Source organism: Gordonia sp. J1A (assembly GCF_055393515.1).
Map to the genome: position 1 here is coordinate 3,936,561 of NZ_AP041607.1, position 56,427 is coordinate 3,992,987.

51 protein-coding genes, 4 tRNA genes and 1 riboswitch (2 of these 56 running past the window's edge) are annotated in these 56,427 nt (G+C 68.5%); of the genes, 31 read left to right on the plus strand and 24 right to left on the minus strand.

Features of this window, described 5'->3' with window-relative positions:
- Positions 1–102 carry the start of a CynX/NimT family MFS transporter gene (locus ACZ5QD_RS18400; RefSeq protein ID WP_039866605.1) on the minus strand. The gene continues 1,152 nt to the left of window position 1, outside the view, so the window shows 102 of its 1,254 coding nt (coding positions 1–102); it begins with the start codon at positions 100–102; its stop codon lies beyond the left edge, outside the window.
- 56 nt (positions 103–158) lie between these two features.
- Here ACZ5QD_RS18400 and ACZ5QD_RS18405 point away from each other — a divergent pair, with 56 nt between their 5' ends.
- From ACZ5QD_RS18405 to tuf, 5 genes are all read left to right on the plus strand, one after another.
- The gene (locus tag ACZ5QD_RS18405) at positions 159–836 is read left to right on the plus strand and encodes a FadR/GntR family transcriptional regulator (RefSeq protein WP_039866607.1); all 678 of its coding nucleotides are present in this window, start codon (positions 159–161) and stop codon (positions 834–836) included.
- Between the two features lie 354 nt (positions 837–1,190).
- Complete coding sequence (gene rpsL / locus ACZ5QD_RS18410) at positions 1,191–1,562, plus strand: 30S ribosomal protein S12 (protein ID WP_006894477.1); 372 nt, start codon at positions 1,191–1,193, stop codon at positions 1,560–1,562.
- Positions 1,563–1,567: 5 nt separating this feature from the next.
- The gene (gene rpsG, locus ACZ5QD_RS18415; protein WP_006894478.1) at positions 1,568–2,038 is read left to right on the plus strand and encodes a 30S ribosomal protein S7; all 471 of its coding nucleotides are present in this window, start codon (positions 1,568–1,570) and stop codon (positions 2,036–2,038) included.
- A 97-nt stretch (positions 2,039–2,135) separates the two neighbouring features.
- The gene (gene fusA, locus ACZ5QD_RS18420) at positions 2,136–4,241 is read left to right on the plus strand and encodes an elongation factor G (protein ID WP_006894479.1); all 2,106 of its coding nucleotides are present in this window, start codon (positions 2,136–2,138) and stop codon (positions 4,239–4,241) included.
- A gap of 201 nt (positions 4,242–4,442) precedes the next feature.
- Positions 4,443–5,633, plus strand: a complete 1,191-nt coding sequence (gene tuf / locus ACZ5QD_RS18425; protein ID WP_006894480.1) for an elongation factor Tu — start codon at positions 4,443–4,445, stop codon at positions 5,631–5,633.
- A gap of 118 nt (positions 5,634–5,751) precedes the next feature.
- Here the strand turns inward: tuf and ACZ5QD_RS18430 are convergent, their stop codons facing one another.
- Positions 5,752–6,222, minus strand: coding sequence for a heme-binding beta-barrel domain-containing protein (locus tag ACZ5QD_RS18430; protein ID WP_045537597.1), 471 nt, complete (start codon positions 6,220–6,222; stop codon positions 5,752–5,754).
- Between the two features lie 26 nt (positions 6,223–6,248).
- Entirely contained in the window at positions 6,249–8,270 is a 2,022-nt protein-coding gene (locus tag ACZ5QD_RS18435) for an NAD(+) synthase (RefSeq protein ID WP_464366998.1), read from the minus strand.
- Between the two features lie 100 nt (positions 8,271–8,370).
- On the opposite strand from ACZ5QD_RS18435, the gene ACZ5QD_RS18440 reads away from it, so the two are divergent.
- Positions 8,371–8,904 carry a copper resistance CopC family protein gene (locus tag ACZ5QD_RS18440; RefSeq protein ID WP_006894484.1) on the plus strand — a complete coding sequence of 178 codons (534 nt, stop codon included), beginning with the start codon at positions 8,371–8,373 and terminating at the stop codon, positions 8,902–8,904.
- Between the two features lie 5 nt (positions 8,905–8,909).
- Positions 8,910–9,818 carry a copper resistance D family protein gene (locus ACZ5QD_RS18445; RefSeq protein ID WP_464366999.1) on the plus strand — a complete coding sequence of 303 codons (909 nt, stop codon included), beginning with the start codon at positions 8,910–8,912 and terminating at the stop codon, positions 9,816–9,818.
- Here the strand turns inward: ACZ5QD_RS18445 and ACZ5QD_RS18450 are convergent.
- Positions 9,815–10,750, minus strand: coding sequence for an alpha/beta fold hydrolase (locus ACZ5QD_RS18450; RefSeq protein WP_045537590.1), 936 nt, complete (start codon positions 10,748–10,750; stop codon positions 9,815–9,817). The two genes, ACZ5QD_RS18445 and ACZ5QD_RS18450, sit on opposite strands and share 4 nt — an antisense overlap.
- A 110-nt stretch (positions 10,751–10,860) precedes the next feature.
- Here ACZ5QD_RS18450 and ACZ5QD_RS18455 point away from each other — a divergent pair, with 110 nt between their 5' ends.
- The 10 genes from ACZ5QD_RS18455 to ACZ5QD_RS18500 all read left to right on the plus strand — a co-directional run bounded on the left by ACZ5QD_RS18455 (position 10,861) and on the right by ACZ5QD_RS18500 (position 19,937).
- Entirely contained in the window at positions 10,861–11,751 is an 891-nt protein-coding gene (locus ACZ5QD_RS18455) for an alpha/beta fold hydrolase (RefSeq protein ID WP_045537588.1), read from the plus strand.
- Between the two features lie 70 nt (positions 11,752–11,821).
- Positions 11,822–11,894 (plus strand) — tRNA-Lys (locus ACZ5QD_RS18460).
- A 192-nt stretch (positions 11,895–12,086) separates the two neighbouring features.
- Positions 12,087–12,159 (plus strand) — tRNA-Glu (locus tag ACZ5QD_RS18465).
- A gap of 45 nt (positions 12,160–12,204) precedes the next feature.
- A tRNA-Asp gene (locus ACZ5QD_RS18470) sits at positions 12,205–12,278 on the plus strand.
- 33 nt (positions 12,279–12,311) lie between these two features.
- Positions 12,312–12,385 (plus strand) — tRNA-Phe (locus ACZ5QD_RS18475).
- Between the two features lie 224 nt (positions 12,386–12,609).
- Positions 12,610–15,300, plus strand: coding sequence for a hypothetical protein (locus ACZ5QD_RS18480; RefSeq protein WP_464367000.1), 2,691 nt, complete (start codon positions 12,610–12,612; stop codon positions 15,298–15,300).
- A 93-nt stretch (positions 15,301–15,393) separates the two neighbouring features.
- A complete protein-coding gene (locus tag ACZ5QD_RS18485) occupies positions 15,394–16,557 on the plus strand; it encodes a zinc-binding dehydrogenase (RefSeq protein ID WP_062367387.1) in 1,164 nt (387 codons plus the stop codon).
- A 151-nt stretch (positions 16,558–16,708) separates the two neighbouring features.
- Entirely contained in the window at positions 16,709–17,263 is a 555-nt protein-coding gene (locus tag ACZ5QD_RS18490) for a YceI family protein (protein WP_006894554.1), read from the plus strand.
- A 75-nt stretch (positions 17,264–17,338) separates the two neighbouring features.
- Positions 17,339–19,066, plus strand: coding sequence for an adenylate/guanylate cyclase domain-containing protein (locus ACZ5QD_RS18495; protein ID WP_464367001.1), 1,728 nt, complete (start codon positions 17,339–17,341; stop codon positions 19,064–19,066).
- A gap of 1 nt (position 19,067) precedes the next feature.
- Complete coding sequence (locus tag ACZ5QD_RS18500; protein ID WP_006894557.1) at positions 19,068–19,937, plus strand: oxidoreductase; 870 nt, start codon at positions 19,068–19,070, stop codon at positions 19,935–19,937.
- 11 nt (positions 19,938–19,948) lie between these two features.
- Here ACZ5QD_RS18500 and ACZ5QD_RS18505 read toward each other — a convergent pair whose 3' ends face one another.
- From ACZ5QD_RS18505 to ACZ5QD_RS18525, 5 genes are all read right to left on the minus strand, one after another.
- A complete protein-coding gene (locus ACZ5QD_RS18505; protein WP_006894559.1) occupies positions 19,949–20,578 on the minus strand; it encodes an alpha-ketoglutarate-dependent dioxygenase AlkB in 630 nt (209 codons plus the stop codon).
- A gap of 53 nt (positions 20,579–20,631) precedes the next feature.
- Positions 20,632–21,789, minus strand: a complete 1,158-nt coding sequence (locus ACZ5QD_RS18510; RefSeq protein WP_039866699.1) for a pyridoxal phosphate-dependent aminotransferase — start codon at positions 21,787–21,789, stop codon at positions 20,632–20,634.
- Positions 21,790–21,822: 33 nt separating this feature from the next.
- The gene (locus ACZ5QD_RS18515) at positions 21,823–22,275 is read right to left on the minus strand and encodes a hypothetical protein (protein ID WP_006894563.1); all 453 of its coding nucleotides are present in this window, start codon (positions 22,273–22,275) and stop codon (positions 21,823–21,825) included.
- Positions 22,276–22,359: 84 nt separating this feature from the next.
- Positions 22,360–24,012 carry a DNA repair helicase XPB gene (locus ACZ5QD_RS18520; RefSeq protein ID WP_006894564.1) on the minus strand — a complete coding sequence of 551 codons (1,653 nt, stop codon included), beginning with the start codon at positions 24,010–24,012 and terminating at the stop codon, positions 22,360–22,362.
- 49 nt (positions 24,013–24,061) lie between these two features.
- A complete protein-coding gene (locus ACZ5QD_RS18525) occupies positions 24,062–26,401 on the minus strand; it encodes a helicase-associated domain-containing protein (protein WP_464367002.1) in 2,340 nt (779 codons plus the stop codon).
- Positions 26,402–26,447: 46 nt separating this feature from the next.
- Between ACZ5QD_RS18525 and ACZ5QD_RS18530 the strand changes: the two genes are divergently transcribed.
- A complete protein-coding gene (locus ACZ5QD_RS18530; RefSeq protein ID WP_006894566.1) occupies positions 26,448–26,630 on the plus strand; it encodes a hypothetical protein in 183 nt (60 codons plus the stop codon).
- Between the two features lie 147 nt (positions 26,631–26,777).
- On the opposite strand, the gene ACZ5QD_RS18535 is transcribed toward ACZ5QD_RS18530, so the two are convergent.
- From ACZ5QD_RS18535 to ACZ5QD_RS18545, 3 genes are all read right to left on the minus strand, one after another.
- Positions 26,778–27,410, minus strand: a complete 633-nt coding sequence (locus ACZ5QD_RS18535) for a transglycosylase family protein (RefSeq protein ID WP_006894567.1) — start codon at positions 27,408–27,410, stop codon at positions 26,778–26,780.
- Between the two features lie 8 nt (positions 27,411–27,418).
- A riboswitch (cyclic di-AMP (ydaO/yuaA leader) is annotated at positions 27,419–27,611 on the minus strand.
- Positions 27,612–27,874: 263 nt separating this feature from the next.
- On the minus strand, positions 27,875–28,405 hold the full coding sequence (locus tag ACZ5QD_RS18540; RefSeq protein WP_346074704.1) for a flavin reductase family protein: 531 nt from the start codon (positions 28,403–28,405) through the stop codon (positions 27,875–27,877).
- Entirely contained in the window at positions 28,402–28,611 is a 210-nt protein-coding gene (locus ACZ5QD_RS18545; RefSeq protein ID WP_006894572.1) for a hypothetical protein, read from the minus strand. Before ACZ5QD_RS18545 ends, ACZ5QD_RS18540 begins: the two co-directional genes overlap by 4 nt.
- Positions 28,612–28,727: 116 nt before the next feature.
- On the opposite strand from ACZ5QD_RS18545, the gene ACZ5QD_RS18550 reads away from it, so the two are divergent.
- Positions 28,728–29,147 carry a cold-shock protein gene (locus ACZ5QD_RS18550; protein ID WP_006894574.1) on the plus strand — a complete coding sequence of 140 codons (420 nt, stop codon included), beginning with the start codon at positions 28,728–28,730 and terminating at the stop codon, positions 29,145–29,147.
- A gap of 22 nt (positions 29,148–29,169) precedes the next feature.
- Here ACZ5QD_RS18550 and ACZ5QD_RS18555 read toward each other — a convergent pair whose 3' ends face one another.
- Both ACZ5QD_RS18555 and ACZ5QD_RS18560 read right to left on the minus strand, forming a co-directional pair.
- Complete coding sequence (locus tag ACZ5QD_RS18555; protein WP_039866702.1) at positions 29,170–29,754, minus strand: DUF2771 family protein; 585 nt, start codon at positions 29,752–29,754, stop codon at positions 29,170–29,172.
- 78 nt (positions 29,755–29,832) lie between these two features.
- Entirely contained in the window at positions 29,833–31,629 is a 1,797-nt protein-coding gene (locus tag ACZ5QD_RS18560) for an MFS transporter (RefSeq protein WP_062367385.1), read from the minus strand.
- Positions 31,630–31,771: 142 nt separating this feature from the next.
- On the opposite strand from ACZ5QD_RS18560, the gene ACZ5QD_RS18565 reads away from it, so the two are divergent.
- Genes ACZ5QD_RS18565 through ACZ5QD_RS18575 form a run of 3 tightly spaced genes read left to right on the plus strand, consistent with a single transcriptional unit; the run spans position 31,772 to position 36,032 of the window.
- The gene (locus tag ACZ5QD_RS18565; protein WP_039866704.1) at positions 31,772–32,554 is read left to right on the plus strand and encodes a DUF3027 domain-containing protein; all 783 of its coding nucleotides are present in this window, start codon (positions 31,772–31,774) and stop codon (positions 32,552–32,554) included.
- Positions 32,535–35,327 carry a sacsin N-terminal ATP-binding-like domain-containing protein gene (locus tag ACZ5QD_RS18570; protein ID WP_464367003.1) on the plus strand — a complete coding sequence of 931 codons (2,793 nt, stop codon included), beginning with the start codon at positions 32,535–32,537 and terminating at the stop codon, positions 35,325–35,327. The genes ACZ5QD_RS18565 and ACZ5QD_RS18570 overlap by 20 nt, the downstream gene beginning before the upstream one ends.
- 51 nt (positions 35,328–35,378) lie before the next feature.
- A complete protein-coding gene (locus tag ACZ5QD_RS18575; protein ID WP_006894582.1) occupies positions 35,379–36,032 on the plus strand; it encodes a phosphatase PAP2 family protein in 654 nt (217 codons plus the stop codon).
- Here ACZ5QD_RS18575 and ACZ5QD_RS18580 read toward each other — a convergent pair.
- Positions 36,008–36,262: a DUF2530 domain-containing protein gene (locus ACZ5QD_RS18580; protein WP_006894584.1), complete on the minus strand. Its 255-nt coding sequence runs from the start codon at positions 36,260–36,262 to the stop codon at positions 36,008–36,010. The genes ACZ5QD_RS18575 and ACZ5QD_RS18580 overlap by 25 nt on opposite strands.
- A gap of 97 nt (positions 36,263–36,359) precedes the next feature.
- Here ACZ5QD_RS18580 and ACZ5QD_RS18585 point away from each other — a divergent pair, with 97 nt between their 5' ends.
- Positions 36,360–37,865: an NCS2 family permease gene (locus ACZ5QD_RS18585; RefSeq protein ID WP_006894586.1), complete on the plus strand. Its 1,506-nt coding sequence runs from the start codon at positions 36,360–36,362 to the stop codon at positions 37,863–37,865.
- A gap of 4 nt (positions 37,866–37,869) precedes the next feature.
- Here the strand turns inward: ACZ5QD_RS18585 and ACZ5QD_RS18590 are convergent, their stop codons facing one another.
- A complete protein-coding gene (locus tag ACZ5QD_RS18590; RefSeq protein ID WP_006894587.1) occupies positions 37,870–39,102 on the minus strand; it encodes a GNAT family N-acetyltransferase in 1,233 nt (410 codons plus the stop codon).
- 75 nt (positions 39,103–39,177) lie between these two features.
- Between ACZ5QD_RS18590 and ACZ5QD_RS18595 the strand changes: the two genes are divergently transcribed.
- Positions 39,178–40,041 carry a TrmH family RNA methyltransferase gene (locus tag ACZ5QD_RS18595; RefSeq protein ID WP_006894589.1) on the plus strand — a complete coding sequence of 288 codons (864 nt, stop codon included), beginning with the start codon at positions 39,178–39,180 and terminating at the stop codon, positions 40,039–40,041.
- Between the two features lie 281 nt (positions 40,042–40,322).
- Here ACZ5QD_RS18595 and ACZ5QD_RS18600 read toward each other — a convergent pair whose 3' ends face one another.
- The 3 genes from ACZ5QD_RS18600 to serC all read right to left on the minus strand — a co-directional run bounded on the left by ACZ5QD_RS18600 (position 40,323) and on the right by serC (position 43,416).
- On the minus strand, positions 40,323–41,195 hold the full coding sequence (locus ACZ5QD_RS18600) for a DUF6928 family protein (protein WP_231650283.1): 873 nt from the start codon (positions 41,193–41,195) through the stop codon (positions 40,323–40,325).
- A complete protein-coding gene (sepH, locus tag ACZ5QD_RS18605; protein WP_006894592.1) occupies positions 41,195–42,166 on the minus strand; it encodes a septation protein SepH in 972 nt (323 codons plus the stop codon). The genes ACZ5QD_RS18600 and sepH overlap by 1 nt, the downstream gene beginning before the upstream one ends.
- Positions 42,167–42,282: 116 nt before the next feature.
- Positions 42,283–43,416: a phosphoserine transaminase gene (gene serC, locus ACZ5QD_RS18610; protein ID WP_006894593.1), complete on the minus strand. Its 1,134-nt coding sequence runs from the start codon at positions 43,414–43,416 to the stop codon at positions 42,283–42,285.
- 106 nt (positions 43,417–43,522) lie between these two features.
- Between serC and ACZ5QD_RS18615 the strand changes: the two genes are divergently transcribed.
- On the plus strand, positions 43,523–44,458 hold the full coding sequence (locus ACZ5QD_RS18615; protein ID WP_039866706.1) for an ABC transporter ATP-binding protein: 936 nt from the start codon (positions 43,523–43,525) through the stop codon (positions 44,456–44,458).
- Between the two features lie 1,470 nt (positions 44,459–45,928).
- Here the strand turns inward: ACZ5QD_RS18615 and yczE are convergent.
- Complete coding sequence (gene yczE / locus ACZ5QD_RS18620) at positions 45,929–46,705, minus strand: membrane protein YczE (protein ID WP_231875717.1); 777 nt, start codon at positions 46,703–46,705, stop codon at positions 45,929–45,931.
- Between the two features lie 60 nt (positions 46,706–46,765).
- Here yczE and yczR point away from each other — a divergent pair, with 60 nt between their 5' ends.
- The 3 genes from yczR to ACZ5QD_RS18635 are packed head-to-tail and all read left to right on the plus strand — an operon-like array spanning position 46,766 to position 50,285.
- Positions 46,766–48,247: a MocR-like transcription factor YczR gene (gene yczR / locus ACZ5QD_RS18625; RefSeq protein WP_039866708.1), complete on the plus strand. Its 1,482-nt coding sequence runs from the start codon at positions 46,766–46,768 to the stop codon at positions 48,245–48,247.
- Positions 48,248–48,258: 11 nt separating this feature from the next.
- Positions 48,259–48,981, plus strand: a complete 723-nt coding sequence (gene pdxH, locus ACZ5QD_RS18630; RefSeq protein ID WP_006894598.1) for a pyridoxamine 5'-phosphate oxidase — start codon at positions 48,259–48,261, stop codon at positions 48,979–48,981.
- Positions 48,981–50,285 carry an MFS transporter gene (locus tag ACZ5QD_RS18635; protein ID WP_062367381.1) on the plus strand — a complete coding sequence of 435 codons (1,305 nt, stop codon included), beginning with the start codon at positions 48,981–48,983 and terminating at the stop codon, positions 50,283–50,285. Before pdxH ends, ACZ5QD_RS18635 begins: the two co-directional genes overlap by 1 nt.
- 76 nt (positions 50,286–50,361) lie before the next feature.
- On the opposite strand, the gene ACZ5QD_RS18640 is transcribed toward ACZ5QD_RS18635, so the two are convergent.
- The 3 genes from ACZ5QD_RS18640 to ACZ5QD_RS18650 form a co-directional block, all read right to left on the minus strand.
- Entirely contained in the window at positions 50,362–51,405 is a 1,044-nt protein-coding gene (locus ACZ5QD_RS18640) for an oxygenase MpaB family protein (protein ID WP_045540144.1), read from the minus strand.
- Between the two features lie 102 nt (positions 51,406–51,507).
- On the minus strand, positions 51,508–52,410 hold the full coding sequence (locus ACZ5QD_RS18645) for a 5-oxoprolinase subunit C family protein (protein ID WP_045540145.1): 903 nt from the start codon (positions 52,408–52,410) through the stop codon (positions 51,508–51,510).
- Positions 52,407–53,093, minus strand: coding sequence for a 5-oxoprolinase subunit B family protein (locus tag ACZ5QD_RS18650; RefSeq protein ID WP_045540147.1), 687 nt, complete (start codon positions 53,091–53,093; stop codon positions 52,407–52,409). The genes ACZ5QD_RS18645 and ACZ5QD_RS18650 overlap by 4 nt, the downstream gene beginning before the upstream one ends.
- A gap of 142 nt (positions 53,094–53,235) precedes the next feature.
- Between ACZ5QD_RS18650 and ACZ5QD_RS18655 the strand changes: the two genes are divergently transcribed.
- The 3 genes from ACZ5QD_RS18655 to ACZ5QD_RS18665 all read left to right on the plus strand — a co-directional run bounded on the left by ACZ5QD_RS18655 (position 53,236) and on the right by ACZ5QD_RS18665 (position 56,175).
- Entirely contained in the window at positions 53,236–54,546 is a 1,311-nt protein-coding gene (locus ACZ5QD_RS18655) for a citrate synthase (protein WP_006894603.1), read from the plus strand.
- A 2-nt stretch (positions 54,547–54,548) separates the two neighbouring features.
- Positions 54,549–54,905: an FKBP-type peptidyl-prolyl cis-trans isomerase gene (locus tag ACZ5QD_RS18660; protein ID WP_006894604.1), complete on the plus strand. Its 357-nt coding sequence runs from the start codon at positions 54,549–54,551 to the stop codon at positions 54,903–54,905.
- A gap of 286 nt (positions 54,906–55,191) precedes the next feature.
- Positions 55,192–56,175, plus strand: coding sequence for an oxidoreductase (locus ACZ5QD_RS18665; RefSeq protein WP_045540150.1), 984 nt, complete (start codon positions 55,192–55,194; stop codon positions 56,173–56,175).
- An 8-nt stretch (positions 56,176–56,183) separates the two neighbouring features.
- On the opposite strand, the gene ACZ5QD_RS18670 is transcribed toward ACZ5QD_RS18665, so the two are convergent.
- On the minus strand, positions 56,184–56,427 hold the 3' portion of the coding sequence (locus tag ACZ5QD_RS18670; RefSeq protein WP_045540153.1) for a hypothetical protein. The gene runs 110 nt beyond the window's last position; the window shows 244 of its 354 coding nt (coding positions 111–354); its start codon lies off the right edge, out of view; it ends in the stop codon at positions 56,184–56,186.

Here is a 56,427-nt window from a genome sequence, read left to right on the forward strand (position 1 = left end):
GAGCGAGAAGAGCACGATCGCGACCAGGACCATGACGCGGCCGCGCCAGGCCCCAATCGGGGTTCGGAATGGTGCGGCGGTTGTCGCGGAATCGGTGACCATGGCCTAAATCGTAGGATGAATGGTTGTATTGAGGCAAAGTGATTTAGACTGCAGGAGTGCAGACAGTGAAGCGTCAGAGTCTCATCGCGCAGGTGACGCAGCAACTGAGAAACGAGATCGCCGCCGGCCGCTGGCAGGTGGGTGAGCGCATTCCCACCGAGCCCGCGCTGTGTGAGATGACCGGTACCGCGCGGAACACCGTGCGCGAAGCGGTGCAGGCGTTGGTGCACGCGGGGCTGCTGGAGCGCAGGCAGGGGTCGGGGACCTACGTCATCGCCACCGATGAGCAGGAGGTGGCGCTCGGTGACTTCTTCGCCGCGGCCCGGCGGCAAGACCTCTTGGAGCTGCGCGAGGCGCTGGAGGTGACCGCGGCAGGGCTGGCCGCCCGCCGTCGGGACGACGATGACATCGCCGCGCTGCGTCGACTGCTGGCGCAGCGCAACGGGTTCTGGGACGGCGCCGACGCTGCCGAGTCCGTACACTCGGCAGCGGTCGAGGCCGATGCGCACCTGCACCGCGCCATCGTCGCCGCCAGCCACAACGAGGTGTATCTCGAGTTCTACGACTCGTTGCTGCCGGCGCTGCGAGAGTCGATCGCCGAACACGGTGTCGGCGCGCACCGGTCGTACGAGGCGCTCCACGTCGAGGTCGTCGAGGCGGTGATCGGCGGGGATGTGGACGGCGCCCGGGCGGCCGCTCGGCAGTTGCTCACCCGCGTCGGCGAATCCGGATGATCGGCGCCGGTAGTGAACTGTTTCGGTGCGGTTCGCGCAGCGGTGTCAATCATTTTGACCGTGGTAAATCCGGGCGGTAAAGTATTTCGTCGGCGCCTTGCCAAGCTGGGTGCTGCTCACCTTCCGGCGTCCGAGCGGGCGCCGAGAGGGCGGAGTCGTGGATCGGCGTAGGGCGTGCGACACGCCCGACAACGGGTGCACGATTCGAACCTGACCTGCATAAACGTGCAGGTGGGGCGAGTTGCGGAAGTATCTGTCCACGCGTGAGCGTGGCGGACCGCTTGCCCGGAGCACCAACCGCAACGAATACGAACAAGGCCCGGCGGGAGCCGGTCCTCAAGGAGAAAGAACTCAGTGCCAACCATTAACCAGCTGGTCCGCAAGGGCCGCAAGGACAAGACGTCCGCCAAGAAGACGGCTGCTCTGAAGGGCAGCCCGCAGCGCCGGGGCGTTTGCACCCGCGTGTACACCACCACCCCGAAGAAGCCGAACTCCGCTCTGCGAAAGGTCGCCCGTGTGCGCCTGACCAGTGGCGTCGAGGTCACCGCCTACATCCCCGGTGAGGGCCACAACCTGCAGGAGCACTCGATGGTGCTCGTCCGCGGCGGTCGTGTGAAGGACCTCCCGGGTGTTCGTTACCGCATCATCCGCGGCTCGCTCGACACCCAGGGTGTCAAGGACCGCAAGCAGGCTCGCAGCCGTTACGGCGCCAAGAAGGGGAACTGATCTAAATGCCACGTAAAGGACCCGCTCCCAAGCGCCCCCTGATCAGCGACCCCGTCTACGGTTCGCCGCTCGTCACCCAGCTCGTCAACAAGATCCTGCTGGACGGCAAGAAGTCGACCGCCGAGCGCATCGTGTACGAAGCCCTCGAGCAGGCCCGTGAGAAGACCGGCACCGATCCGGTCGTCACCCTCAAGCGTGCGCTCGACAACGTCAAGCCCACCCTCGAGGTCAAGAGCCGTCGCGTCGGTGGCGCCACCTACCAGGTTCCGGTCGAGGTGAAGCCGGGCCGCGCCAACACCCTCGCGTTGCGCTGGCTGGTCACCTTCAGCCGTCAGCGTCGCGAGAAGACCATGGTGGAGCGTCTGGCCAACGAGCTGCTGGACGCCTCGAACGGTCTCGGTGCATCGGTGAAGCGTCGCGAGGACACTCACAAGATGGCCGAAGCCAACCGCGCCTTCGCTCACTACCGCTGGTGAGGCTGCCGCATCGGACCGGGGGATGCGCACGCGAGCCCGGTCCGATGCGCTCGCACACTGACAGACTCAGTTCCAAAAACTTCCCGAAGGGAACCTAATGGCACAGGAAGTGCTCAACGACCTCACCAAGGTCCGCAACATCGGCATCATGGCGCACATCGATGCCGGCAAGACCACGACCACCGAGCGCATCCTCTACTACACCGGTGTGAACTACAAGATCGGTGAGACCCACGACGGCGCGTCGACCACCGACTGGATGGAGCAGGAGAAGGAGCGTGGTATCACCATCACCTCCGCCGCCGTGACCTGCTTCTGGAACAACAACCAGATCAACGTCATCGACACGCCAGGTCACGTCGACTTCACCGTCGAGGTGGAGCGCGCGCTCCGCGTCCTCGACGGCGCCGTCGCCGTCTTCGACGGCAAGGAGGGCGTCGAGCCGCAGTCCGAGCAGGTCTGGCGCCAGGCCACCAAGTACGACGTCCCCCGCATCTGCTTCGTCAACAAGATGGACAAGATGGGTGCGGACTTCTACTTCACCGTGCAGACGATCATCGATCGCCTGGGCGCGAAGCCGCTGGTCATGCAGCTCCCGATCGGTGCCGAGGATGCCTTCGACGGCGTCGTCGACCTGCTCGAGATGAAGGCCATCACCTGGCGCGGAACCGTCGAGATCGGCGCCGAGCCGACCATCGAGGAGATCCCCGCGGATCTGGCCGACAAGGCCGCCGAGTACCGCGAGAAGCTGCTCGAGACGGTCGCCGAGTCGGACGAAGCCCTCATGGAGAAGTACTTCGCCGGCGAGGAGCTCACGATCGACGAGATCAAGGGCGCCATCCGCAAGATGACGATCAACTCCGAGATCTACCCCGTGCTGTGCGGCTCGGCGTTCAAGAACAAGGGCGTGCAGCCCATGCTCGACGCCGTCATCGACTACCTCCCGAACCCGCTGGACATCGGCGAGATCGAGGGCCACGTCGTGGGCAACGAGGAAGAGATCATCTCCCGCAAGCCCAGCAAGGACGAGCCGTTCTCGGCACTGGCGTTCAAGATCGCCGCGCACCCGTTCTTCGGCAAGCTCACCTTCGTCCGCGTGTACTCGGGCCGTGTGGAGCCGGGCACCCAGGTCATGAACGCGACCAAGGGCAAGAAGGAGCGCATCGGCAAGCTCTTCCAGATGCACGCCAACAAGGAGAACCCGGTCGACGACGCGGTGGCCGGCCACATCTACGCGATGATCGGCCTCAAGGACACCACGACCGGTGACACCCTGTGCGATCCGGCGAACCCCATCGTCCTCGAGTCGATGACCTTCCCTGACCCGGTCATCAACGTCTCGATCGAGCCGAAGACCAAGTCCGACCAGGAGAAGCTGGGCACCGCGATCCAGAAGCTCGCCGAAGAGGATCCGACCTTCTCGGTGAACCTGGACGAGGAGACCGGCCAGACCGTCATCGGCGGCATGGGCGAGCTCCACCTCGACATCCTGGTCGACCGCATGAAGCGCGAGTTCAAGGTCGAGGCCAACGTCGGCAAGCCGCAGGTCGCCTACCGTGAGACGATCCGCAAGACCGTCGAGAAGCACGAGTTCACCCACAAGAAGCAGACGGGTGGCTCGGGTCAGTTCGCGAAGGTCATCATCAAGCTCGAGCCGCTGGTCGACGCCGAGGACGGCGCGACCTACGAGTTCGCGAACGCCGTCACCGGCGGTCGTGTCCCGCGCGAGTACATCCCCTCGGTGGATGCCGGTGCGCAGGACGCGATGCAGTACGGCGTTCTGGCCGGCTACCCGCTGGTCAACCTGAAGGTCACCCTCCTCGACGGTCAGTACCATGACGTCGACTCGTCGGAGATGGCCTTCAAGATCGCCGGTTCGCAGGCCCTCAAGGAGGCTGCGAAGATGGCTCAGCCCGTCATCCTGGAGCCGATCATGGCCGTCGAGGTCACGACTCCGGAGGACTACATGGGCGACGTCATCGGCGACCTGAACTCCCGCCGTGGCCAGATCCAGGCCATGGAGGAGCGCAGCGGTGCACGAGTCGTCAAGGCTCAGGTGCCGCTGTCGGAGATGTTCGGCTACATCGGAGACCTGCGGTCGAAGACTCAGGGCCGGGCTAACTACTCCATGGTTTTCGACTCGTACGCTGAAGTTCCGGCGAACGTGTCGAAGGAGATCATCGCGAAGGCAACGGGCGAGTGATCTCGCCCTCCGCCTTGGCGGAGCTCGCGCCGGGGTCGGCTATCGAATCCGCGCGCACAAACGAATAAGGTGGACGGCCAGGTCCCGGCACGACGCCGGGCCGGCCGGACACCGGTTCAGCAAGACCGCTCCTGCCGACGGCAGGAAGTAAGAAACCCACTGCTGGGAACCACCCGGCAGCAACAGTCCAGGAGGACACAAGTGGCGAAGGCGAAGTTCGAGCGGACCAAGCCGCACGTGAACATCGGCACCATCGGTCACGTCGACCACGGCAAGACCACCACCACGGCGGCCATCACCAAGGTGCTCGCCGACCAGTACCCGGACCTGAACGAGAGCTTCGCTTTCGATCAGATCGACAAGGCGCCTGAGGAGAAGGCTCGTGGTATCACGATCAACATCTCCCACGTCGAGTACCAGACGGAGAAGCGTCACTACGCTCACGTCGACGCTCCGGGTCACGCCGACTACATCAAGAACATGATCACCGGCGCCGCTCAGATGGACGGCGCGATCCTGGTCGTGGCTGCCACCGACGGCCCGATGCCGCAGACCCGCGAGCACGTGCTGCTGGCTCGCCAGGTCGGCGTCCCCTACATCCTCGTCGCACTGAACAAGGCCGACATGGTCGACGACGAGGAGATCATGGAGCTCGTCGAGATGGAGGTCCGCGAACTGCTGGCCGCCCAGGAGTTCGACGAGGACGCTCCGGTGGTCCCGATCTCGGCGCTGAAGGCGCTCGAGGGCGAGGAGAAGTGGGTCAAGTCCATCCAGGACCTGATGGCCGCTGTCGACGAGTCGATCCCGGACCCGGTCCGTGAGACCGACAAGCCGTTCCTGATGCCCGTCGAGGACGTCTTCACCATCACCGGTCGCGGCACCGTCGTCACCGGTCGCGTGGAGCGCGGCGAGGTCAACGTGAACGAGGAAGTCGAGATCGTCGGCATCCGCGAGAAGAGCACCAAGACCACCGTCACCGGTATCGAGATGTTCCACAAGCTGCTCGATTCGGCTCAGGCCGGCGACAACGCGGGTCTGCTGCTCCGCGGCCTCAAGCGTGAGGACGTCGAGCGCGGTCAGGTCATCGTCAAGCCGGGCACCACGACTCCGCACACCGAGTTCGAGGGCCAGGCGTACATCCTGTCGAAGGACGAGGGCGGCCGTCACACCCCGTTCTTCAACAACTACCGTCCGCAGTTCTACTTCCGCACCACGGACGTGACCGGCGTCGTGACCCTCCCCGAGGGCACCGAGATGGTCATGCCGGGCGACAACACCGAGATGACTGTCAAGCTCATCCAGCCGGTCGCCATGGACGAGGGCCTGCGCTTCGCTATCCGCGAGGGTGGCCGCACCGTCGGTGCCGGCCGCGTCACCAAGATCATCAAGTGATCTAGTCTGACGACTCAGGACGCCCGTCCCGCTGATGCGGGGCGGGCGTTCTGCTGTTCCGGGGGCTCCAGGCGTCCGTCGAGTTCGTCGGCGAACCCGAACCGGCGTCGGCGCCGCCTCAGGCTCGGTGGAGCTCGGCGTGCAGATGGTGCGAGACGGGGACGTCGGCGTAGGCCATCCACAGGTCGTACGTGAGGGTGTCGCCGGCGAGTTCGAAACGGCGTTTCACCGCGTGCACCTGTTTCGCGTCGGGGGAGACGCCCAGGGTGTGCTGGGCGAACTCGAGAACGGCGTGGTGAGCGGGGGCGCGCTGGAGTTCCACGAAGCCGGTCGGCTGCGCCACCAACAGTTCCACGTGCTGCTTGCCCGCCAGACGCAGGAAGCCGGTCTCGGTGTGCATCGGGCGGCCGCCGCCCGGTGCGCGCGTGCGCGATCGATAGAACAGGAAGGGCCGTCCGCTCGGCGACAGCTCGATCTCCTCGTCGTAGGTGAAGCTGTCGATCGTCGCATAGTGTCCGGCGCCGGTACCTCGCCAGAGACCGGCGAAGGCAGCGAGCGGGCCGAGGGGGTTGCGCTGTGAATCGGACATGCTGCCAGGTTAGACCCCGACCGCGGTCAGTCCGGGTGCAGTTCGCGCAGCCAGGACGACGACGGCGCGTCGGACGGCGACCGCCAGTCGCCGCGCGGCGAGAGCGATCCACCCGACCCGATCTTCGGGCCGTTCGGCATCGCGGTGCGCTTGAACTGGCTCGACATGAACCGCTTCAAGAAGACCGTCAGCCACTTGTCGATGGTGGCCTCGTCGTACTCGTTGCGTTCGTCGTCGCGCATCAGATCCGACCACGGGCCGCGGCTCCGGTCGCCCCACGCCTGCCGGGCGAGGTACGCGATCTTGCTGGGCCGGTAGCCGAACCGCGTGAGGTAGTAGAGGAAGAAGTCGTGCAGCTCGTATGGGCCGACGTGGTCCTCGGTGCTCTGGATGTTGCCCTCGGCGTCGGCGGGCACGAGCTCCGGTGAGATCACGTCGGAGAGGATCTCCTGCAGGGTGCTGACGGTCTCGGGTCCGTAGCGGGCGGTGCTGATCTTCCAGCGGATGAGATGCTGGATCAGCGTCTTGGGGACGCTGCCGTTGACGTTGTAATGCGACATCTGGTCGCCGACCCCGTAGGTGCACCAGCCGAGCGCCAGCTCCGACAGGTCGCCGGTGCCCAGCACGATCCCGCCGAGGTGGTTGGCCAGCCGGAAGAGGTGGGAGGTGCGCTCTCCTGCTTGGACGTTCTCGAAGGTGACGTCGTAGACCGGTTCCCCGTCGGCGAACGGATGCTTCAGGTCGGCGAGCATCTGCATGCACGACGGCCGGATGTCGAGTTCGTTGCCGGTGACGCCGAGCGAGTCCATGAGGACGTGGCTGCGCGCCAGGGTGGCGCCGCCGGTGGCGAAGCCGGGCATCGTGTACGCGTGGATGTTGGTGCGCGGCAATCCCATCGCGTCGAAGGCCTGGACGGCGACGAGCAACGCGAGGGTGGAGTCGAGACCGCCGGAGACGCCGATGACCACCTTGTCGATTCCGGTGGAGCGCAGCCGCGCGACGAGCCCCTGCACCTGGATGTTCAGCACGTCGTGGCACCGCTCGTCTCGGTCGGCGGCGTCGGCGGGAACGAACGGGAAACGCGCGACCGTCCTGCGCAGAGCCCCGGTGGTCTCGGGGACGTCGAGGTCGAACGAGATGCGGCGCATCGCCCGCGAGCGTTCGGCGAAATCGCCCACCTGGTCGCGCAGGGAGATCATCCGGGACCGCTCCTGCCGCAGCCGGTCGAGGTCCACATCGCTGACTATCAGCTGCGGTTCCATCGAGAAGCCCGCGGTGCGCGCCAGCAGGGTGCCGTTCTCGGCGATCAGTGCGTCGCCGTCCCAGGCCAGGTCCGTGGTCGACTCGCCGAAGCCGGCCGAGACGTAGACCTGCGCGGCGATGCAGCGCGCCGAGTGGCCGGTCACCAGCGACCGCCGGTACGCCTGCTTGCCCACCGTGACCGGGCTGCCCGAGAGGTTGACCAGTACGGTGGCCCCGGCGAACGAGGCCCAGGTGCTCGGTGGGATCGGCACCCATCCGTCCTCGCACACCTCCACGTGGATTCGCAGGCCGGGCAGGTCGTCTGCTTCGAAGATCAGGTCGGCGCCGAACGGCACGCGCTGTCCGCCGATGACGGCGGTGTCGCGGACCGCGTCGCGTGCGGCGGCGAAGTAGCGCTGCTCGTAGAACTCGCGGTAGTTGGGCAGGTACGACTTCGGTGCGACGCCGAGCACGCGGCCGCCGTGGATCACGATCGCGCAGTTGTACAGGGCGTCGTCCACCCGCAGCGGAGCGCCGACGATCACCACGGGCGTCGTCTCAGCGGTCGCGGCCACCACGGCGGCCAGCGCGGCCTCCACCTCGTCGAGCAATGCATCCTGCTGGACGAGGTCGTCGACGCTGTAGCCGCTGAGGCCCAGCTCGGGGAAGGCGACGACGGCCACCGACTCCCGATGGGCCTGCTGGATCAGTTCGACGGTGCGCGAGGCGTTCTGACGCGGGTCGGCCAGGGCGACCTGCGGGACGGCAGCGGCGAGACGGGCGAAACCGTGTGAGTAGACCGACACTCCTTCAGGCTAATGCGTCGCTGCGTGCCACGATGGAGGGGAGTCGGCGCGGGCCGCCTCGTCTGTGTCCGTAACGTCTTCAAGGTCAGGTGTTCTGCGCATGTCCAGGTTCCTCGCACGTTCTTCTGTCTTCGCGGTCCTCGCGGCCACCGCCGCTCTCCTGGTGGGGCTGGTGGCGGGCCCGGCGTCGGCGCATTCGGCGCTGGTCGGCTCCGACCCCGAGCAGGGGGCCAAGGTCGCGACGGCTCCCGAACGGGTGACGCTGACCTTCAACGAGAACCTGAAGTCCTCGTACGCGGTGCTCAAGGTGGTCGGCCCCGACGGACACTTCTGGCAGCAGGGCGAGCCCACGGTCGACGGTCGCGACATATCCGTTGCCCTGCACGGACTGGGGCCGGCCGGTGAGTACAAGGTCAACTACCGCGTGACGTCGGCCGACGGCCACCCGGTGGAGGGCCAGGTGACCTTCGAATTGACGGCTGCGGGCAACGGCACCCCCGGCGCCGTCGCCGACGACTGGCAGCCGGAGACCGATAACGGTGTGAAGGTGTGGCCGTTCATCGTCGGCGGTGTGGTCGTGGTGATCGTCGTGGCCGGTGTGCTGGCGCTGCTGCTGGCCCGTCGCCGACGCTGACCCGCATGCCCGGAGCCGAGACGGTGCGACTGCGCGCCGGATTCGCCATCGCCGCGGCGGCTCTGGCGGTGGTGGGCGTGGCGATCTGCCAGGCGCTGGCCGCACCCGAGCCGGCGGCGTGGGCCGGCGCGGTGACGATCGGTTCGCTCTCGCTGCTGCTCGGCCTCGGTGCACTGCCGCTGATCGGCGCGGAGCCCTCGGTCCGGGTGATCGTCGGCGCCGGGGCGATGTGGGGAGTCGCCAGCGTCATCGGCGGATGGCTGCAGGTGGCCGACCGCATCGGGGTCTCGCCGTTCGAGGTGGGTGTCGGTGATCTGACGACCGGCGTGCAGACCGGCTTGCCGGTGCTGGTCGGCGCCGTGGGATCGCTGGCCGTCCTGGGCTGGGGTTATGCCGCACTCCGGGCGGACCCGCCGGTGCTCTTGGTCTCCGTGATCGCGGGCCTCGGAGTGCTGGCGGTCTCGGTCACCGGCCACGGCGGCGAGTCGGTCTGGACCCCGGTGTTCCTCGCCGTGCATTCGATCTGTGCGGCCTGGTGGGCCGGCACGCTCGCCGCGCTGGTCGTCACGGTGCGCGGGAAAGGCGGCTGGGCCCGGACGCTTCCGGAGTTCTCCCGATGGGCGATGCCCGCGGTCGGCGCGTTGACCGTCACCGGGGTGGTCGCCGCGGCGGTGCAACTCGGTGTGGGTCCGCAGCTGTGGGAGACCGGCTACGGCCGGATCCTCGTGGCGAAGGCGGTTCTGCTGGCGGTGGCGCTGGCGCTGGCGTGGTGGCACCGGCGGTCGTGGCTGCCGCGCGCACGACGGCACGGAGTGAGCGAGCGGGAGTCCATCGTCCGGGCCGGCACCGAAGTGCTGGTGCTGGCACTGATTCTGGGTCTGGCGGCCGGGTTGGCGACCACCGGGACCGGTTAGCGGCCGGCGTCGCCGCTTCCCGCCGCCGGCCGATCCCAGGCGGCGAGCAGGATGTCGAGCATCTCGATGCTGTGGCCGAGGCCGCTGATGTGGCTCTGGCCGGCCAGCGGATGGAGTTCGGCGTGCGGGAGCAGCTTCACCATGTGCTCGCCGTGGGCGAACGGGATGATGTTGTCGGCGTCGCCGTGCCACCAGTGCACATAGGCGTCCACGTCGGAGATCCGGAATCCCCAGTCGCGGACGAACAATTGCAGGTCGGCGAACGGAGCCTCCATGCGGCGGCTGCCGCCGTGCAACAGGTCGTCGAGGAACATCGCCCGGAACTCCGGGCGTGAGAGCAGTTCCCGGTCGGCCTCGGGGGAGAGGCGGCCGTAGAGGCTGATCGCCGGGTCGGCGATCGGCCGCGCGAAGCCCAGGACCGTGCTCAGCACCGACCCGATCGGTCGGCCGGCCACATTGAGCAACGGAACGGCGAACTGTGCGAGGTCCACGGCGCCGCCGCGGATCCCGTCGGGTCCGTTGACCGGAGCCACACCGCCGACGATCCCGGTCGACACCACGCGGTCGGGCAGGAAGCGCGACACGGCGAGTGAGTACGGGCCGCCGCCGGAGAGTCCGATCACCGAGAAGCGGTCGACGCCGAGGGTGTTCAGGACGGTCTGGAAGTCGAGCGTGAAGTCGGCGATCGACTCGTACCGGTGAGGCGTCGACGACCCGACGCCCGGCCGGTCGAGCCCGATCAGGCGGAAGCCGCGCGTCTCGGCGTATTCGCGCGCCTCGGTCGGGATCTGCCGTCGGGCTCCGGGGGTGCCGTGCAGCCACACGACGGCCGGGCCGCCGGGGGAGCCGAACTCGGAGAAGCCGATGCGTCGGCGTCGCTTGTCGCCGACGGCGATGGAGCCCTCGAGCTTCGGTCGGTCAATCGGAATCACGTCGCGGAGTATGTCAGATGCGCGCTGCCCGCACGAGATGGATTCTCATATTTGTCTAAGAGGAACCTGTGAGCAGGGACGACCCTCTCGGGCGGGTGTATTTTGGAGGGATGCCAGCACTGAGCAGTCGTCTCGCCGCCATGCGCCGCGGCATCGGTCACGCCATGCGTCCCCATCCGGTCACCGGGGTCCCGTCGGGCCGGCGGCTCGAGCTTCCGGGGCGCGGGGAGACCTTCGTCACCGACTCCGGGCGGCGCGACGGTCCGGCCGTCTTTCTGCTTCACTCGGTCAGCACCACCGGACTGCTCTGCTGGTATCCGGTGATCCCGCTCCTGGAACGCGACTTCCGCGTCATCACCATGGACCACCGTCTGCACGGTCGCGGGATCGAGTCCGACACGTTCTCACTCGACGACTGCGCGGACGACGTGGTCGCCGTCGCCGACAGCCTCGGGATCGACTCGTTCATCGCCGCGGGATTCTCCATGGGCGGAGGCATCGCACAGCTCGCCTGGCGCCGCAGCCCCGACCGGGTGGCCGGGCTCGTCCTCTGTTCGACCGGCCCGTACTTCTCCAGCATCGATCCCGCTCGGCTGGCGCTCGAGCAGCGTCTCGGCAAGGCGCTGAGCGTCGTCGAAAAGGTTCTCCCCACTCCGTCGGAACGGATCCTCGACGACCCGACCGCTCATCCGGTCAAATGGGGTCTGGCACAGGTCACCTCCACGAGACTCGGTCTGCAGGGCGTGTTCGCCGAGGCGATGGCCCGATTCGATTCGCGCGATTGGCTCGGTGAGATCGATGTGCCGACCTCGGTGGTGGTCTCGACGTTCGACAAGGTGGTGCAACCCGAACGGCAGCAACTGCTCGTCGACGGCATCCCGGGCGCTCAGCGTTTCGATGTCGCCGGTGGCCATGCGTGCTGTGTGCTGGGCGCGGAGAAGTTCATTCCGGAGTTCACGGCGGCCGTCCGTTCGGTCGAGCGCCAGTCGTTGACCGTCTGACACGAGAGGTCGTGCCGGAGCGTCGGTCGGCGGTTCGGTAGACTGCCACAAGTCGTGCACCGCACGCGACGCCCCTATAGCTCAGTTGGTAGAGCTACGGACTTTTAATCCGCAGGTCGTAGGTTCGAGCCCTACTGGGGGCACTGGTGGAAGCCAGGCCGGAGAACATCTCCGGCCTGGCTTCTTCGCTTCCGGTCTCCGACGGCTGTCGGCGCGGCGCTCGCCGATCACCCTCGATGTGCGTGTGAATAGCCGAAAAACGTCGCTGACCACACGATTTGCGTTCTGTCGACGAAGTGCCATAAAGTTTGTCTCGCTCCCAACGAGGAACACCGGCCCCCTTCGTCTAGCGGCCTAGGACGCCGCCCTTTCAAGGCGGTAGCGCGGGTTCGAATCCCGTAGGGGGTACGCGGTGAGAGTCTGATAAGGTTCTCAAGGCAACAAATTGAATATGGCCCTGTGGCGCAGTTGGTTAGCGCGCCGCCCTGTCACGGCGGAGGTCGCGGGTTCGAGTCCCGTCAGGGTCGCTTTTTGGTTTCGGTTTTTCACCGGCACCGTCCGGCCAGGTAGCTCAGTTGGTACGAGCGTCCGCCTGAAAAGCGGAAGGTCGTCGGTTCGATCCCGACTCTGGCCACATTCGATCAGAGGCCCACCGGCAACGGTGGGCCTCTGATCCTTTTCGTCTGAACATCTCTCGTCGTCTGAACATCTCCGGCAGGCCCGCGGATGGTGCGAACCGGATCGAGTTCACTGTGTGTCCATGTCATTCGGCTGCCGCGTAACCTTAGGGTCCAGCTAGGAAGTTTCTGCCGCCCTGTGGAAGGGTTTCGGTGATAGCAGCGCGCACAAGGAGGGGCGATGGCCAACGGCGGGACGCCGCAGGAGAACGATCCGGCGTTGAACATTGTCGACAACGTCGTCGACCGCGAGTACACCGTCGAGCGGTTGGTGGAGAACCCGGTAGAGAAGGTCATCGATAAGCCGGTCACGCTCGAGCGGATCGTGGAACGGCTGGTGGTCAACACCGTCGACACCATCATCGACAAGCCGGCGACGGTCTCGCGGCTGATCGAGAAACCCGTTGTGACGGTGGTCGACGAGATCGTCGACAAGCCCGTGAGCGTCAGCCGCGCCGTGGAACGCCCGGTGGTGACGATCGAGGACGAGGTCGTCGACAAGCCCGTCAACATCCATCGCCGGGTCGAGAAGCCGGTGGTGACGGTGGTCGACAACATCATCGAGATGCCGGTCGAACTCCAGCGACTCGTGCAGCAGCCGGTGGTGACGGTGGTCGATGAGATCGCTGAGAAGCCGGTGGAGCTGTCGCGGTTGGTGGAGAAGCCGGTGGTGACGGTGGTCGATGAGATCGCTGAGAAGCCGGTGGAGTTGCCGCGGTTGGTGGAGAAGCCGGTGGTGACGGTGGTCGATGAGATCGCTGAGAAGCCGGTGGAGCTGTCGCGGTTGGTGGAGAAGCCCGTCGTCACCTTCGTCGACGAGATCGTCGACACCCCCGTCGACGTGCCGCGCGTCATCGAGAAGCCGATCGTGACGGTGAAGGACGAGATCGTCGACAACGAGATCGACATCCCGCGGTTGGTGGAGAAGCCGATCGTCACGATCCTCGACGAGATCGTCGACAAACCGATCGAGATCCAGCGGCTCGTGGAGAAGCTGCTCGTGACTGTGGTGGACGAGATCGTGGAGCGGCCCACCGAGGTCTCGCGCATGGTGGAGAAGCTGCTGGTCGAGATCACCGACGACGTCGTCGAGAAGCCCATCAGCGTCGAGCGGATGGTGGAGAAGCCGATCGTCACCATCGTCGACAAGGTGGTGGAGGTCCCGGTCGAGTCGGTCGTTGAGAAGGTGATCGAGAAGCCCGTCGAGAAGATCGTCGAGGTGATCCGCGAAGTTCCCGTCGAGAAGATCGTCGAGAAGGAGATCGAGGTCCCGGTCGAGAAGATCGTCTACAAGCCCGTCGAGAAGGTCGTCGAGAAGCACGTCGACGCGACCGAGGAATCGGCGGTGGAGACGACGGTCGAGAAGGAGATCGAGGTCCCGGTCGAGAAGATCGTCTACAAGACGGTCGAGAAGGTCGTAGAGAAGGAGATCGAACTCGTCGTCGAGAAGGCGGAGATCAAGACCGTCGAGGTGCCGCGCGAGGTGATCGTGGAGCAGATCGTCGACAAGCCGATCGAGAAGCCGGTCGACCATGTGGTCGAGCGGATCGTCGAGAAGCCGAACGTGGTCGAGAAGGTGATCGAGAAGCCGGTCGACCGTGAGGTGGAACGGATCGTCGAGATCCCCAACGTCACCGAGAAACTGGTCGAGAAGCCGGTGGACCATGTGGTCGAGCGGGTGGTCGAGAAGCCGAACGTGGTCGAGAAGATCGTCGAGAACCCCGTCGAACACGCCGTGGAGCGCGTGGTCGAGAAGCCCGAACTGGTCGAGAAGATCATCGAGAAGCCCGTCGAGCACGTGGTGGAACGGGTTGTGGAAGTGCCCAACGTCGTCGAGAACGTGGTGGAGAAGCCCGTCGACCGTGTCGTCGACAAGGTGGTCGAGATCCCCAACGTCATCGAGCAGGTGGTGGAGCGGCCCGTCGACCGCGTGGTGGAGCGGGTGGTGGAGCGGCCGAATGTGGTCGAGAAGATCGTCGAGCAGCCGGTGGACCATGTGGTGGAGCGGGTGGTGGAGCGGCCGAATGTGGTCGAGAAGATCGTCGAGCAGCCGGTGGACCATGTGGTCGAGCGGGTGGTGGAGCGACCGAACGTGGTCGAGAAGGTCATCGAGCAGCCGGTCGACCGCGTGGTGGAACGCGTCGTCGAAGTGCCCAACGTGATCGACAAGGTCGTCGAGCGCCCCGTTGACCGCGTGGTGGAGCGGGTGGTGGAGCGGCCGAATGTGGTCGAGAAGGTCATCGAGCAGCCGGTGGACCGGACCGTCGAGCGCGTGGTGGAACAGCCCAACGTGGTCGAGAAGATCGTCGACAAGCCGGTGGAGCACGTCGTGGAGAAGATCGTCGAACGGCCGGAGATCATCGAGAAGGTGGTCGAGCAGGAAGTCCGCCGCGAGTTCGACAAGAACGTGCAGACCCCCGTCCTGGTGGAGAACGTGATCGAGAAGCGGTTCGACCACGTCGTGGAGCGGATCGTCGAGAAGCCCGTCGAGCACATCGTGGAGAAGGTGGTCGAGAAGCCGGTCTACGTCGAGGTCGAGAAGGTGGTCGAGAAGCCCATCGAGCAGATCGTCGTGGTCGAGAAGCCGGTCATCGTCCGCAAGGTGGTCGAGAAGCCGGTGGAGACCTACGTCGAGGAGTCCGAGGACACCGTCCGGACCGTGACCCACGACCAGCCGGAGCCGGCGACCGGCGGCGAGACGCAGTACGTCCAGCCCGAGCCCGACACCGGCAGGCATCACTGGGTGGACGCCGGCACCGGGCAGCACCCGGACCACGGCTTCGCCGGCTCCGAATCCGAGGAGACGCGGCCGCGCGTCAAGGTGGACCCGACGTACACCGTTCGCCGGGCGCGCCACCGCAGTCCCGACTGAGATCAGTAGGCACGACGGCATCCGAGGGGAATGTTCCCTCGGATGCCGTTGTGCGTCCTGATGCCGGCACGCACCCGGCCCTACAGTGGACGCATGAAAGCTGTGGTGTGTCACGAAGGTTCGCTCGACGTGCGCGAGATGGAGGTTCCCCGCCCCGGTCCGGGCCACGTATTGATCAAAGTGCTCCGCGCCGGGATCTGCGGGTCCGACCTGCATGCGCGGGTTCACGGAGACGTCGCCGCCGACATCGGGGAGAAGGTGGGCTACGACCACTTCATGCGCCCCGCCCACGAGGTGGTGATGGGCCACGAGTTCGTCGGGGAGGTGGTCTCGTACGGTCCCAAATGCCGCAAACGGTGGAAGCCGGGCACAGCGGTGGTCGCGCTGCCGATCATCCGTCACGACGGCGAGGTCGAAATGGTGGGGCTCTCGGCGCAGGCGCCCGGGGCGTACGCCGAATACATGGTGGTCCAGGAAGATCTGGCGATGCCCGTCCCCGACGGTGTGGACGTGGAACTCGCGGCCTTGACCGAGCCGCTCGCGGTGGCGCATCACGCGGTCCGGCGCAGTGAGATCGGCCGGCGCGACGTGGCCGTTGTGGTCGGCTGCGGCCCCATCGGCCTCGCGGTGATCCTGATGCTGAAAGCGGCGGGAGTGCGCACGGTGGTCGCCGCCGACCTCTCCGAACTGCGCCGCGACCTCGCCCGTCAGTGCGGAGCAGACGTCGTGGTCGACCCCGCCGTCGACAGTCCGTGGGACGCGGCGCCGCAACAGAGGAAGCACTTCACCCGCGTCGGAGATCTGTTCTCGGTGGCGTTCGACGCCATGCACGCACTTCAGACCATTCCCCGGACGCCGTGGTGGTCGCTGATGAGCGTCGCCGACAAGCTGTCGCTCACGCCGCGCGGGCCCGTGGTCTTCGAATGCGTCGGCGTTCCCGGAATGATCGACGACCTCGTCGCGCACGTGCCCTTCCGCTCGCGGGTCGTGGTGGTCGGAGTGTGCATGGAGCCGGATGTCTTCCAGCCTGCGATGGCAGGCAACAAGGAGATCGACCTGCGCTTCGTCTTCGGCTACGACCCCGCCGAGTTCCGGGCCACGCTGCACATGATCGCGCGCGGGACGGTTCAGCCGAGGCCGCTGCTCACCGGCACAGTCGGGCTCGGCGGTGCCGCGGGGGCATTCGAGGCGCTCGCCTCGGCACGCAGTCACGCGAAGATCCTCATCGATCCGGCGAGCGACGTCGTGGACGTCTGAGCGTCCGGACGTGATCCGACGGTACTTTCCGTGATTGGCGCCACAACCGGAATTATCCGGACCACGGTCCGGTTATGCTCTGTGTGTGTGCGGCACACGCCGCCGCAGAACCACAGACGCCATCGAGATCGCTTCCGCAAGGAGAACCGTCATGACTGCAGCAACCGTCACCCCCGCTGACCTGACCCCCGGCACCTGGACCATCGACCCGGTCCACTCGACCATCGGCTTCTCGGTCCGCCACCTGATGGTCTCGAAGGTCCGCGGCACCTTCGACGCCTTCACCGGCACCATCACCATCGCCGAGGACGGCACGCCGTCGGTTCAGGCCGAGATCGACGTCACCTCGATCAACACCCGCAACGAACAGCGCGACGGCCACATCAAGTCGGCCGACTTCTTCGACGCCGAGAAGTTCCCGACCGCCACTTTCACCTCCACCTCCGTCGTGGAGAAGGGCGGGGACTACGAGCTCACCGGCGACTTCACGCTCAAGGGCGTCACCAAGCCGGTTACCCTGAAGATGGAGTACAACGGCGTCAACGCGGGAATGGGCCAGGGCCCGGTCGCGGGCTTTGAGGCCTCGACCGTGATCAACCGCAAGGATTTCGGCATCGACATCGAGATGCCGCTGGAGACCGGTGGAACCGTGGTCGGTGACAAGATCACCATCACGCTCGAGATCGAGGCGACGCACACCGCCTGATCGCTCCACCCCGACATCACCTCCCGGTCTTCGGTAATCTCAGTGAGATTCCATTGGGCCGGGAGGTGATTGCTTGTGCGTGGCGAGACTCGCACTGAGCTGCACCGTTTTGCCGAATGGGTGGACCGCAGGCTGAAACTGGCCTACTTCGGCGGGCGGCTCGTGGAAGGCGGAAGCGAACGCGTCGCCACCGAGTGGCGGGCGATGGACGTGGCGACCCGCCGCGGAATCGTCGCCCGGGCCATGGTGCTCGGAAGCGCGATTCTCGGCGGGGCCAAGATCCTGATCAGCATCGAGACCTTCATCGCGGTGTTCCTCGCGTTCAGCGGCGGCGAACTCACGCTGCACTCGGGTTCCGAGGATCCCGGCATGCTCGCGGTACTGTTCTCGACGCTGGTCGGACTGATCGTCAGTCTCGCGATCTCGCTGCTGTTCCTGAAACCGCAGTTCGCGTGGTTCGTCAGCGGCGGTCCCGCCGACGACGACCGTCGAAGACAAGTGCAGGTGATCCCGACCCGCGTGGTGTACGCCGACCTGGTCGGCTGGCTCGCCGCGTACCTGATGTACGTGGTGCTCTCCGACGCCGAGCCGGTGTTCCTGCTCGCCATGCTCGTGGCGTTCATGCTCGCCGCCATAACCTCGGCGTGCCTGAACTACATGTTCATCGAGAGCGCGGTCCGGCCGTTGACGGTGCTCGCCTTCGGCGGGCGGTCGATGCGGTTCGCGATGCACGGCGTGCGCGAGCGCATGGCGGTGATCTGGCTGGTCTCCTCGGCGGTGCCGATGGTCGGGATGGTCACGATCATCGTCGGGCGGGTACTCGGCCTGGTCCCGCAGGTGGAGGATCGTTTCGACTGGCCGATCGCGTTCCTGGCCTTCATCGCGCTCGCCTCGGGCGGGCGCGTCGTCGGACTGGTGGGCCGTGCGATCCGCGATCCCCTCAACGAGATGAGCGATGTCATCGAATCGGCTCGCGACGGCGACCTGACCAGGCGCGTCGCCGTCTACGACTCCTCCGAGATCGGTGTGCTCCAGCACGGCATCAACGGGATGCTCGACGGCCTTCAGGAACGTGACCGGATGCGCGAGATCTTCTCCCGCCACGTCGGAGTGGGGGTCGCCGACCTGGCTCTCGAACACGGCGGAGATCTGGTCGGATCGAACACCGAGGTCGCGGTGATCTTCGTCGACATCACCGGGTCGACGTCGTTCGCGGCGCGGCGCGACCCGCGCGAGACCGCGGTGGTGCTCAACGCCTTCTTCTCCATCGTCGCCGAGGTGGTGGAACGGCACGGCGGCTTCATCAACAAGTTCGAGGGCGATGCGGCGCTCGCCGTATTCGGTGTGCCCGCGCCACTGGACAATCCCGCCGAATCGGCGTTGGTGGCCGCGCGCGAACTCGGTGTGGCGCTCGGTGAGAAGCTCCCGCTGGAGTGGGGGATGGCCGTGGCCTACGGTCCGGTGTTCGCCGGCAACATCGGAGCGCGGACCCGGTACGAGTACACCGTGATCGGGGACCCGGTGAACGAGTGCGCGCGGTTGTCCGACCGGGCCAAGGAGGGATACTCGCCCGTCTACGCCAGCGGCGCGGCCATCGACCGTGCCGGCGCCGACGAGGTGGCGAAGTGGCGCCGCGTGGATCGGGTGACCCTGCGCGGTCGGCCGGAGCCGACCGAGATCTTCGCGCCGCGCGAGTTGCTGATCCGCGCCGAGCCGCCGTCGCTCGGTAGTGTGCTGGCTGACCTGGTGAAGTTCGCCATACCGCGTGAGCGTTCGCCGCGTGCGGCCGCGAAGGAGCAGTGACATGAGCGATCGGCCGACAGCCGGATTACCCGACCAGAGCGGCCGCACCTGGGTGATCACCGGCGCGAACAGCGGGCTGGGTGCCGAGATCGCCAGGGCTGCCGCGGCGGCCGGCGCCGACGTGACCCTCGCCTGCCGCAACCTGGACAAAGCCGAACGTGTGGCGGGCCGGATCGGCGCGTCGGCGCGCGTCGCGCATCTCGATCTGGCCGATCTGGGCTCTGTGCGCGATTTCGCGGCCGGCGTCGAGCCGTTCGACGTCCTGGTCAACAACGCCGGAGTGATGGCACTGCCGCACAGGCGTACGGCCGACGGTTTCGAGATGCAGATGGGCACCAACCACCTGGGGCATTTCGCCCTCACCGGACTGCTGCTGCCCAGAGTGCGCGAGCGGATCGTCATCATGTCCTCGCTCGCGCAGAACTGGGGAAGGATCCACGCCGACGACCTCAACTGGGAGCGGCGGCGCTACAACCGATGGGCGGCGTACGGCGACTCCAAGCTGGCGAACACCGTGTTCGGACGAGAGCTGGCGCGCAGGCTCACCCAGTCGGGATCCCCCGTGCGGGCGGTCCTGGCTCATCCCGGCTACACCTCGACCGGTCTGATGGGGCAATCCGAGACGCCCGTGGACTACCTGATGAAGGCGGGCGCGATGCTTCGCGTGGGGCAGCCTGCGGCTCAGGGGGCGTTGCCCGCACTGTTCGCGGCGACGGCCGACGTCCCGAACGGCAGCTATTGGGGGCCCAACCGGGTGCTGCGCGGTACACCGTCGCGTGCACGTTATCGTGCGGCGGCCGACGATCAGCGGGTTCGCGACCGCCTCTGGTCGGCGTCCGAGGAACTGACGGGCGTCACTTTCGACGTCTGAGAGCGCGCGGGTCAACGCACCCCGGCGGGACGGAACTGGACGCTGATCCGCGGGCCGGCCCCGGGCGTCTTCGGGACCGCGTGATCCCATGTGCGCTGGCATGAGCCACCCATCACCAACAGATCGCCGGAACCGAGGATGAATTTCCGTGACGGTCCGCCGCCCCGCGGGCGCAGCAGAAGGGTGCGCGGAGCGCCCAGGGAGACGATCGCGACCAGGGTGTCGTCGATCCGTCCCCGACCGATCCGGTCACCGTGCCAGGCGACGCTGTCGGAGCCGTCCCGATACAATGCCAGACCCGCGGTGGCGAAGCCCTCGGGCAGTTCTCGTCGGTAGTGGTGCGTCAGTGCACCGCGGGCCCGTTCGAGGATCTCGTGCGGCAGCGCGCTGCGCTGATCGTAGAAGGCCAGCAGTCGCGGGACGTCGACCACCGACTCGTACATCTGCCGGCGTTCGGCTCGCCACGGCACATCGGCGCGTAGGGCGTCGAACAGGTGCATCGACCCGGTGACCCAGCCCGGGCGCACATCGACCCAGGCGCCGTCGGAGAGCGGGTGTCGTACGGTGCTCGCGCTCAGTGCGGCCAGGCCGACGTCCGCGTCAGCCGAGTCGAACAACGAGGCCTGAACTCCAGTGCCCATGGCTGGAGCCTACCAGGGCATCGAATGTATGTTCTAGTACGAACGGCGCGCGGTCATCGCAGACTGCCGAGTCGCTCGGCGGCCTCGGCGATGACCTCGTCGCGCTTGCAGAAGGCGAAGCGGACCAGGTGCCGCCACGGCTGATCGTCGTCGACGAATGCGCTGACCGGCACGGCGGCGACCCCGATCCGCGCCGGCATCTCGCGGCAGAACTCGAATCCGTCCGAATACCCGAGAGGGCGCGGATCGGCGCAGACGAAGTACCCGGCCTCGCTGCGGTGGACGTCGAACCCGGCCGTGCGCAGCGCGTTCGACAGGACGGTCCGTTTGCGCGCCAGGTCGGCGGCGTTGGCCCGCACCCAGTCCATCTCGGTGCGCAGCGCGTGCGCTACCGCGGGCTGGAACGGTCCGCTGCCGACGTAGGTGAGGAACTGCTTGGCCGCACGCGCCGCCGCCACCAGATCGGCGGGACCGGTGATCCAGCCGACCTTCCACCCCGTGCACGCGAAGGTCTTGGCGGCGCTCGAGATCCGCAGGGTGCGCTCGGCCATCCCGGGCAGCAACGCGAGCGGGTGCTGGCCGCGGCCGTCGAAGAGCAGGTGCTCGTACACCTCGTCGGTGATGGCGACGGCGTCGTACTCGATCGTCAACCGTGCGATCTGGGCGAGGTCGTCGTCGGTGAGTACCGTGCCCGTCGGATTGTGCGGCGAGTTGACCAGCACCGCAGCGGTATTCGGTCCGAACGCGGCGGCCAGCGCCGATCGGTCGAGCACGAATCCGTCGCCGTCGCGCACCAGCGGAACGGTGCGCCGGACACCGCCCGCAAGGGCGACGCAGGCCGCATAGGAGTCGTAGTACGGCTCGATCATCACCACCTCGCGGCCGGGCTCGACGAGTCCGAGCAGGGCACCGGCGATGGCCTCGGTGGCGCCGACGGTCACCAGGACCTGCGAATCAGGGTCGCGGTCGATGCCGTAGTGATCGCGCTCATGTGCGGCGATCGCGTGGCGCAGCGACGGCACACCGATCCCGGGCGGGTACTGATTGCCGCCTGATTCGATCGCGTCGACGGCCGCCGCCAGCATCGATGCCGGCCCGTCGGAGTCGGGGAACCCCTGACCCAGGTTGATCGCGTCGTGCTTCACCGCGAGGGCCGACATCTCCGCGAAGACGGTGGACGTGAACGGGCGCATGCGGTCGACCAATGGCATGGCTCCAGGTTGGCACACACCCGACCCATGCGGTCAGCGGACGTGCGCCACTCCCGTGCACGTCGGCGCGGCCAGGGTGAGGAAGGGCCCTCGGTTCATCGCTCGCGTGGTGATCCGGACCGGTCCCGGACCCGTGGCGATCTCCGCCGAGAACCCGGCGCCCTCGGCGTCGTGGGTGAAGTGGGCATTGCTCTGGCCGCTCCGGCCGGTGCGCAGGTTTTTCCAGGTCAGGGTGCCGTCGGTGCGGTAGCCCCAGATGCTGGGATTGCCCCAGGTGACGCTGATGCGCCCATTGCCGTCGGGGTAGACGGTGACGCCGCCGTAGTAGGGATTATCGATGATGTTCGGTGACAGGCCGATGCAGTTCTGCGCGACGTACTCGCTGGTCTCGATGTCGGCGCCGGCCGCGCCGGCCCCGGCCGCGGTTCCCGCGACGACGGCTCCCGCTGCGAGAGCGACGACAGTTCCGGTGACGAGACGGTTCACGGTTCCCCCTTGGAATCGACGATGGTGTTCGAACCCCCGACAACCGGTATGTCGCACGAACAGACGACGAGTGTTACGTGCGTCTCACGGCAGCGGCGGTCCGACGATGTCGTCGGCGTCGACGATCCGGTACGCGTAGCCCTGCTCGGCGAGGAATCGCTGGCGGTGCGCGGCGTAGTCGGCGTCGAGGCTGTCGCGCGAGACGACCGAGTAGAAGTGCGCTTGACCGCCGTCGGCCTTGGGCCGCAGCAGACGGCCGAGGCGCTGGGCCTCCTCCTGGCGAGAACCGAACGTACCCGAGACCTGAACCGCCACCGAGGCCTCGGGGAGATCGATGGAGAAGTTCGCGACTTTCGAGACCACCAGGGTCTGCAACTCTCCCCGGCGGAAGGCGTCGAAGAGCTTCTCGCGTTCGGCGTTCCGGGTGGAGCCCTGGATCACCGGGGCGTCGAGTTCCCGGCCCAACTCCTCGAGCTGGTCGATGTAGGCGCCGATGACGAGGGTCTGGGAGTCCCGGTGGCGTTCGAGGATCGACCGGACCACGCGGATCTTGGAGTGGGCGGTGGAGCAGAGCTTGTACTTCTCCTCTGGTTCGGCGACGGCGTACTGCAGCCGCTCCGAATCGGTCATCGTCACCCGGACCTCGATGCACTCGGCCGGAGCGATCCAGCCCTGCGCCTCGATGTCCTTCCACGGGGCGTCGTAGCGTTTGGGGCCGATGAGGCTGAAGACGTCGCCCTCGCGTCCGTCCTCGCGGACCAGCGTGGCGGTGAGGCCGAGGCGCCGTCGCGACTGGAGGTCGGCGGTCATGCGGAAGACCGGGGCCGGAAGCAGATGCACCTCGTCGTAGATGATCAGACCCCAGTCGCGCGAGTCGAACAGGTCGAGGTTCTTGTACTCGCCCTTCGACTTGCGGGTCATCACCTGGTAGGTGGCGATGGTGACGGGGCGGATCTCCTTGCGCTCGCCCGAGTACTCGCCGATCTCGTCCTCGGTCAGGGAGGTCCGGGCCACCAACTCGCGCTTCCACTGGCGGCCGGCGACCGTGTTCGTCACGAGGATCAGCGTGGTGGCGCCGGCCTTGGCCATCGCCGCGGCGCCGACCATGGTCTTTCCCGCACCGCACGGCAGGACTACGACGCCCGAACCGCCCGCCCAGAACGAGTCGGCCGCCAACTCCTGATAGTCGCGCAGATGCCAGTCGGTCTGCTCCAATTCGATCGGGTGCGCCTCGCCGTCGACGTAACCGGCGAGGTCTTCCGCGGGCCAGCCGACCTTCAGCAGGATCTGCTTGAGGCGCCCGCGCTCGGACGGGTGGACCACGACGGTGTCGTCATCGATCCGCGCGCCGAGCATGGGCGCGACCTTCTTGTTCCGCAGGATCTCCTCCAGCACGGCGCGATCCAGGCTCACGAGGGTGAGCCCGTGCGCGGGGTTCTTCATCAGCTGGAGACGCCCGAAGCGGCCCATCGTGTCGACGATGTCGACCAGCAGCGGCTGCGGAACCGGGAAACGCGAGTGTGTGACGAGGGCGTCGACCACCTGCTCGGCGTCGTGGCCGGCGGCTCGCGCGTTCCACAGTGCCAGCGGAGTGACCCGGTAGGTGTGGACGTGCTCGGGAGCGCGCTCGAGTTCGGCGAAGGGTGCGATCGCGGCCCGCGCGGCGGCCGCCCCCGGATGGTCGACCTCCAGCAGGAGGGTCTTGTCCGATTGCACGATGAGAGGTCCGTCGGTCACCGGTCCATTGTCCAGGTTCGGGCGCGGTGCGGCCACCTGCCGTCGGGAGTCAGAGCACCTCGACGCGGGTGATCCGGTGCAGCGCGAACCGGAGGTCGGGCTCGCCGCCCTCCTCGTCGGCCACCAGTTGTCCGGCGGCCAGCGAACGGGCGTGCACCACATGCCGACTCGCCGCGCCCTGCGCGTCCACATAACCGATGCGCAGGCGCCTCCCGGTGCGCAGGGCCAGTTGGATCAGCGTGGACACGGTCTCGCCGGCGGCACCCGACGCCGAGGCCGCGGCGACCGGTCCGGCGGCGCGGTCGGCGGTCCGCATCCGGGAGACGACGGCGTGCGCCTGACCGGGACCGAGAGCGGCGCGTCGATGCGGTGGGGACGACGCCGCACCGCGGGCCGGGACGCGGACGCCTCGGCTGCGCAGGTCTATCAGTGCTCCGGAGGAGTCCTCGCCCGCGGGGCTGAACCCCGATGCGCGCAGCCGGTCGATCACATCGCGCAGCGGTGCCGCCGACACCGCGACCGTCGGGGCCAGGGCGCGCAGGGCCAGCTCGGTCGCGGCCTCGCTGCGCAGCACCTCGGTGAGCGTCGCGGTGTCGTCGCAGCGGATGAACGACGCCGCCACGCCCACGCGCAGCCGGCCGTGTCTGCGGGCGACGTCGTCGATCAGATATGTCAGCGACTGCGGCACGGGCGTCCGTGAGTGCTCGTGGAGGAACGTGGCGATCTCGGCGCTGGTGCGGCCGGTGTCGAGCGTGCGCCGCACACTGTCTTCGGTGATCCGGTACATCGAGGCGGCACCGCCCGATTCGAGGTCGGCGATCAACCGGAGCCGGTCGGCCACGTCCGGATCGAGCGGCCCGGGCACCACGACTGTCAGGTCGGCCTGGACCAGGAAGTAGTCGATGAGGTCGGGCAGGGACGCGTCCATCGCCGCGAGCACGTCGGCCGCCGACTCGGCGTCGGCGGGAACGTCGAGGAGCAGCCGCCCGGCGGTCGTGAGCGAGCCGTGCGCCACGAGTCCGAGTTCGGTCGCCTCGCGCAGGGTCTCGGACACCACATGCACGTTGAGCCGGCGGAGACGGCGCGGATGACGCCATCCGAGTACCGCGGTCAGCGCTTCGGGGGACACCGGGTGGGCGGGCTCGGCGTCGGCGAGCGGAGCCAGCACCGCGCGGCGCGAGGCCGCGGCGGTGGCGTCGAACAGTTCGGACGACAGCGCCGCGAGGGTGTTCCCCTCGCGGTCGGTGTCGCCGATCTGCCAGGGCTGCCGCGGCAGATCGAGCCACGCCCGCGCCATGCCGAGCCATTGTCGCCCGGAACTCAGATGCGCCCAGGCGTCGACGGCGCCGGTGGGCGCGAAGACGTCGTCGGCGAGGTGGTCGCCCGCGTCGGAGTCGGGCGCACCCGCGTCGAGCAGCCGCTGCCTGGCCAGCAGCTCGACGAGCAGGCCGACGCGGCTCACGGTCAGGGCGGTGGTCTTGGCGAGGCGCCGGAGTTCGCGGATGCCCAGGCCGCCGGACCGCAGCAGGGCCGCCGGTGCGGTGCCGAGCGCCTCGATCAGATCGCCGGAGTGACGGAGCAGTTCGAGCGCCTCGCCCGCCCCCGCGGCGTCGACGGCCTTCGCGTCGAACCGCCCGGGGCCGTCCGCACCGGTGAGTGGCGGTTCCCGCAGGACCGCGGTCTCGAGCGGCGGCTGACCGCGAAGCAGTTGTCCCACCTGGGGCGGAAGCTCCACGGTCTGCTCATCGATCCGTGCGAGCAGACCGAGTGAGATGAGGGTGGGCACCGGCGCGCTCGGATCGGCATCCGGTGCGGCGTCGCGACTGCGCCCGAGAGACGACCCCTGGGCGAGTGTGGTGAGCAGTTCCCTGGGCCGCTCGGCGGCCGATTCGATGCGCTCGCGGATCTGCGCGGGAGTCGACTCCGCGATGGGGCCGAGCAGATTGTGAGCCCGCCACGGCAGGGCGGCGGGCAGATGCGCCCCGGCGATCCAGTCGGTGTGCCTGCCGCGCCGGCGGGGGCCGGTGCCCCACAGCAGTGCACGGGTGACCATCTGGTCGAGACGCGCGTCGACGTCGCCGCGCCGCGCCCGCCGACCGAGACGGGCGACGATCGCGTCCCGGCTCACCGGCCCGAGGAGTTCCTTGCGTTCGCCGATCGCACTGGACGCGTCGAGAAAGGCCTCGATCACCGCGACCGCCAGAAGGTCGAGCCCTTCGCCCGCCAGGGAGATCGACGCCGCCGACAGCGCGCGCTGGGCGAGGACACCGGTGCCGCGGGGCGGGGGAGAAGCGAGGTCGGGCCGGGCGATCAGCAACTCGACGAGCGCATCGTCGGACCGCTCGGCGAGATCGTCGGCCAACCCGCGCAGCGGCAGGTCGGGACTCATTCGGACAACTGTACCGCCGGTTCAGCGGGCATGGCACAATGAGGCCGTGGCTAAGAAGAGTGGATACGTGGACAACGGTTGGCCGACGGATATCGGTGAGCAGCACGCGGTGACGGAGTTCACCTCTCACCTGGCGGGTGCGCTCTCGCCGTTCGGCGATTACTACGAGCTGCCGCAGCCCGTCGACAGCCTGCCGTACATCCAGTCGAAGACCGTCGTCAACCGCTGACCTGACCTGAGCTCTGCCGAGACCGGCCGGACCGTGTGGTCCGGCCGGTTTTCGTGCGTCATGTGTCACGTCGGTGCGGGGGCGGTCGCAAAATGCGAGAAGACCCCCGCCGAAGCGGAGGTCTTCTCGGATGAACTTCTCGGGTGATCAGGGGAGGTTGATCAGGCCCTTGTTCTGGTTGTACAGCTTCAGCTGGTCCGGGGTGAGCTGGTAGCCGGAGTCCTTGGCGGCCTTCCAGGCGCTGCGCACCTCGGGGCTCACCTTGGAGTCGTTGACGACCTTGTCGATCTGCTGCTTGGCCTCTTCGGTGTTCTTGGCGTCGGCAGACTTGGCCAGGCCGGTCTTCGGGGCGTCCTGCTGCTTCGGTGCGAGCGGGTTGGCCGGCTTGGGGGTGGCCGGGGCGCTGCGCTGGGTGGGGCCCGAGAGGGGACCGCCGCAGGTGGGCCATGCGCCCTTGCCCTGGGTGGCGAGAACGCGCTCGCCGACGGCGATCTGCTGCTCGCGGGTGGCCTGGTCGGCGCTCGGTGCGTACTGGGTGCCGCCGTGGGCCGCCCAGGTGCTCGGGCTGAACTGCAGGCCGCCCTGGTAGCCGTTGCCGGTGTTGATGGCCCAGTTGCCGCCGGACTCGCACTGTGCGACCTGATCCCACTCGGAATCGGTCGCTGCCGAGGCGTGACCGCCGCCCATCAGGGCCGCGCCGCCGCCGATGATGGCCGACGTGAGGGCGATCTTCGCGAAAGTCTTGGTATTGGTCGTCTGCTTCGAGTGACGTCCGGACATATGTCTTCGTTTCCTCTCTCCACGCGCCTACGAGGTGAGCTGTCGGGTTCGGGCTGAGAGGTGCCCGGTCCGGCTCGCGTCACTGGGTGCGACGTCTGCCGGGCTTAACCCCAAGGCCGACCACCGAGGTGATCGACCGGTTCCCGGAGGATTGTGGGTCCCCCGTCCTCGCTCCTGAAACTGCATCAGCGGGTGTCCTGCCGGCGGAGCGAGGTTGGGCGCGACCGGCGGAACGGGCGTTCGGGTGGTCGCCTGGGTGGCGGCCGTCATGAACACTACGTCGTCGGGCCCGCGAGAACATCTGATGCGAAGAGGTGCTCTGAGGTGGTGTGAAGCGGCCGATCGGGCGTCGTGGCACGTCCGTGCTGCTCACGGCACTGATACCCGTCTCGTATCCCGTTCGTTATCCGGTTGTTATGTGACAAAGGTCACATCCTGATTGAGAGTTCCGACACGCCGGTATGTCAGGATTGCGCGCGTCGAGCTTCGAGCGCGCGGAAGCTGCTGGCGTGGAAGACAAGTGGTTCGACGTTCGGGTCGCAGCGCAGGGCGTCGATGGTCAGAAGCACCACGAGGTGGTCGCCCGCGGGGATCTCTGAGAACACCGTGCATGCCAGGTGGGCGGCGGCGCCGGGGATGAAGACCGCGCCCGAGTCGTCGGCGATGGGGCGTACCCCGGTGAACCGGTCCTCCGGCGGCCCCGCGAGCCTGCGGCAGACTTCGCCCTGGTGCGCGGCGAAGACACTCACGCCGACGGTGCCGCCCCTCAGTGCGGGCCAGGTGGTGGAGCCGTTGCGGACGCACACCGACACCAGCGGCGGATCGAGCGAGACGGTGGTGAAGGCGCTGGCGGACATCCCGATCGGGTCGCCCCCGGGATCGTCGCCTGTGCGACACACGGCCACCACGCCGGACGGGAAGCAACTGAAAGCTCGTTTGAGTTCGGTCTCGTCGCTGACGGGCCGCAGCGGCCGGTCCGGGTCGATGCGGTTCACCGGCTGCGCCGGCCGGACAGCAGGGCGAACACGATCCCGAGCAGCAATCCCAGCGGTGCGCCCATGGCCAGAACGTAGACGGTCGTGACGACGGCCGTCCCGGTGTCCCGGACCGCCGGGAACAGCAGGGCGATGCTCGCGATCATCCCGATGCCGAACATGACGACGGCGACCCCGAGCAGGCGTGAGGACTTCTGGGTCTGCATGGCGTCAACGGTAGCCCGAACGCTAGAATCTGTTGCAGCGCGCCTCCGCTCGGACTGCCATCGGGCCAAGGCGCTTTTGTCTGTGGCAGACCAGATCAGTTGTGAAGGTGAGCACTGTGCCGACCGGCCGGGTGAAGTGGTACGACTCCGCGAAGGGCTTCGGGTTCCTGTCGCAGACCGACGGCGAGGATGTGTACGTCCGGGCCAACGCGCTGCCCTCGGACGTCTCGGAGCTGAAGGTCGGACAGAAGGTGGAGTTCGACATGGCGGCGGGACGCCGCGGCCCGCAGGCGCTGCGCGTCACGGTCCTCGAACCGGCGCCCAGTGTGGCGCGCAACACGCGCGAGGCGGCACGCCGCGAGCGGGACGCGAAGCGTCTCTCGCCCGACGAACTGCACGGGCTCATCGCCGATCTCATCACCTTGCTCGAAGGCAAGGTGCAGCCGGATCTGCGCAACGGCCGCTATCCCGACCGGAAGACCGCCCAGCGGATCTCGGAGGTCGTCCGCGGCGTCACACGCGAACTCGACCGCTGAGGCGGGCCTCCGTCCGGCCGAGCTAGCCGCGCTGGTCGGGCAGCGTCGCGGTGTTCGGAATGCGGAAGTCGACCGGCAGAGTCCGGATCGAGAAGGTGCCGCGGATCGACAGGTCGACGTCGAGCGAGTCGTTGTCCTGGCCGGGGGTCTTCTCCCGGTACGCCGAGATCGACGACACCTCCACGCCCATCAGCACCCGATCGGGTTCGCTGTGCAGAATCTGCGTGAAAGTGGTGCCCGGCAGGTGCAGCCACATCACGCGTGCGATGCCCCGTGGTGTCGCGTATTCGGCGATGAGCGTCCACGGCCCGTCTGAGATCTCCTTCGGAACGCTCAGGGTCACCCGCTCGCCGATGGCGACCGGGTGGTCGTAGGTGCGGAGCTTGAACTTGCCGTTCCGGTCGACGAGTCGGCAGTCGTCCATCTTCACCGAGCACCAGTACGACGGTTCGGCCCGGGTCAGGTGGTCGCCGGCCTGGAACGAGATGGTCGGCAGCGGCTTCTCGTGTCCCCGGACGAGCAGCGTGGTGGCGCCGGCGATGATCACCAGGGCCGCGACCACCACGGCTCCGATGATCGCGAGGGCCTTCTTGTCTCCCGGTTGCATCACGTCGAATACGTCCTTCGGTTAGGGGGCGGGGGCTGGGGGATGTGCGGGCTCGATCAGGGGCGTGTCGGCCGCGGCTCAGCGCGGTGCGCGCAGATGGTCGGGCACTTCGATCGGCATCGTCGGGGCCGCGTGATCGGGGCGGCGGCCGCCGAAGCCCGGCACCATCGTGGAACCGCGGCTGGTCAGGAAGGTCTGGACGAGACCGATTCCGACGAACACGGTGACCACGGTGAAGCCGATCCACAGCTCGGTGGGCAGGAGCACACCCAGGGTGGCGCCGAAGACCCAGCAGAGTTGGAGCACCGTCTCCGACCGGCCGAATGCGGACGCCCGGGACTCCTCCGGTAGATCGTCCTGGATGCTCGAGTCCATGCAGACCTTCGCGATGGCGCTGGTCGCCGAGCCGATGAAGCCTGCGACGACGACGAAGATCAGCGAGTTGAAGATCGCGGCCAGCAGACATCCGACGAATGTGGCCGCGGTGGACCACACGACGATCGCGGTGGGATTGCGCAGCTCGATCCGCGTGCCGAGGCCGTTTCCGGCGGCGTTGCCGACGCCGGCGGCGGCACCCACCGCACCCAGCATCATCAGCTGCGCCCAGCCGGAACCCAGGTGGTCCTGCGCCTTGGCGTAGAAGGCGATGTACAGGGTGAGAAACCCGGTCAGGATGCGGATGGTTCCGTTGCCCCACAGTCCGGTCACCACCGAACGGCCCAGCGGCTGGCGCATCTTGGCCGCCAACCGCTTCGAGAGGCTCGGCTTGTGGGCCCGCTCGGTGGGGGCCTCGGCGTCCGGACTGCCGCGGTAGGTGATCGTCGTCGGGACCTCGCCCTCGGTCACCTCCACCCACGACGGGATCTTCATGCAGTAGTAGCCGCCCATCGCGGCGACCAGCACCAGCCAGATCATCGCGCCCGGAACGTGGAAGGGGAGGAACTTGCCGAGCACCATCTCGAGCGCGCCCGCGATGCCGCCGCCGACGATGGTGCCGCCGATCAGGCCGAACGTGGTGAGCCGGGAGTTGACGCGGGGCAGATCGATCGAGGGCGGCAGCACGCGCGGTGCCACGGCCGATTTGAGCACCCCGAACGATTTCGACAGGACCATGAGCCCGAGGGCGCACGGATAGAGCACCCACGGCTTGTACGTGAGCTGCCCGGATGAGGAGTCCCACGAGGAGTTCACGATGATGAGCAACCCGAGGACCGCGCGGAGGCCGAAGGTCGCGGCCATCGCGATTCGCCGCCCGTTCTGCAGCCGGTCCAGAAGCGGCCCGATCAGCGGTGCGATGAGCGCGAACGGTGCGATCGTCAAAGCCAGGTACAGGCCGACGTTGACCTTCGATTCGCCGGTGGCCGCGGCGAAGAACAGCGTGTTCGCCAGCGCGACCGCCATCGCGGCGTCGACGGCGCTGTTGGCGATCACCGGCAGCGTGAGCGCGGTGAGTCCGGACCGGTCGGCGCCGTCGGCCGTCGCCGCGCGATGCACCATGTTCACGCCGCGGGCGGTGAAGTACTTCGACCGCCGCGCGAAGACCCGGACCACCGTGACCTTCTCGGGTGGAACGTATTCGGTGCCGCGGCGACGGTCCTGCGCGCCGGCCTCCGGCTTGATCCGGGTGGTCGGCTGGTCGACGGGTTCGGTCTGCGGGTCGAGCGGGGGCAGATGCGGGTTCCGGGTGCGCGGAGGCAGATAGCCCTCGCTGGCCGGACGTTCGCGGGACTCGAACGGTCGGGTGGGCACGCGCGGTCGCGGGTCGGCCGGGTAGTTCGCCTGGCCGGGATGCGGCGCCGGCCGCCGCGGAGACCGCGGAGACTGCTGCCGGTCACCGCCGTGGGGGCGGTTGTCACCGGGTTGACGAGGATTCACGTCATCAATTGTTCCCTATGACGCGGACAAGGCTGGGAACAGGCGGCGCCCGACGCTTCGTGCGTGCCTCGCCGATCCCGCGAATCGTCTGCGAAAGGTGCCTGACGTGCATTACCCCGGGCCGCTATTGCACACTGGAAGGGTGAGTGTTGCATTCGAGAACGGCGCCCTGGTGGATGCTGTCGCCTTCGCGCGCGAAGCATTGATCGCCGACGGCGAAACGCCTGGTGAGCATCTGGGGGCGCGCTCGGAGGGCGAGTACGCCGCCACCCACTACTTCGCCGCCGAAGTCCCCGGCTACCGGGGTTGGCAGTGGTGCGTCGTCGTCGCGGGTGCGCCCGAGTCGAGGGAACTGACGGTCAGCGAGACCGTCCTGCTCCCCGGCGACGGCGCTCTGCTCGCCCCCGAATGGGTTCCCTGGGTGGATCGCGTCGCGCCGGGCGATCTCGGTCCCGGCGATCTGCTGGCCGCGCCCGCCGACGATCCGCGGCTGGTCCCCGGGCAGATCGACACCCTCGACGTCGATCCCATCGACCGGGATCAGGTGGGGCAGGTCTCGGCGGAGATCGGCCTCGGACGCAAGCGCCTGCTCTCCTTCGAGGGCCGCGCCGACGCCGCCCAGCGCTGGTACGACGGCGAATTCGGTCCCGATTCGGCGATGGCCCGCAACGCCCGGCACTCGTGCGGGACCTGTGGTTTCTACCTGCCCCTTGCCGGAGCGCTCCACGGCGCCTTCGGCGTCTGCGCCAACGAGCTGTCCGCCGACGGCCGCGCGGTCTCCGCGGAGTACGGTTGCGGCGCGCATTCGGACGTACGGCCCGCACCGGGCAATGGCAGCCCGGCCTACGACGCCTTCGACGACGGTGCCGTCGAGGTCGTGACGCTGCCGGCCGTTCCGGCGAGCGATGCCCCGGCCGGAGACTGATCCCGCGGATCCGTTCGGGACCGCGGACCTGCGCCGGAGCACCCTGCAGGGCTGGCTGTCGTCGCCCACCCGTCTGGCCGAGGACGCTGCGGCCGAGGCGGAACTTCTCGAGATCGGTTACCGCGACCGCCTCTTCACCGAGCTCGCGGCCAATGCGGCCGACGCGGCGAGCCTGGCCGGCATCGACGGCCGGGTGACGGTGTGGGCCGACGGCGCCACCGTCCACGTCGCGAACACCGGTGCGCCGCTGACGGCCGCCGGAGTCCGGTCGCTCACGGCGCTGCGCGTGTCGCCGAAGAGCCCGCTGATCCACGGCGGGACCACCGTCGGCCGCTTCGGCATGGGTTTCCGTGCCACGTCGCTCGCCGCGCGCGTCACCCTCGCCTCACGCAGCGGATCGATCGAGTTCGACGCCGATCGGACTCGCGGACAGATCCGCGCGCTGATCGACGATCCCGATTCGGAGCTGGATCTCGATCGGGTCCCCGCGCAGCGACTGGCCTGGCCCTCGGCGGCCCAGCCCGCTGCGGGATTCGACACCGAGGTGGTGCTGGAGACGGCCGACGAGGAGGCCGCGGCCGCGATCGTGTCGGCGGCGCAGCACCAGGCGCCCGACCTCCTGCTCGAACTGGAGGCGCTCGCGCGGATCGACGTCGCCGGGCGGAGTTACGAGCGTCTGGCCGACGGCGACACCGTCGTCATCACCCGCGACGGCACCGAGCACCGGCGCTGGCTGATCGCGCGAGCCGCCACCGCCCGATGGCTGGTGCCGATCCGGGACGGACGGATACGGCCGCTGTCGGGCGACGCGCTGCGCAGCCCCAACGCCACGGATATCGAACTGACCCTTCCCGCGCGCGTGATCGCCGACCTGCCGTTGACGCCCGATCGCCGGGAACTGCATCCCGACGCCGACGTCGAGGCGGCGGCCGCGGGTTATCCCGAACTCGCGGCACTGGTTCCCGACGACCAGAAGCAAGCGGTGATTCCCCCGCCGGCGCTCGCATCGGGCCGGGTGGACGCGGTGCTCCGGGAGGCGGTCCGGGACCGGCTGCGCACTGCCCGGTGGCTGCCGTCTGCCACCGGGGAGGCGCTCTCGCCCGAACGGGCGTGGGTGCTCCCGGGCCTGACGGCCGACCTCGCGGCGCTGCTCGGCGACCTTCTCGAACCGTTGGCGCATCCGGATGTCAGTGACCGGGTGACGGCGTCGCTGCTGGTGGGGTTGGGCGCTCGGCGCCTCGGCCTGGCCGATCTGGCCGAGCTGCTGTCCGGTGCCGGCGGCGAGGACACCGCATGGTGGTCGCGGCTCTACGCGGCGCTGGCGCCGATGGTCCCGGACGCACGGACCGCCGAGGAACTGGGAACGCTGCCGGTTCCGCGCACCGACGGCCGCATGAACGTCGGGTGCCGCGGGCTCTTTCTCATCGACGGGCTGGACGGGCTCGACGATCCGCCCGTCCCGAGCTGGGTGCCGACCGTCGATCCCGCCGCCTACGACCCGCTCCTGGACCGCCTCGGACTCACGCGCATCTCGCCCGCGGCGGCGCTGGCGCTGCCCGAGCTGATCGCGGAGCTCGACGCCGGCCCCGATTCCGACGACCGCGCTGCCGACCCGGACGCCGTGACCGACGTGGTGCTCAGGATCCTCGGACTGCCCGACGCCGGTCGCGCGCCGGCCGAACTCGGCGGTCTGGAACTGCTCGGAGCCGACGGCGAGCGGTGGCCGGCGGACGAACTCCTGCTGCCCGACAGCCCGCTGGCGCAGGTGCTGGTCGACGACTCTCCGTTCGGAACCGTCGCCGATTCGGTGGTCGAGACGTACGGGCCGACGGCTCTGCGCCGACTCGGCGTCGGATGGGGATTCACGCTCGTGCGCGACGACGCGCCCGTCGCGCCGGATCACGACCTGCCCGACGAGGAGCGATGGTGGGAGGAGCACGAGGTGCCGCCCGAAGAACTGATCGCCGTTCGCGACCTGGACCTCGTCGACCCTCGGCAGTGGCCGGCCGCTCTCGCGCTGCTGGCCGACGACCCCGACACCGCGTCCGCGCTGACCGGCGGGTACACGCGGTGGTGGCTGCGGCGATACGCCGAGATCGACGGCACGGCGCTACGGGGTCTCCGATCGGTCGACGAGACGTCGCTGCGCGGGCTGTTCGACCCCGTCGAGGTGCCCGTGGCGGCCGCCGGACTCCTCGCCGCCGGTGAGCCGGACGACGCCGACGACGCGGCCGACTGGCTGGCAAGGCTCGCCGATCCGGCACGGACGGTCGCACCCGGCGTCGCAGTCCGTGCCCATGCCGCGCTGATCAGTGCCGTGCGTTCCGGGGCGTTCGCGGTCGACGACGTCGAACCGCCCCGAGGCGCCCGGACGGTCTCCGGCGAAGTCTCCGACGATCCCGTGGTGGTCGGGGCGCCGTGGTGGATGAGCGTGGTGCCCGCCGGTCGCGCCGTCCTGCCTGCGATCCCGCCCGACGCCGATTCAGCCGCTCTGCTGGCCGATCTCCTCGATGCACCTACCGCGGCCGAGGTCTACCGGGTGATCCCGGACCAGGGCGGCGAGTCCGTCGACCCCGACTCCGCCGACGCCGTCCGGCTGTCCGCGGCGGCCGGACTGCCCGCGCCCCACCGCGTGCGGCTCCACGACGATCTCCATGTCACGGTGACCGGTGAGACCGACGACCGGCGGCGCGTGCCCCTGTGGGTGGACGACGACGGGACGGTGCATCTGAGCCGATGTCGGGGGCGGGCGGACGATGAGCCAGTACCGTGAGCGGCGAGCCGCGAACGACGAGTTCCCTCCAGAGACACCAGCGAGGCAGTAGTGCAGCAGTTCCCGATCGACGAACGCATCACCGACTGGGTGGTGCACTCCCGGCACGAACCGCTGACCTCGGTTATGCAGTTCCTGACCGTCCTCGGTGACACCCTGACGGTGGTCCTGGTGGTCATCGGGGTGCTGGTGCTCGCGTGGGTGGGCAACCGCATCGACCTCTCGGCACTCATCGTGGTCGGCAGCCTGAGCGGCTACGTGCTGATGGTGCTGCTCAAGCTCTTGTTCGCCAGACCCAGACCACCGGTCACCGACCGGCTCATCGACGTCGGGGGAGCGTCGTTCCCCTCTGGGCACGCGATGCTCAGCACCGTCGTGTACGGGCTCTCCGCCGTCATCCTGTACCGGCTGTATCCGCGCGTGCGGGCGCGACCGCTGATCCTGCTGTGGATTCCCGCGCTGATCGCGGTGATCGGTCTCAGCCGGGTGTACCTCGGCGTCCACTGGACCTCCGACGTCGTCTTCGGCTGGTTGTTCGGACTGATATGGCTGCTCGTCTGTCTCGTGGCCCATGCGCAACTGGTCCGGCGACCCGCCCTGCTGCGGGTGGGAACCAAGCGGGTGACGAATTCGGTGGCCCAACAGGCCCAGCACGATCAGCAGGTGAAGAACGCCAGGGATCAGCGCACGTCGAGCCCTTCCTGAGCGCCGCGGGAACCGCGGCGCACGGCGGCCTTCTGGAGGAGTACCACGCCGGTGCCGAGCACACCGACGCCGAGCCCGACCAGGCACACCGGCAGCGCGCTGTCGGGACCAACACCGCCGAGCCACACCACCAACGTGGCCACCGTCCAGATCAGCATCCCGGCCACGATGACCGGTTCGGGTGCCCTGAGCCTGGCCGGGAGTTGCGGGATCTCGGACTCGTCTGACATGGGTTCAGACTAGCTTTCCCGCCCGTGGTGGTTCGCGCGCGGCGCATGCGCAACAATTATCCGGTCCATTGAATGCCCGACAGTGAGAGGCCCGCCGATGACCGATCCGGCCGACAACGAACCGCAGGAGGCGAACGGCACCGACACGGCGAAGACGTCGCAGTCCGTGCTGGATCGGTACTTCAAGATCCGCGAGCGCGGTTCGACGGTGGCCCGGGAAGTGCGCGGCGGACTGGTCACGTTCTTCACGATGGCGTACATCGTCGTCCTGACGCCGATCATCATCGGCGGTGTCCCCGGGAAACCGATCAACGCCGACTCCCTCGGCAACGTGCTCCCGATGCTTCAGGTGGCCGCCGTGGTGGCACTGGCCGCGGGTGTGATGTCCATCGTCTTCGGCCTGGTCGCCAACTATCCGTTCGGCCTGGCGGCCGGCATCGGGATCAGCAGCCTGCTGGCGGTGACGATCGCGCCGCAGATGAGTTGGCCGGCGGCGATGGGCCTGGTGGTGATCGACGGTGTCATCATCGTGCTGCTCGGCCTCACCGGTGTCCGGACCGCCGTCTTCAACGCCGTGCCGGCCGAACTCAAATCGGCGATCGCTGCGGGCATCGGCGCGTTCATCGCCTTCATCGGTTTCATCAACGCAGGCTTCGTGACCCGGCCGGAGGCTGCCGGCGCCCCGCCGGTCCAGCTGGGGCACGACGGGTCGATCGGCACCGTGCCGACGGTCGTCTTCGTCGTCGGCGTCCTGCTGATGGCGGTCCTGGTGGTGCGGAAGGTGCCCGGCGGACTGCTGCTCGGGATCATCGTGATGACCGTGGTCTCGATCATCGTCGAGGCCGTGATGCATCTCGGACCGGCGTCCGAAGGCCACGGGGGCTGGGCGATGAACGTTCCCAAACTCCCGAGCGGCATCGGCGGACTGCCGGACCTGTCCCTCGTGGGCGATGTGGACCTGTTCGGCGCGTTCACCGGACAGTTCGACGATGTCAGCGTTCTGATCGCCTGCGTCTTCCTGTTCACCCTGCTGCTGTCGAACTTCTTCGACGCTATGGGCACGATGACCGGTCTCGGCAAGGAGGGCGGTCTCGCGGACAAGGACGGCAATCTCCCGGGCATCGGACGGGCGCTGATGATCGAGGGTACGGGCGCCATCGTCGGCGGCGCGTCGTCCGCGTCGTCGAACACCGTGCTGGTCGAGTCGTCGGCGGGCATCGCCGAGGGCGCGCGCACGGGATTCGCGAACATCGTGACCGGTGTGCTCTTCCTGGCGGCGATGTTCTTCACCCCGCTGTACAGCGTGGTGCCGATGGAAGCTGTCGCACCCGTGCTGGTGGTCGTCGGCGCGATGATGATGGGCCAGATCAGGGACATCGATTTCACCCGGTTCGAGCTCGCGCTCCCGGCCTTTCTGACCATCGTCACCATGCCGTTCACCTACTCGATCGCCAACGGCATCGGCGTCGGCTTCATCAGCTGGGTGGTGCTCGGAGCGGCGCGGGGACAGTGGCGCCGGATGCATCCGCTGCTGTACGTGGTGGCGGTCCTGTTCCTGCTCTACTTCGCGAGAGGGCCGATCTCCGATCTGATCTCGGGCTGACGCGTCAGAAGAACGTGCCCGCGAACGGCGCCTCGTCGACGGCGAACATCGCCGCCAGCTGCGCTACGACCTCCGGATCCGCGTCGATCCGTCCGGCGGCGGCCATCTCGCGGACGCCGACACCCCCGAGGTAGACGCTCGAGAGCGTGGCGATGTCGATGCCGGCCTGCGGGGCGTCGTCGGTGCGCGTCACCGTCGCACGGGCATCGGCGACCGTCAGCCGGTAGCGTCCCGCACGGTCGCCGAAACCGTCGGTCACGTCCAGGACCAGGTCGCCGTCTGCGCCGTAGGTGCGCAGTTCCAGGGCGGCGACGACGTCGAGGATCGACACCCACAGCTCGTCCGCCCGTCCCTGCACCTCGAGGGCTCGCGCGTTCACCAGCTTGTGCGGCAGCGGGTCGTCGACCGGGATGGACGCCGTCACGGCCGAGACCAGGTCCAGGCTCGACAGGACGCGCCACAGGTCGGTGTGTGCCTCCGGCGTGGCGGCGACGAAGTCCTCGACGATCGCGGTCTTGTCGCGGGCATCGATCCGGTAGGCCGCATAGCCGTCGGCGTGCAGTAGATAGTGCAGGCCGCTGGTCTGCGAGTTCCGGCGGAAGGCACGGTCGGCGATGATCGACGGCCACCAGGTCTCCGGGCGGGTGATCGCGCCGTTGCGCCCTGCGGCCCAGCGGCGATGGACCTCGGGGACGTGCCGGACCACCTGCTCGCTGTTGCCGTAGCGGACCCGGGAATCGGCCGGCGGGGGAGTGCGGAACTGCGCGGACGCGGGAGTCACGCGGACGCGATGAGAGAAGATCGCGGGCCCGAAACCGAAGCGTTCGTAGATGCCGCCCTCCGACGCGGTGAGCGTGGCGAGGGGGAACTCGCGTTCGCGCCAGGTCCGGTACTGCTCGGTGATCATCCGCCGCAGCAGACCGCGGCGCCGATGGGTGGCCGACACCGAGACCCACGACAGTCCGGCCGTGGTGGCCGACTCGCCGCCGGGGACGGTGAGCGGCACGGGGAAGTACAACGAGACGGCGACGATCGGACGTCCGTCGGAGCCGGTGTCGCGGATGATGACGGTGTCGCCCTCACCCGCCCGGTTGCGGAACTCGATCATCTCGTCGGCGGGCAGCGGCTTCGGCAGGGCGAACGCACGGGCGTCGATCTCGAGGATCTCCGGCCAGTCGGTGCCCCTGGGGCGTTCGAGCGAGAGCGGATCGGCAGCGTCAGACGACGAATTGTTCACCCGTCCAGTGTGCCAAAGCTCACCGACGCCGGTGCAGAGCACCGCTGACCGGCCACGATGTGGCACCGTTGACTGGTGACCTCGACAGACGCAGTCCGGCCGACCGACCACCTCGCCGTGGACGTCATCGACATCGTCGACCCGTCCGATCCGCGGATCGACGACTTCCGGGACCTCAACTCGGTGGACCGCCGCCCGGATGTACCCGCGCTGCCCGGCGGCCGGGTGGGGAAGGGGCTTGTGATCGCGGAGGGAGTGCTGGTGGCGCAGCGGATGATCGCCTCGAGGTTTTCACCGCATGCCTTCTTCGGCGTCGACCGCCGGCTCGACGAACTGGCCTCGGACCTCGAAAACCCGGCGCTGGCCGGGGTGCCGTTCTACCGTGCGAGCGCCGAGGTGATGGCCGAGGTGATCGGCTTCCACCTCAATCGCGGCGTCCTCGCCGCAGCCCGGCGGCCCGTCGAACTCTCGGTGCCCGAGGTGATCGAGAACGCGCGCACCGTCGCCGTCCTGGAGGGCGTCAACGATCACGAGAACATCGGCAGCATCTTCCGCAACGCCGCGGGCCTCGGCGTGGACGCGGTGATCTTCGGGACCGGGTGCGCCGACCCCCTGTACCGACGGTGCGTGCGCGTGTCGATGGGGCATGCGCTTCTCGTGCCCTTCGCTCGCTCGCAGGCGTGGCCGGCCGACCTGGACCTGCTGCGGTCGGCCGGATTCACCACGGTGGCACTGACTCCCGGCGAGGGCAGCGTCCCCCTCGCCGAGGCGGTCACCGACGACAGGGTGGCCTTCCTGGTCGGGGCCGAGGGCCCCGGCCTGGCCGAACACACGATGCGACGCTGCGACGTCCGCGCGCGGATCCCGATGAGCCGGGGCACCGATTCGCTGAACGTCGCGACCGCGGCGGCGGTGGCCTTCTACGAGCGCGCCCGCTGACCTGTGCCGATGGTGTTCCCGCCCGCTGGCTGAGCGAGCCGCAGCGAGTCGAAACCCTCCCAGGCTGGTTGAGCGAGCGTAGCGAGTCGAAGCCGACGCATGTCGGTTCCCTCCCAGGCTGGTTGAGCGAGCGCAGCGAGTCGAAACCAACGCGAGCCGGTTCCCTCCCAGGCTGGTTGAGCGAGCGCAGCGAGTCGAAACCAACGCGAGCCGGTTTCGACTCGCTTCGCTCGCTCAACCAGCGGCGGGGGCGGTATTCGCTCAACCGGCGTCGACGGCCGTCACAGACGACCGCGGAAGCCGAAATAGCGGGAGATCGGTCCGGGAGTGCGCGCGGGCGGGGAGTCCGGTTGCTGCTCCGACAGCGGTTCCGGGGTCGCGACCGGCGCGGGAATCCGCTGGATCGGCTCGGTCTCCTCGGTCGACCCCTCCGGAGCGGCGTGCGCGTGATGCGGCTCGGTCGGGGCGTCCGCGCGGAGGGGCACCGATGATTCGATCACGTTGTCGAATCCGTCGTCGGGCCCGACGCGGTAGACGGTGACGGGAATGCGCGCGGGGTCGACGGCCGACGATGTGTCGCCGTGGAAACTGAAGCCGAACCAGGCGCCGTGTGCGGCGTCCGCGAGTTCGCCGGGATGGAAGGGCAGCGCGAGCGGATCGTGTTCGGCGGCGGCCTGCGGGTGATCGCCCGCCCAGAACGGCCCTTCGAACGGATACGGCAGCCCCACGTCGGTGCGGATAACCGTCGGCGTGCCGACGAAGGCGCGCTGCAGTTCACCGTCCTGCCAGCGGGCCACACATCCCGTGTCGGTGTCAGGGTCGAGCGAGACGAGAGCCCAGGTCTGGCCGACACCGAGATCCTCGAGATAGGAGGTCAGCTCGTCGGGGTCGGTGGTGCGAAGGCTGGCGCCCGCGAGCACCGCCAGGCGGCCGAAGTGCGCGGCGAACACCCGGTTGTCGGCGCCGTCGACGGCAGCCGCGAGATCGGAGGTTCCGATGGGCGTGATCTCGGTGTCGGCGAAGGCCTTCTCGATGAAGTCCGCCGTCTTCTCCGGATCGATGTACACGCCGCCGGCCAACTCCGCCGCCGGATCGGGGCAGGCGATGAACCAGAGGGCAGATATGTTCGGCAGCACCGAGTCTCCAAGTCGCATCAGTCGTTCGGGTGGCTTCGGACGCCGAGCAGTACGTCCTCCCACGCCGGCACGGTGGGTGTCGCACGCTTGCCGCGGTGCCGCGGTGCCGTCGACTCCCTCTCCTCCTGCGGCGTCGATGCCTCCACTCGACGCTCGTCGTCGTACCGCAGATCGAGGACCTCTCCGAACGGGTCCCGTCGGTGACTCTGCCGTCCGGTGAGGTCGTCGGCATCCACCGTGACGTATTCGTGCCCGTCGGGCGCCACCTCGTGGGCCGGAGGCTTCGGTACCGCCTGCACTGTGGGCCTGCGGCTGCTGCGCGCCAGTTCCGGTTCGGTCAGCTCGACGGCCAGATCGTCCATCGGGTCGGTGGTCCCGCCGTGCGAACCGGGCACGAAGCGCCAGTGTGCGAAGAGGTCCGAGCCCGGTTCCGGCGACACCTGGACCACCCACTGACCCGACTCCGTGCGCCACGCGTCCCATTCGGCGTTCTGTGGTGAATGTCCGCGCAGCACAAGGCATTCGGCCACCATTTCGCCGAGTGTGCCTGCGACGGGACCGTCCACCCCCATCGGATGCGAGGCGCGCGCGAGTTCCGCGGCCCGGCTCCGTTCCAGGATCACCGGATGCGCGAACCGATTGATCTTCTCGACTCCGACCCCGGTGGCGGCGGCGAGTTCTTCGACGCTGGCACCGGACCGGACACGAGCCTGGATCTCCCGGGGCGTCAGCGACAACGTCGCCTGCGCATCGGTCGGCTGGTCGGCCACCGACTGAGCGGGCCCGGAGGGGGTCGACTCGGGCCGGGCGGCGTCGGTCGACGCGCACTCGCACTGGGCGGGGACATCCGCCTCAACCGATTCCGGCGGGTGGACGAGCGCGCGCAACGTGCTGTCGATCGGGATCTGAAACTCTTCGCCGGAGTCGAGGTCCATCACGACGATGAACGCACCGTCTGAGTCGGCGCGATCGGCGTGCAGTTCACGCATCGACTCCTCCTCCGGTCACCAGGTACGCGGATACCGCACTCAACACTAGTGAATTTCTGTGCCGGAGCGCGAGAGGACACGCGGCCCTTCTGTGAAGATCAGATCTTCGATCCGGGTCAGAGGCGCTCGACGATGTAGTCGATGCACTGGGTCAACTTGGTGACGTCCTCGGGGTCGATCGCCGGGAACATGCCGATGCGCAGCTGGTTGCGGCCGAGCTTGCGGTAGGGCTCGGTGTCGACGACCCCGTTGGCACGCAGCGTCTTGGCGACGGCCGCGGCGTCCACCGAGTCCGCGAAGTCGATGGTGCCGACCACCTGGCTGCGGTGCGCCTCGTCGGCGAACGGAGTCGCGAACTCGCTGGCCTCGGCCCAGCTGTAGAGCCGCGAGCTGGAGTCGGCGGTGCGGCCGGTGCAGAAGTCCAGACCGCCGTTGTCGTTCATCCACTCGATCTGGTTCTTCAGCAGCAACAGCGAACCGAGCGCGGGCGTGTTGTAGGTCTGGTTCTTGGAGCTGTTGTCGACCGCCGTCGGCAGAGACAGGAACTCGGGGCACCAGCGGCCCGACTCCTTGATCTCCTCGATGCGAGCCAGTGCGGCCGGGCTCATGATCGCGATCCAGAGCCCGCCGTCGGAGGCGAAGCTCTTCTGCGGCGCGAAGTAGTAGACGTCGGTCTGCGCGATGTCGACCGGCAGCCCGCCCGCACCCGAGGTGGCGTCGATGGCGATCAGCGCATCGCCTGCGGCGGCCGGGCGGACCACGGGAACCGCGACGCCGGTGGAGGTCTCGTTCTGCGCCCAGCCGATGAGGTCGACGCCTTCGACGTCGCCGGCGGTCAGCGCAGCCGGGTCGGGTGCGGTTCCGGGATCGGTCGAGACGACCTTCGGATCCTGAAGGAACGGGGCCTTCTTGGACACAGTGGCGAACTTGGAGGAGAACTCGCCGTAAGTGAGATTGAGGGCGCGCTCGCGGATCAGGCCGAATGCCGCGGCGTCCCAGAACGCGGTGGTGCCGCCGTTGGAGAGGACGACTTCGTAGCCCTCCGGCAGCGAGAACAGCTGTGCCAGACCCTCGCGGACCGCGCCGACGACGTTCTTGACCGGTGCCTGACGGTGGCTGGTGCCGAAGACCGAAGCGCCGGTGTCGACCAGCGATTGCAGCTGCTCGGGGCGGACCTTGGACGGGCCGCAGCCGAAACGGCCGTCTGCGGGAAGGAGTTCGGCGGGCAGCGTGATCGCGGTATCGGTCATGACGACGATTCTAAGACAGCCCAGCACGGCATTGCGCAGCAGCGGGCGCCGTGCAAGAGCAGGATGACTCTGGACACCGTTTCGCTGTTTCGTCGAAGGTGAGGAAATGGACACGTCGAAGGTGATCGATGTACGAGGTCTGCGGAAGAACTTCGGCAGGTTCACCGCGCTCGACGGGCTCGACCTCAGTGTCGAGACCGGCGAGATCGCCGGATTCCTGGGGCCGAACGGCGCGGGTAAATCTACTACCATCCGCATCCTGCTCGGCATGCTCCGCCACGACGGCGGGCAGGTCCGGCTTTTCGGTGCCGACCCGCATCGCGATGCGGTGTCCGTGCACCGCCGGCTGGCCTATGTGCCCGGCGACGTCACGCTGTGGCCGCAGCTCAGCGGTGGTGAGTCGATCGACCTCCTGCTGCGGCTGCGGGGTCTGGACCCGGCAGCCACGCCCGCGCGCGACGAACTGATCGAGCGGTTCGAACTCGATCCGACGAAGAAGGCGCGGTCGTACTCCAAAGGGAACCGGCAGAAAGTGGCGCTCGTCGCGGCCTTCGCGGCCGACACCGATCTGCTGGTGTTCGACGAGCCGACGTCCGGGCTCGACCCGCTGATGGCGCGCGAGTTCATGCGCTGCGCTGCCGAGCGCGCCGCACGCGGGGCGGCCGTCCTGATGTCGTCGCACCTGCTCTCCGAGGTGGAGGAGCTCTGCAACACCGTCACGATCATCCGGGCGGGAAAGACCGTGCAGGCGGGCCGGCTCGAGGATCTGCGACATCTGCGCCGGTTGCGGGTCACGGCCACCCTCCCCGGTCCGAGCGACCTGTCCGCGGTGCCGGGGGTGCACGATCTCGACACGACGGCTTCCGGGGACGTGACCTTCACCGTCGACGACGATGCCCTCCCCGCCGTCACCGCGGCGCTGTCGGCCGCGGGGGTCGCCCGGCTGGCGATCGAACCGCCGAGCCTGGAGGAGTTGTTCCTGCAGAACTACCGCGATCAGGACGATCAGGACGCGGTCCGCGGCAGCCGGGAGCGGGCATGACTTCGCCGACTACGCGCTGGCCGCTGCTGGCGCGCATGGACGTGCGCCGTGAGCGGCTGATCATCCCGGTGACAGTGGTGCTGTTCGCGGCCATCAATCTGTCGACCGCCGCGATGATCCAGAATCTCGCCGGCGATCCCGCTCAGCAGCAGAGCCTGCGGACGGTCGCGGGGACCAATGCGGCGTTCCGGTTCCTCTTGGGAAGTGTTCCCGGAGACGACTCTCTGGCGGCGCTGGCGTCGTGGCGGGCGGGACTGTTCATGATCGCCGCGCTCGGCGTCTGTGCCGCGATGGCGGTGGTTCGGCTGACCCGCAAGGAGGAGGAAGAGGGACGCACCGAGTTGGTCCTGGCCGGGTCGGTCGGACCGGTGGCTCCCGCCGTCGCCGCGGTGAGCGTCGTCGTCGGTTTCGTGCTCGTCGTGTCCGCGGCGATGGCGGCGAGCCTGCTCACCGTCGACGGCGCGGACCCGGTGTCGCTGCTCGCGGTGTTCGCGCAATACGCCTCGACCGGTCTGGCCGCCGCCGGCCTGGCGCTGGTCGCCGCCGAGGTGTTCCCCTCGGCCCATTCGGCGAATCTCGCCGCGTCCGGCGTGGTGCTCGCCGGATACGTCCTGCGCGGCGTCGCCGACACGGTGCCCGCCGCGGCCTGGTTGAGATGGACGAACCCGGTCGGCTGGGCCGAGGCGATCGAGCCCTTCGACGGCAACAGTTTCTGGCCGGCGCTGGCCTCCGTCGCGGCGTTCGTCGCAGGTCTCGCGCTGGCTCCGGTGGTCCGCAGGCGCCGCGACCTGGGGGCGGGGCTGCTCGCCGCCAGACCCGGCCCGGCGACCGGACCGCACTTGCGGTCGCCGCTGGCTCTCGCGTGGCGGCAGAGCCGTTCGACGGCGGCGGCCTGGATCGGCGGCGTCGCGGTGTACGGCGTCACGGTCGGCGTCATCACCGATCAGGTGGATCAGTTCGCGGGTACCAACAAGGCGATCACCGACTTCCTCGAGTCGTCCGGAGCGGCGGGCACACTGAAACAGGTCTTCCTGTCGACGATGACCGGGTTCCTCGCGGTAGCGGCGGTGGGTGCGGGCGTCTCGCTGCTCACCAAATGGCGGTCGGAGGAAGTGAGCGGTCGCCTCGAGGTGCTGCTCGCCACCCCGGTGTCCCGGCGACGCTACTTCTGGACCCAGGCGGGTGTCATCGGTGTCACCGTGGTGATCGTGATGGCGGCGGCGCCGGCATCGGTCCTCCTCGGCGCCGGACTCTCCGGCGCGGGATGGGGGAGCACGGCGGAGGTCGCATTCCCGATGGCGGCGGCTTCGGTCCCGGCGGCCGCGGCGACCATGTCGCTGGCCGTGCTGCTGTACGGCGCCCGGGGACGGCTCGCCGTGGTCGGCTGGCCGATCCTCATCGCCTCGTGGCTGCTGGGCCCCTTCGGCGGGATGCTCGGCCTGCCGCAGTGGGTGCGCGACGTGTCGCCGTTCACGCACGTTCCCCAGATTCCGCTGCAATCGGTCCAGGCGCTGCCGCTCGTGATCCCGGCGCTCGCCGCAGCGGCCTTCGTGGTCGCCGCCGCGGCGCTCTGGGAGCGGCGGGATCTGGGGCAATAGCGGGTTCTGAAGAATTGGGCAGACCTGCGGCAGAGGTGTGGGCCGCGTCCGTGACGCGGGTCTCGCCGGCCACCGCGCGATCGACGCGCATCAGCCGGGCGAACAGTTGGATGAGCGGACCGACTGCCACCGCGTAGAGCACGGTGCCGACCCCGAGGGTGCCGCCGAGAGCGAACCCGACCGCCACCACTGCGACTTCCAGGACGGTTCGGACCACGCGCACCGACCATCCCGTCCGCGCAACGATCCCGGTCATCAGGCCGTCGCGCGGCCCGGGGCCGAGCCGTGCGCCGATGTACAGCGCGGTGGCGAAGCCGTTGAGGACGATGCCGCCCAGCATCATGGGGACCGCGACCGCGAGCCCGGGCCGGTCGGGCAGGTAGGGGGAGACCGCGTCGAAGGTCAGGCCGAGGACCACCACGTTCGCCACGGTGCCCACGCCGGGCCGTTGTCGGAGCGGAAGCCATGCGAGCAGGACCACCGCACCGACGATGATCGACACCGTGCCGATCGAGAGGCCCACCTGGTCGGCGATTCCCTGATGCAGGACGTCCCAGGGGATGTTGCCGAGTCCGGCGTGCAGGATCATCGCCATCGAAGCGCCGTAGAGCACGAGGCCGACGGCGAGTGCGAGGAGTCTCTTGAACATGAGACCACCGTGGCCGAAACTGGCCATTGAATCCATAGCCAGTTGCGGAATACTGGACTTGTGATCACTCCTACCGGCGCAATCGGTGCGGCCGCACTGGCACGACATCTCGGGGCCTGGCGCCCGGACGGTCCGCGGCCCGGCTATCAGGCGCTTGCGGACGCGCTGCGGATGCTGGTGCTCGACGGACGTGTTCCGGTCGGCACCGCGCTGCCGAGTGAACGCACCCTCGCGCAGGCGCTGAACGTCTCGCGCACGACGGTGGCGGCGGCCTACGCGGCGCTGCGCGACGGCGGCCATCTGCAGTCGCGGCAGGGGGCGCGCAGTGTGCTCACCCTGCCGGTGCAGGTGCCGCCGGAGCCGATCGATCTCGGGGCCGAAGCCGACATGATCAAGCTCAACATCGCCGCGCCGACCGCTCCCGAACAGATCGTTCACGACGGATTCCGCCATGCACTCGAATGCGCGCCGGGCTACCTCGCCGGAACCGGGCTGTATCCCAACGGCCTGCGTGCACTCGCGGAGACGATCGCCGAGAGGTACACCGCGCGCGGTCTGCCGACCACGCCTGATCAGATCCTCGTCACCTCCGGCGCTCAGCACGCGTTGCGCCTGGTGCTCGACGTCCACGTCGCGCCGGGTGATCGCGTCCTGCTCGAGCAGCCGACTCATCACGGGACCATCCTGGCCCTCGCCCGGCATCGTGCCCGGCCGGTCACGGTGGGACTGCATCCCACCTATGGCTGGGACCTCGACCAGCTCGAATCGGTGGTCCGGTTGCAGCAACCGCGCCTGATCTTCGCCATTCCCGATTTCCACAATCCCACCGGACTGCTGCTCGACGAGGCCGGGCGCCTGCGCCTCGCCGAGATCTCCGCGCGTCACCGGGTGCCGGTGATCGTCGACGAGACGATGGTGGAGTTGGGGCTCGACGTGAGTGCGCCGCCGCCGGTGGCGGCCTTCGCTCCCTCCGCACGGGGACCGAGGCACAGGTCGCAGATCATCACACTCGGTTCGGCCAGCAAGACCGTCTGGCCGGGTCTGCGCGTCGGCTGGATCCGCGTCGACGGCAGGCCGGACGCCTACGCGCTGGCTCGCTACGAATCCGACCTCGGGGGAGCGGTGGTGGAGCAGTTCGCGGCTCAGTACGCACTGGCGAATCTCGACGCCTTCCTTCCCGCACGCCGGGCGGTGCTCCGCGCCCAACGCGCGGCCGCGTTGCGGGCGATCGGCCGGCACCTGCCCGGCGCGGTGCCGGTGCGCGGTGTGGGCGGTCTCTGCCTGTGGGTGGCGCTGCCCCGCCCGGTGGCGACCGCGACGGCCGCGGCGGCGGCCGAACTCGGCGTCCGACTGATCCCCGGCGGCTCGTTCGGCCCGCTCGGCGGCTTCGACGGCCACATCAGGATCCCGTACACGCTCGATGCCCAGACGCTCGTCCGTGGGATCGAACTGGTCGGTCGGGCCTACCGGGCGGTGTCCGGAGTCGACGCGCCGGCGCCGGTGCCGGGCGGCGACGGACTGCCGGATCGGCTGGTGGTGTGATCGGAAGTAGCATGCAGGGCGTGAAGAAGCTGGTAGACCTGCCGAGTATGCGAGTCGGATACGGGTCGGGTGCGGACGGTCCGGGTGACGGGGCGGCGGGTGCCGACGGAGTGCGAGCGAACCTCGATCCGTCATGGCTGACCGGGGACCCGCCCTGGCTATCGCTCTTCGAGACATGGCTGGCCGAAGCCATCGCCGCGCGCATCCCCGAACCCAACGCCATGGTGCTGGGAACCGTCGATGCGCAGGGCCGTCCGGCGACGCGCACCGTGCTGTGCAAGGGAGTCAGCGAAGCGGGCATCGTCTTCTTCACCGGCTACGACTCGCAGAAGGGACGGGCCATCGCTGCCAATCCCCATGCGTCGGCGACGTTTCCGTGGATCGCGCTGGAGCGCCAGGTCCACTTCCGCGGCCGCGTGGTGAAGGTGGACTCGGAGGAGACCCGCCGCTACTGGGAATCGCGGCCGCGCGGATCGCAGCTGTCGGCGTTCGCATCGGCGCAGTCGCAGCCGATCGGCTCCCGTGCGGAACTGGAGGAGGCCGCGGCGGCGGTCGCGGAACGATTCGGCGGTGCGGACGAGGGGGAGCCGGTACCGGTTCCGCCGGGCTGGGGCGGATACCGCCTGGAGCCGGACGTCGTCGAGTTCTGGCAGGGGCGCGCCAACCGGTTGCACAACCGGGCCTGCGCCGTCCGGACCGCCGACGGCTGGCGGTTGGAGCGGCTCCAGCCCTGATGGCGCGTGGAATCCTGGCCGATACCCGGCCGCTGCAGAACGTCTACTTCCGCCGGCTCTGGACCGCCAACATCATCACGGTGGTCGGTGCGCAACTGACCATCGTCGCCGTGCCCGCACAGTTGTACGCGATCACCGGAAGCTCGGCGTACGTCGGACTCAGCGGTGTCTTCGGCCTCGTCCCCCTGGTGGTCTTCGGGTTGTGGGGCGGGGCGCTCGCCGACACCTTCGACAGGCGCCGCATCCTGATGGTCACCACTGTCGGCCTGATCGTCACCTCCGCGGCCTTCTGGGCACAGGCGGCGGCCGGAGTCGGCAATGTCTGGCTCCTGCTGGTGATCTTCGCGCTCCAGCAGGCCTTCTTCGCTGTCAATCAGCCCACGCGCACAGCTGTTCTGCCTCGTATCCTGCCGCTCGAACGACTGCCCGCCGCGAACTCGCTGAACATGACCGTGATGCAGGCCGGTGCCATCGCCGGACCCCTGGTCGGCGGTGCGCTGATCCCGGTTCTGGGCTTCTCGACCCTGTACTTCGTCGACGCCGTCTGTCTGTTCGCGACCCTGTGGGCGGTGGTGAGCCTGCCCCCGCTGCCGCCGGAGCACGGCGTCCCCGACGCGGGCGACGGCGGTACGCCGCCCGCGCGGCCCACCGCCGGCTTCCGGTCGGTGGTCGACGGCCTGGTGTACCTGAAGGGCCACCCGGTGCTCCTGATGTCGTTCGTCATCGACCTGATCGCCATGATCTTCGGGATGCCGCGCGCGCTGTTCCCGCAGATCGCACATGAGAGCTTCGGTGGACCGTCCGACGGCGGCGTGGCCTTCGCGCTGCTGTTCATCGCCATCCCGCTCGGCGCGGTGGTCGGCGGCGTCCTGTCTGGCTGGGTGTCGCGGGTGCAGCGGCAGGGACGCGCGGTGGTGGTGTGCGTGCTGATCTGGGGTGTCTCGATCGCGGTGGCGGGCGGGGTGTTGGTGTTCGCCCACGGCTCCATGCTTCCCGTCCTCCCGATCGTGGTGCTGGCCCTGATGATCGGCGGTGCCGCGGACATGGCGTCGGCGGCGTTCCGCCAGACGATGCTGCAGTCGGCGGCCAGCGACGACGTCCGCGGCCGGCTGCAGGGCGTCTTCATCGTGGTGGTCGCGGGCGGCCCGCGCATCGCAGACGTGACCCACGGCGCCGCGGCAGCCGCGGCCGGGACCGCTGCGACCTTCGCCGGAGGCGGTGTGCTGGTGGTGATCTTCACGGTCGTCGCGACGCTGGCCGCGCCGGTGTTCTATCGGTACCGGGTATCGACGGGTCAGCTGTGATGTCCGGGGACGTTCAGTCGAGCGATCGCAGGAACTCGATCATCGCCGCGCTGGCCCGGTGAGCGGGAGGCGACGACTACCGACGCGGGGCCGCGTCGTTGCTCTGCCACGGCAAGTTGGCCCTGCGCGAGGCGTGCACCGGACAGTAGTGGATGGGATTGCCCCGTTCTGATTCCGGCGGAAGGTTGCGAAGCGGGCTCTCCAGCAGCGGCGCGTCGGCCGCGACACGGCCCGACAGTCGGTCGACGGCGTCCCGGCGGCGGGGATGACTCTCGTAGCGCGGCGGCAGCAGCCCCATCACCGCGTTCACCGCCTTCCCGAAGAGCCGGAACCGGCGCTCGTCGGTGGGGGTCCACGTCAACTCCATCATCTCGCGGACCGGTTCGTCGTACAGACCGGTGGTGATCCACATGAAGAACCGCCCAATGACTCGGATCTGCTTGCGCCACAACCACATAGGCATCCACGCGCGCATCCAGGGCGGAGGCGGCAGCTGCGAGATGTCCAAGACGGTGCGCACTGCGGCATGGTCGCGGAGCACATGCCGGCACATGTGGTCCCAGTACTCGAGGAATTCCTCGTAGGTGTCGGGGCACGGACGCATGCTGACGCCGTACTGGGCGTACCAGCCACGAGACTCCTCGAACAACGCTCGCTTGTCCGCCTCGGAGATCGGTGGGCCGAAGGCCTCCGCGCACCGGATGTTCCCGTACCAGAACGTCGCGTGCGCCCAGTAGAAGACGTCGGGATCGAGTGCGTGATAGCGCTCGCCGTTGTCCATGGTGCCTTTGATTGTGAGGTGGTAGTCGCGCACGCCGCGGCCCGTCTCCGGGGTCTGGTCGAAGACGACGCCGCTGATCGGGTAGAGCGAGCGCATGAGGCGTTCCCAGCGCTCGCCGAAGAAGTCGGAGTGATCCCAGACTCCGGCGGCGAGCTTGGGGTGCATGTTCTGCATCGAGCCCGACCACAGGCCCATCAGCATCCCCCGCCAGCTTCCGAAGTAGCGCCAGGTGACCGAGCCGGGTCCCGGAGCCGGAATGTCGGATGAGGATCGAGCGCCCGGGACGCGGCCGTTGTCGTCGAATCGCTCACTGCCGGACGGGGCTGCCACCTGGGTCATGAGACAAACGTTAATATCCGTCTCACCGCTAGTCAACGATACTGCTAGTCAACGATCTCGACAGCCAACGATCTCGACAGTCAGTGGCCCGGGGTGCGGGACTCATCGCAGGACGAACCGAACCTCGTCGCCCGCCGTCAGCTGCGCTGCCCGCCAGACCGACTCCGGGTTCAGGACGGCCACCACCGGGTATCCGCCGGTCACCGGGTGGTCGGCGAGGAAGATCACCGGCTGGCCGCTCGGCGGGATCTGCACACCGCCGAGCGGGACGCCCTCGCTGCGCATCTCCGGCAGGTCGGAGCGGTGTTCGAGCGGCGGAGCGGAGTGGGCTCGGTCCAGGCGGACTCCGACGCGGTTGCTCGCCGGCGCCACCCGCCAGCGTCCGGTCCCGAGAACTCCGACGTCGACGAGCCGGTCGTCGCGCGGTCCGGGGGCGGCGACCAGTTCGACGATGTCCGCGATGCTGCCGACGGGTGCGAGCGAGGTTGCGGGCCAGTCGTCCTCGCAAGTTCCGACGGTCAGCACGTCGCCGGCGCGCAGGGGGGCCGGGCCCAGTCCGGAGAGGGTGTCGGTGGATCGGGAACCGAGTTCCGCCGGTACATCGAACCCGCCGCGCACCGCGAGATAGTTCCGGCAGCCGCGAGACGGGGTGTGGATGCGGATCATGCCGCCGTCGTGGACCGCGACGACGCTGTGGCTGCCGACTTCGATGCCGTCGACGGTGAGGCTGACCGCCGGGCCGGTGACCGCGATCAGCATCCGGCCCGTCGCCCGCGCCGCCCATCCGCCGAGCGTCACCTCGATTGCCGCGGCGTCCTCGGGGTTCCCGACGAGTCTGTTCGCCTGCGCGAGGGACGGGAGGTCGGCGGCGCCGGATCGTGGTACGCCGAGATGCGCGAGGCCGGGGCGACCGAAGTCCTGAACGGTGGCGAGCGGGCCCGGAGCCTCGATGCTCAGGCGCGCCTGAGGTTGCTGTGCCGGAGTGGCCGGAGTGGGATGTGTCACGATGGCGCCTCGGTCGGCTCGAAGCGGACCGTCATTCCCGCGGTCAGCAGTGACGGCGGACGGGCCTCGCTGTCCCACATCGGCAGATCGGTGCGGCCGAGCAGGAACCAGCCGCCCGGACTGCTGCGCGGGTAGACGGCGCTGTAGCCGGCGGCGACGGCGACCGATCCCGTCGGCACGGCGGTCCGCGATTGGCCGCGGCGAGTGATTCGAGCGAGGGCGTCGGCGTCCCGAGCGCTGGTCTCGGGGCCGGGTACGAGATAGCCGAACCCGGGCGCGAACCCCATGAACTGCACGGTCCACAGCACTCTCGAATGCGTTGCGATCAGCTGTTTCTCGGTCATTCCGGCGAGTGCTGCGGCGTCGGCGAGATCGTCGCCGTCGTACACAACCGGGATCACCAGATCCGGCGGTGAAGGAGTCGGGGAGTGCTCGTCCGGGGGAGTGAAGGACCGCCGTGCGTCGTGGACCACCCGCAGTACCGACAACTCGTCCAAGCCGGAACCGGGTCGGGTCTCCACGAGGATCGTGTGTGCGCCGGGCACGATGTCGCACGGCATCAGGCGACCCTCGTCGAGGGCCTCGCGAAGGGCACGCGCGGTGTGTGCGGCTTCGGCTTCGGGGGCCCGGCCGGTGCTGAAGTCCAGGAGGACGGCGTCGCTTCCCGCTCGGAGCTCTCGCATTCCAACACGGTACCGACATGTGAGTAAGCTGAGCACGCGACAAGCGTCGCGGGCGCCGAGGTGACCCTCATGCGGCGTCTCAGTCGAACCACGACTAGGTTGTTACCCAGCAACTGCTCACCCGCGAGTCAAAGGGGTTTGTGTGTCCGTTGACAATGACGTGACCGAACAGGCGACAGGAAAGTTCACCTACCCGGGTGGCGAGATCGACCTGCCGATCCTCAAGGCCACCGAGGGCAGCGATTCCGTCGCTCTGGGCCCGTTCCTCGCCCAGACCGGGTTGACGACCTTCGACGGGGGCTTCGTCAACACCGCGTCGACGAAGTCCGCGATCACCTATATCGACGGTGATGCGGGCATCCTGCGGTACCGCGGTATCCCGATCGAGCAGCTGGCGGAGAAGTCCACCTTCATCGAGGTGAGCTACCTGCTGATCTACGGTGAGCTGCCGACTGCCGCGCAGTTGGAGGAGTTCGCCACCAAGATCCAGCGGCACACCCTCCTGCACGAGGACCTCAAGCGGTTCTTCGACGGCTTCCCGCGCAACGCGCACCCGATGCCGGTGGTCTCGAGTGCGGTCAACGCGCTGAGCGCCTACTACCAGGACTCGCTCGATCCGAAGGATCCCGAGCAGGTGGAGCTGGCCACGATCCGGCTCCTCGCCAAGCTGCCGACCATCGCGGCCTACGCGTACAAGAAGTCCCAGGGGCAGCCGTTCCTGTACCCGGACAACTCGCTGAGCCTGGTCGAGAACTTCCTCCGGATGACCTTCGGCTTCCCGGCCGAGCCCTACGAGGTCGATCCCGAGGTCGCCAAGGCCCTCGACATGCTGTTCATCCTGCACGCCGACCACGAGCAGAACTGCTCGACGTCGACGGTGCGTCTGGTGGGCTCGTCGCAGGCCAACCTCTTCACCTCCATCTCGGGCGGCATCAACGCGCTCTGGGGCCCGCTGCACGGCGGCGCCAACCAGGCGGTGCTGGAGATGCTCGACGAGATCCGCGCTTCCGGCGGCGACACCAAGGCCTTCATGACCAAGGTGAAGAACAAGGAAGACGGCGTGAAGCTCATGGGCTTCGGTCACCGCGTGTACAAGAACTACGACCCGCGTGCGGCGATCGTGAAGAAGACCGCCGATCAGATCCTCACCTCGCTGGGTGTGGAGGACGAGCTGCTCGACATCGCGAAGGGCCTGGAAGAGGTCGCGCTGCACGACGACTACTTCGTCGAGCGCAAGCTCTACCCGAACGTGGACTTCTACACCGGCGTCATCTACCGGGCGATGGGCTTCCCGACCCGCATGTTCACCGTGCTGTTCGCTCTCGGCCGGCTGCCCGGCTGGATCGCTCACTGGCGTGAGATGCACAACGATCCGACCACCAAGATCGGCCGTCCGCGTCAGCTGTACACCGGTTACACCGAACGTGATTACGTCCAGATGGGGGACCGCTGACCATGAGCAAGCCCGAAGTCGACTTTCCGGAGGGCCCGGCCCCGACGTCGCTGGAGATCACCGACCTGGTGATCGGTGACGGTCCCGAAGCGCAGCACGGCGGCACCGTCGACGTGCACTACGTCGGCGTGGAGTTCGACTCCGGCGAGGAGTTCGACTCGTCGTGGGACCGCGGGCAGTCCGCCCGATTCCCCCTCGACGCGTTGATCCCCGGTTGGCAGGAGGGCATTCCCGGAATGAAGGTCGGCGGTCGACGCCGACTGGTGGTTCCGCCGGAGCTGGCCTACGGTCCGGCGGGCGCCGGACACCGGCTCTCGGGCAAGACCCTGATCTTCGTGATCGATCTGCTCGGCGTCTGACCTCGGACATGACAGACAAGGCCGCGTCGCTTCCCTGCGACGCGGCCTTCGTCGTCCCCGGACGGACCGGTCGGCGAGGCAGGCCGGAGCGGTCCGCTGGTTTGAGCGAGTCTCGTAGTCCCGCAGAGTCGAGCGAGCCTCGTAGTCCCGCAGGTTTGAGCGTTCTTATAGTTACCGCTGGTTGGGCGAGTCTCGTAGTTCCGCTGGTTGAGCGAGCTTCGTAGTCCCGCTGGTTGAGCGAGCGAAGCGAGTCGAAACCCCCACACCCCACACCCAAGGAGCGAAGATGACATTCACCGCGATGGTGGCACGCGAGAGCGCTGACGGCATCAGCCTGGCCGCGGAGACGGTCGACGACACCTTCCTCCCTCCGGGCGAAGTGACCATCAAGGTCGAGCACTCGAGCATCAACTACAAGGACGCTTTGGCCGTCACGCCACGCGGAGGCGTGGTCCGCGAGTACCCGATCGTTCCGGGCATCGACATCGCCGGAGCGGTGAGTGAATCGACCTCACCGGAGTTCGCGCCGGGCGACCCCGTGGTCGCTCACGGCCACGACATCGGTACCGCCCGTCACGGGGGCTACGCCGAGTACGCGCGGGTCCCTGCCGACCAGGTGGTTCGTCTCGAATCTCTCTCGACTCGGGAGGCCGCCGCGATCGGCACTGCGGGATTCACCGCGGCGATGAGTGTGAAAGCGATCTTGGACGGCGGCTATCGTCCCTCCGACGGGCCGATCCTGGTCACCGGCGCCAGCGGCGGTGTCGGTTCGGTGAGTGTGGATCTGCTCTCGAAGTTCGGTTTCGAGGTCGTCGCATCGTCGGGCAAACCCGATGCTGTGGACCTGCTCACCCGGTTGGGGGCGTCGTCGGTGATCGGCCGGCTCCCGGAGGACCCCGAGGCGAAGATCCGTCCGCTCGACAAACAGCGGTGGTCGTCGGCCGTGGACTGTGTGGGCGGAAGGACGCTCGCCTACGTTCTCAGTACTGTCCGTTACGGCGGTACTGTCGCCGCGAGCGGTCTGACCGGCGGGGCGGACCTGCCGACCACGGTGATGCCCTTCATTCTGCGCGGGGTGACCCTGGCCGGCATCGACTCGGTCCAGCTCGGCATCACCGCCCGGCGTGCCCTGTGGCAGCGACTCGAGACCGACCTGCGCCCGCAGCATCTGGATCTGCTGACCTACGAGGTGGGGCTCGACGAGTTGCCGCAGGCACTCGACCGCATTCTCGCCGGCGGAGCGACCGGTCGAGGAGTCGTCACGATCTGACAGCCGGCTCAGTTGGCCGTGAGGTCGGCCCCGAACTCGAGGAACTGAACTGATCGCGCGGGATCGGTGTTCTGCTGGTTGGCGCGCAGTGCTTCGAGTTCGGTGGCGAAGACCCGCTCCACGCGCGGGCCGCCGTCGTCGCGCACGATGGCCCATACGCCCGGCTCCGCGTCGATGATCCCGGCATCCTGTTCAGGCTCCGGCGACGTGCGCGGGCGAGTGGCAGAGGCCGCGATGTCGGCCCAGGTGAGC

What these genes read in the sequence shown, in the direction of transcription:
- ACZ5QD_RS18445 (WP_464366999.1), top strand. Translation starts at nt 8,910, where the DNA reads ATGCCCGGAGCCGAGACGGTGCGACTGCGCGCCGGATTCGCCATCGCC.
- ACZ5QD_RS18555 (WP_039866702.1), bottom strand. Translation starts at nt 29,754, where the DNA reads ATGCAACCGGGAGACAAGAAGGCCCTCGCGATCATCGGAGCCGTGGTG.
- ACZ5QD_RS18545 (WP_006894572.1), bottom strand. Translation starts at nt 28,611, where the DNA reads ATGCAGACCCAGAAGTCCTCACGCCTGCTCGGGGTCGCCGTCGTCATG.
- ACZ5QD_RS18455 (WP_045537588.1), top strand. Translation starts at nt 10,861, where the DNA reads ATGCCAGCACTGAGCAGTCGTCTCGCCGCCATGCGCCGCGGCATCGGT.
- ACZ5QD_RS18485 (WP_062367387.1), top strand. Translation starts at nt 15,394, where the DNA reads ATGAAAGCTGTGGTGTGTCACGAAGGTTCGCTCGACGTGCGCGAGATG.
- ACZ5QD_RS18600 (WP_231650283.1), bottom strand. Translation starts at nt 41,195, where the DNA reads ATGCGACTTGGAGACTCGGTGCTGCCGAACATATCTGCCCTCTGGTTC.
- yczE (WP_231875717.1), bottom strand. Translation starts at nt 46,705, where the DNA reads ATGTTCAAGAGACTCCTCGCACTCGCCGTCGGCCTCGTGCTCTACGGC.
- sepH (WP_006894592.1), bottom strand. Translation starts at nt 42,166, where the DNA reads ATGCGTGAACTGCACGCCGATCGCGCCGACTCAGACGGTGCGTTCATC.
- ACZ5QD_RS18525 (WP_464367002.1), bottom strand. Translation starts at nt 26,401, where the DNA reads ATGAGTCCCGACCTGCCGCTGCGCGGGTTGGCCGACGATCTCGCCGAG.
- pdxH (WP_006894598.1), top strand. Translation starts at nt 48,259, where the DNA reads ATGCAGGGCGTGAAGAAGCTGGTAGACCTGCCGAGTATGCGAGTCGGA.
- fusA (WP_006894479.1), top strand. Translation starts at nt 2,136, where the DNA reads ATGGCACAGGAAGTGCTCAACGACCTCACCAAGGTCCGCAACATCGGC.
- ACZ5QD_RS18535 (WP_006894567.1), bottom strand. Translation starts at nt 27,410, where the DNA reads ATGTCCGGACGTCACTCGAAGCAGACGACCAATACCAAGACTTTCGCG.
- ACZ5QD_RS18510 (WP_039866699.1), bottom strand. Translation starts at nt 21,789, where the DNA reads ATGCCATTGGTCGACCGCATGCGCCCGTTCACGTCCACCGTCTTCGCG.
- ACZ5QD_RS18640 (WP_045540144.1), bottom strand. Translation starts at nt 51,405, where the DNA reads ATGACCCAGGTGGCAGCCCCGTCCGGCAGTGAGCGATTCGACGACAAC.
- ACZ5QD_RS18665 (WP_045540150.1), top strand. Translation starts at nt 55,192, where the DNA reads ATGACATTCACCGCGATGGTGGCACGCGAGAGCGCTGACGGCATCAGC.
- ACZ5QD_RS18635 (WP_062367381.1), top strand. Translation starts at nt 48,981, where the DNA reads ATGGCGCGTGGAATCCTGGCCGATACCCGGCCGCTGCAGAACGTCTAC.
- ACZ5QD_RS18580 (WP_006894584.1), bottom strand. Translation starts at nt 36,262, where the DNA reads ATGTCAGACGAGTCCGAGATCCCGCAACTCCCGGCCAGGCTCAGGGCA.
- ACZ5QD_RS18490 (WP_006894554.1), top strand. Translation starts at nt 16,709, where the DNA reads ATGACTGCAGCAACCGTCACCCCCGCTGACCTGACCCCCGGCACCTGG.
- ACZ5QD_RS18615 (WP_039866706.1), top strand. Translation starts at nt 43,523, where the DNA reads ATGGACACGTCGAAGGTGATCGATGTACGAGGTCTGCGGAAGAACTTC.
- ACZ5QD_RS18480 (WP_464367000.1), top strand. Translation starts at nt 12,610, where the DNA reads ATGGCCAACGGCGGGACGCCGCAGGAGAACGATCCGGCGTTGAACATT.
- ACZ5QD_RS18505 (WP_006894559.1), bottom strand. Translation starts at nt 20,578, where the DNA reads ATGGGCACTGGAGTTCAGGCCTCGTTGTTCGACTCGGCTGACGCGGAC.
- rpsG (WP_006894478.1), top strand. Translation starts at nt 1,568, where the DNA reads ATGCCACGTAAAGGACCCGCTCCCAAGCGCCCCCTGATCAGCGACCCC.
- ACZ5QD_RS18585 (WP_006894586.1), top strand. Translation starts at nt 36,360, where the DNA reads ATGACCGATCCGGCCGACAACGAACCGCAGGAGGCGAACGGCACCGAC.
- ACZ5QD_RS18660 (WP_006894604.1), top strand. Translation starts at nt 54,549, where the DNA reads ATGAGCAAGCCCGAAGTCGACTTTCCGGAGGGCCCGGCCCCGACGTCG.
- ACZ5QD_RS18440 (WP_006894484.1), top strand. Translation starts at nt 8,371, where the DNA reads ATGTCCAGGTTCCTCGCACGTTCTTCTGTCTTCGCGGTCCTCGCGGCC.
- ACZ5QD_RS18500 (WP_006894557.1), top strand. Translation starts at nt 19,068, where the DNA reads ATGAGCGATCGGCCGACAGCCGGATTACCCGACCAGAGCGGCCGCACC.
- ACZ5QD_RS18570 (WP_464367003.1), top strand. Translation starts at nt 32,535, where the DNA reads ATGCCCCGGCCGGAGACTGATCCCGCGGATCCGTTCGGGACCGCGGAC.
- ACZ5QD_RS18650 (WP_045540147.1), bottom strand. Translation starts at nt 53,093, where the DNA reads ATGCGAGAGCTCCGAGCGGGAAGCGACGCCGTCCTCCTGGACTTCAGC.
- ACZ5QD_RS18430 (WP_045537597.1), bottom strand. Translation starts at nt 6,222, where the DNA reads ATGTCCGATTCACAGCGCAACCCCCTCGGCCCGCTCGCTGCCTTCGCC.
- serC (WP_006894593.1), bottom strand. Translation starts at nt 43,416, where the DNA reads ATGACCGATACCGCGATCACGCTGCCCGCCGAACTCCTTCCCGCAGAC.